Source organism: Synergistaceae bacterium (assembly GCA_017540085.1).
Classification (GTDB): Bacteria; Synergistota; Synergistia; order Synergistales; family Aminobacteriaceae; genus JAFUXM01.
The window spans coordinates 1-54,328 of sequence record JAFYBQ010000019.1 but is presented as its reverse complement, the minus strand read 5'-3'; the positions used below and the strand labels follow the sequence as shown (position 1 = coordinate 54,328).

The window sequence follows — 54,328 nt, the reverse complement described above, 5'->3', positions numbered from 1 at the left end:
GTCAATTACTAATCCGCATTCTGTACACTCATATACACGGTCTGACAGCTTCAAATCCTTCTTGATATGTCCACATCGGGAACACGTTTTACTGCTTGCATAAAATCTGTCTACTATTCGCAGTTGTATCCCATACTCACGGCACTTACCGTTCAAGCAATGCGCGGAAGTAATAAAATTCACATTCAGCTATTGCCCGTGATAAATGGCGGTTCTTCAGCATTCCCGACACGTTCAAGTCTTCTATCGTGATATATTCAGGCCGTCTGCTTACTATTTCATGTACAGTTTTGTTGATATAGTCATGACGCTTATTCGTTAGTCTCATATACGCCCGCTGTACTTTTAGCCTTTGTTTGTCTAGGTTTGAACGCTTACACTTTTTACTAGCAGTTTCCTCCTTTCGTTGTTTAAGTTTATGTATCTTGCGCGAAAATTTACGCTGTTCACGCTTCAGCCTCTTGATTAATTTCCTTGCTCGTTCGGACTTGTTGATATTCGGATAATTCCTGCCATCAGAGACTACCGCAAAACTTTTTATCCCTAAGTCTATTCCTATAGCTTCAGATTGTGTTGTGCTGACGGGATTAGCTGTATTTATCTCAAACAAGAATGACGCAAAATATCTTCCTGCTCGTTTCGTTATTGTTACGCTTACTGCTTTTGTTTTGCATGGGACGTAACCGCGTTCCTTAAAACGTACCCAACCTAATGTAGGGATTTTCCCTTTATGACGCTCTATCATCAAATCATTTAGATTATTGCGCGGAAGATACATACTTGATGGTCGCCCGTTACGCTTCTTGAAATTCGGAAATCCTGCCTTACCTTTCAGGTAATTTTTATATGCTGTATCTGCGTTCATTATGGATTTTTTCACTGCTTTTGATGATACTTCCCATATCCATAACTTATCAGGGTTAGCCTTCCTGTATTCATTGTTCAGCCATTTTGAGAAATCATAGCCTGACATATAGCTTTGAGTGCTGTTACGGTAATTATCTCGGTTAATACCTATGAAAAGATTGTAGACATAACGACATACGCCTATAGTGCGCTCGATTTTTTGTATTTGTTCGTCTGTGGGTTTTAGTTCTACTTTATACGCTCTAAGACGTTTGCCCATTCTTTAATGCCTCTTTGAGCGACTTGCGGTAATTCCTTAACCCGTAAAGCCGTGAACTGAAACAATGTATTATTGTCATTAAGTCTTCTACCATTTCCGGCTCTGGCGACATTTTTTCATCATTCAGGATTACAAGCTCGCAGTTATGTTTTGCAAGAAAATGACGGAAATATTCAAAACCGAAACGCGCTAACCTGTCTTTATGGGCGATTATCAGCATTTTCACTTCATACCGTTCTACTGCGTCCATAATCTCAAGGAATTTCTTGCGCTCAAAGTTTAATCCGCCGCCGATTTCCGAGATAAACTCTACGTTAGATAATCCAGACTTTGAGCAATATTCTTTCAGGATTTCAAGCTGATTTACTAAATCCGGCTTCTGTGCTGTACTTGATACTCGGCAATAGGCTATAACTCTTGTGCGTGTATCTTGCGTCCGCAATCCTATAAATTCGTCAAGCTGGCTTTGCGTATAAACTCTCCGATTAGTTTTAGTTCGATAAGCGGGAATTAACCTTCCTTCCCTGTCCCACTTTTGGAGTGTTTTTACCTTAAAGCCTAAATATTTTGCTGCTTGTGCTATGTTATACGTGTTTTCCATAGCACTATTTTACACTAAATTATATTTTTATGCTATCTAGATTACCCCTCCTCTCATCCCGCGAAAGTATCACCGAAATCAATTGTACGTCAACAGGAGTAACGCCCGAAATCCTCAGAGCATGGCCGAGCGATTCCGGCCTGTAACGCTTCAATTTCTGCAGGCTCTCGGCTCTGAGTCCCTTCACTGAGTCATAGTCGAAATCATCCGGGATTTTCGCGCCGTCAAGACTCTTCATTCTCCCTGCGACTCTGTTCTCACGCTCAAGATACCCCGCGTAACGTATTTCCGTCTCAACATGGGCTGCTTCCTCGCGTGTGAGTTTTTCTGCTGACGGCGATAATTTTTCCGCAAGCTCATATGTTACTCCCCTGTGCTTCATGTAGTCGGCAAGAGTCATTGTCTCGGTCAGAATTTCAGCACCGTATGCCGCGCATAATGTCTCAATTTCTGCTGACGGTGAAATTTTTGCTGACTTCAGCCGCGTAATCTCGTCATCTTCACGCCTGAATCTTTCCTCCAAGAATGCCCAGCGAGAGTCGTCAATCAGTCCTGCCTTCCTCCCGTAACGCGATAATCTGTGCGGGGCGTTGTCCCATCTCAATAACAATCTATGCTCGCACCTTCCTGTAAGCATTCTGTAAGGCTCATCGGTGTTTTTCGTTGTCAGGTCATCGACAAGAACGCCCAAATATCCCTCATCGCGTCCCAATATTATTGGCTCATCATTACGCACATACATGGCCGCGTTTATGCCCGCTAATATTCCCTGAGCGGCGGCTTCCTCGTAGCCTGATGTCCCGTTCACCTGGCCCGCGCAAAACAGGCCGGGTATATTCTTGTTCTCTAGCGAGTGCTTTAACTGATTCGGCAAAATGTATGTGTACTCGATTCCGTAGCCGGGCTTTATGATTTTTGCGTGTTCACAGCCGGGAAGGGAGTGTATCATTTCGGCTTGCACATCGTAGGGCAGGCTCGTGGAAAAATTCTGCACGTAGACTTCATCATTTGACGGCGATACAGGCTCAAACACAATCGGGTGCGTTATGTGGTCAGGGAAGCGCAAAAATTTATCCTCAATCGACGGGCAGTAGCGCGGGCCATGTGCTGAAACGTCCCCGGTAACAAGCGGAGACCGTGAAATATTCCGCGACAAAATTTCGTAGGTCTTCTCTGTCGTCCGCGAAAAATAGCAGGCATAATCCGAGTCGGCATAAATCATCCCTTCCCCGAAAATGTCAAAGCAGAGCGGCTCATTCTCGGACAATTGCGGAGTCATCCCGGTGAAGTCTATCGTGTGAATGTTGAGACGGGGAGTCGTGTCGGTACGCATTTTCCCGGTATTAATGCCCAAACGTGAAAGGGACTGTGCGAGCTTTGCGGAATTTTGCTGACCCATAGGCCCGGAGCTGAACGAAATATCACCCATGAAGACTCGCCCGGCCATGTATACCCCTCCCGCAATCACGACAGCCCGCGCATTATAGCGTGAGCCGTGCCGGGTGAGAACGCCCGAAATTTTCCCGCCCTCCGTCAGAATCTCTTCTGCCTCGTCCTGATGTATGTCGAGATTGTTTTGCGCCGTCAGCAATTTCCTGTAGTACCTGCTGTACATGAACGGATCACACTGCGCCCGCAATGCTCTGACCGCCGCGCCCTTTGACGTGTTCAGCCAGCGAATCATGAGAGTCGAATAGTCCGCCGCCCTTGCCTGTTCTCCGCCTAACGCTGAAATTTCGCGCACTAGATGACCTTTTGCCGGGCCTCCTATTGACGGGTTGCAGGGCATTAATGCTGTATTGTCGACATTAAGATTCAGCATTAGGGTACGGATTCCCATTCGCGAACACGCTAACGCCGCTTCACATCCTGCGTGGCCTCCGCCGATTACGATTACCTGATATGAGTCCTGATACACTGAAATGAAGTCCCCCGTGAAAATTTTTGTGATGGGAATGATTATACAGGCTGTGAATACCGCGTATAATATCATTCTCACCTCGAAACCCCGTCAGCAGAAAGGGAAGAGATAGTGTTATGGAGCGTTACAGAATCGGACTTATCCCCGGCCCCGTCAGAGTCCCAGAAGAAATAAAATCAGCATGGAGCAGTGATTACGGAAGCCCCGACATTGAGGACGAATTTTTCACCCTTTACCGCGAGAATCAATCACTGACGCAGAAACTTATTCACACAAAAAATGATATAGTCATCACATCCGGCGAGGCAATGTCAGTATTATGGGCATCGCTGAAATGTACGCTTAGGCCGGGAAGCAGGCTTCTTGCTGTGTCGTCCGGGATATTCGGCGAGGGGTTCGCGGAAATGGCGCGGAGTCTCGGAGCTGTGGCTGAGATTTGCGCGTTCCCGTATGATGAAGTCCCTGACCCTGAAAGAGTCCATGAACACGCGGGAGTCTTCCGGCCTGACGTGATTACGGCTGTCCATTGTGAGACACCTTCAGGGACAATAACGCCGTGCCTCGCTGAAATCGGGAGCATTGCCCGCGAGTTTGGCGCGCTTTTTGTTGTTGACTTTGTGTCGTCCGCAGGAGGGTCTGAGCTTTTCGCTGACGAATGCGGAATCGACATCGGCCTCTTGGGAAGCCAAAAAGTTTTGTCGCTGCCTCCGTGCCTGTCAATATCATCAATATCACAAAGAGCGTGGGAAGTCATACATGACGTGAATTATTCCGGCTATGAGTCATATTTGGGCTGGGAAAATGTCCCCCGTGAACACTTCACACCCTACACTCACGACTGGAACGCGATGAAGGCTCTTAATATTTCCCTGAAGATGATTATGCGAGAGGGGCAGGAGGCCGTAATTGAACGCCACAAAAACGCCGCGGAGTTATGCCGGGATCTTGGGCGTGAAATGGGACTGCGGCTTTTCCCAAAGAGCGCGGAATATTTATCGCCTACAGTAACAGCTTTCTATGTGCCTGACGGATTCACATGGCCGGAATTTGACGGGGCATTGCGCGAACGGGGACTCGCTGTCGGGGGCAACTACGGGAAATTAGCGGGAAGAGTCTTCCGTGTCGGGCATATGGGAAGCCAGGCGGACTGTGATTTAGTGCGCGGGGGAATGAGCATAATACGTGAAATTATCCGCAAACACTGAATATCCGTCAGCCGGGCAAATGTAACACGCCCAGTTTTTTGCGGGTAACAAACGGCTTCTCCGGGGCTGTAATGAAACACTGCCAGCCTGTAGCGGACAATTCGCGGAGAATCCACTGCCTTCCGTCCGAGTCTAATTCCGCTGTCAGATCGTCAAGCAGCAATATCGGCTCACGTCCCAATCTCTGAGATATGAGCCTTCCCGCTGTAAGTATCATGTGAAGTATGAGTCTCCGTTTCTGTCCCCGGCTGAGAGATGTTGCCGCGGGTCTTCCTGTTTCTGTTACGGTTATTGATATGTCGTCATAGTTCGGGCCGTACAAAGGGTGCTGGGCGTAAGTCTCACGGGCTGAGGTTTTCGCGGTCATCTCGCGCAGGTATACTTCACCGGGGGCATTCATGGCCGGAACGAATGACAGCGAGAATTTCCCGGGGGGTATAATTTTCGACATCTCCGCAAGAACTCCCCGCCGAATGTCCATAATCCACCCTCCGAGCCTGAAGAACGGAATATCCGTAGGCGCAGGACTCTTTCCCTGCCTCATCAGCGATATGCGGGAGCGTAATACCGTCCTGAAATCCGCAAGCCTTTTCGCGAACGGAGGCACGAACAGCGCGCATAGCCTGTCGACAAAAAGCCGCCGCGATGACGGGGAGCCGTCAATGAGGGACAAATTTCCCGTGAGGAATATTACTGACGGAACAGAGAGCCGCAAATCCGTGAATGATACTGATTTCCCGTTGAACCTAAGAGAGATTCGCCCGGAGATTTCCGCGTCAACAGTGAAAGTTTCATTGCCGGAAATTTCTGCTGACAGCTGCGCCCGGTGATTCGGAGAGTCCCACGAGACAACGCCCGATGTTTTGCCGCCCGTGATGACCCCCCAGCCTGTAATAATGCTGAGAGCCTCAAGAAGATTTGTTTTTCCCGCGCCGTTTTTGCCGAGAATCAAATTTATACCCGGCTCCCAGTTTATTACAAGGGTCGGGCCTGAAAAGTTCCTGAAGTTTCGCAGGGTTATGCGGTCAATCTTCAACGCTAAAACGGGGTATCAGACTCGTTATTCTGCTGTGATTCTGACTCTTGAGACTCTTGCGGCTGTTCCTGCTGATTTTCGGGTTCGGGCATAGGCTCATATGGTGCTGAAGTGAAATCGGCTGACTCTTCCTCAGTCATAGCGTCCTGAGTGCTTAACCTCGCGGGCATGAGCATATACAGGAAATCTTCCGTGCCGTCGCGCTTCATGCGTGTCTGTCCTTCCTCGCCGGAGAACTCTATTACGGCCTGTTCATTTCCGAGTGCCTTTAGTCCGTCCATGAAGTAGCCTACGTTGAAGCCGAGCTGCAAATATTCCCCGGTGATTTCGGGCTGAAGTGTCTCGCTTGCCGTGCCTAATTCGGGTGCGCGGGCTGTGATTCTCATGTCTCCGCCTGGATTCATTGAGACTGACATTATATGAGCCGTCGTAGTTTTTGCGATTATGTCGATACGCTCAAGAACTTTCAGCAATTCCGCGGCGTTAGTCTTCAGTATAGTGTGCTTGTCCTCGTTGAGTATGCGCTCATATTTCGGGAACGAGGCTTCAACGCTCCGTATTGAGTACTCTGCTTCCTCAAGCCCGAACCACACGACAGAGTCGCCGGAAAGTATACGCACAGTTTTCTCCTCGCCGAGTGAGCCGAGATTCTTTCCCAGCTCCTTTAGGGAATTTGCCGGGAGCAGTAAATCTTCATCCTTTGAGGCCATGCAGGGAGCTTTCGAGAGTGAGAGTCGTTTACCGTCCGTTGACACTGCTGTGAGCTGACCGCCTGAGCACCTCATGAGGCACGTGCCGAGATATTTCGGGAAATCCTGAGGCTGTGAGGCTGCCGAGCTTCCTTCAGCGATGATTCTGGCGAGAACCGGGGCAGGAATTTCGCAGATGACTTCAGCGGATGAGCTTTCCGGGATGTTCGGGAACGTCTCAGCGGAAATTACAGCGAAACGCATTTTATTGCGGCCTGCGTTGAGGAATCCGCGCTCGGAATTTACTTCAAGCACAAAGTCTTCTGTGTCTAACTTGCGGAGAATGCCCCCGAAAATCGCGGCTGGGATTACGGCTTTTCCCGGCTCTGTAACGTTTGCGCCTTTTGCCCGGCATCGTATTGAGGTGCTTAGGTCTGTGGCCTCAAGAATCACTGTATTGTCTTCTGACGCTGTAATCAGGACTCCTTTTGCTGACTCGTTTGATGTCTTTGACGCGGTTAATTTCTCGGCGTTCTGCCACGCTTTGAGGAAGTCTTGACGCTCAATTTCAAGTTTCATGGCTGATTTTCCTTTGCTATGAGATTTTTTGCGTAAGTGATAATTATATCAGCCGTTAAAATTTCCACTGAACATCGCGGTCAATTACCTTAGCGGGGTGGCCTGCGACTAGTGAGCGGGGCGGTACAGACGATTTCACGAAAGATGAGGAGAAAAGAAATTTGCCCGCAGGAAAAAAGCATGACTCCAAATCCCGCAGGCAAAAAATAACAAGGCCGCAAAAATTCTCAGCCGCTATTCCTCAAGATCAGGCAAAATTTTCTCGAACTCGCTCTCATAGGCATGAGCCTTCTTGCTGATACGCTTGATTTTCGCGACTTCCCCGGCCGCCTGCGTGATAAGCTCAACCGTTCCCGCTCCGCCTACACACCCTCCGGGGCAGGCCATGCCCTCAAGCAAATAACCGTTCCGCTTTCCTGCTTTGGCCATCAGCAACATTTTCCGGCAGTCATTGAGACCCTCGGCGCGTTCGGTGAGTACTTCACGTTCCGGGTGAAGATTCTTGATGCAATTCACGACAGCCTCAGCGACTCCGCCCGACACAGCAAACCCGCGTCCGTCCGCGCTTGCGTTGTCAGGCACGGGCATTTTCTCAAGATAGTCGAAATCTACCTCTTTGGCCTCAAACATTCCGAGTACTTCCTCGAACGTAAGCACAAAATCAACATCACTCCGTACGCTTCTGCGGCTTGCCTCTAGTTTTTTCGCCGCGCAAGGCCCAATGAAGGCAACCTTGCACCCGGGGTGTTCCTTCTTGATGAGTCGCCCGGTCAAGACCATCGGAGTCAATGCCATGCTGATACATTCGGCGAACTGCGGGAACTCTTTTTTTGCCATGACTGACCACGCCGGACAGCACGATGTTCCCATGAAGGGCAGTCTGTCGGGGACTTCCTTCACGAAATCTTCAGCCTCCTGCAATGTGCATAAGTCCGCGCCCACGGCAACCTCTATAACGTCAGCAAAGCCCAGTGCCATAAACGCCGCCCGCATTTTCTCAGGCGTAAGAGTCTTCCCGAACTGACCCGCCACAGCAGGAGCTATAGCCGCGTAAACAGGAGTCTCGCTCCGTATTGCCTGAATGCACTGGAATATTTGAGCCTTGTCCGCAATCGCCCCGAAAGGACAGTTAGCCAGGCACATTCCGCAGGACACGCATTTTTCCTGATCTATGTCCGCCCGCCCGTATTCGTCCGTAACAATAGCCTTCATTCCGCAGGCAACAGCGCAGGGCCTCTGCATTCTCAGAATTACGCCGTACTGACACACGCCCATACATTTCCCGCACTTTATGCACTTCTCGTAATTGATATGCCCCTGTCCGCGCTCGAAATATATTGCGTCTTTCGGACAGACCTGCGAACATGGCCGGGCAATACACCCCTGACACTGGTCTGTGATTACTACTTTGTTGTCCGGGCATGAGTGGCACGCGAACTTGATTATGTTGATCAGCGGGGGCTGGTAGTATTTCTCCGGGTGTACGCATTCTTCAGCGCCTGTTGAGACGGGAGCATGTTCGGAGGCTTTTCGGAGAGGGAGTCCCATTGCCAGCCTGATTCTTTCGCGGACTATTGCGCGTTCGAGGAAGACATCATCGCGGTAGTGTGAGATTTCTCCGGGGATGACTCTGTACGGTATGCGCTCCATTTCGGAGAGATCGCCGGGCTTGTAGTTATAGGATAATTTTGCGACCTCAGAAAAAATTGCGCGTCTTATGTCATTTACTGACGTGTGAATACCTCTCATTCCCATGTGATTTTTGCCTCCTTTGTGTGTTTAGTGCTTTGACAGCTGGGATATGTCAAACCCTTCAAGCTCAAGCAGCTTCAATTTACGTGAGATTCCTCCGCTGTAGCCTGTGAGACTCCCTTTTGAGCCTATAACCCTGTGGCACGGTATCATGATGAGTATTTTGTTGTTCGCGGCAACTCTGCCAACAGCTTGCGGGGATATGCCCGGAATTTTCCTGCGTTCAGCGTTCACCTTCGCTATTTCTGAATACGTCATGACATGGCCGAAAGTTATTGTGAGAATTATTCCGCATATTGACCTGTGAAACTCTGAGCCTTCAATCTTCAGCGGAGGGATAAAGCCCGGTTTCTTTCCGCTGAAATATATATCGAGCCATTCGCGAGCCTGTTCAAACACCGGCAGGCTTTGAGGTTCAGCGTGTGCGCTGTCTTCCCTGAGCATGTCAGAAAAATACAGGGCTGTGATATTTTCCCCGTCGCTGCACAAAGTTATCCCGCCAAGTGGAGAAATGTAGCTGTGTGAAAAACAAGGCGCCATTTTCTTTTTCCTCTCTCGTTATGGATTAGGGATATTATACGGTATATTCACAATCTCTATATGACTCCGTGCTATTATCCGGCCATGAAAGGTGGAATGAAACTATGAGAAAAATTTTGCTCACACTATCAGCACTCGGACTCGTCATAATTTTTTCGTCAATGTCATTTGCTTACAGCGAGGAAGAAGCGCGCGATGCAATGATAACTTATTCAGGCACGAGCGCATTTGCGAATCTTTTGCCGGAAGAAAGGCGCGCCTGCATGTTATGGGTGTCGGAAGGCGGGAGAATGTCTGAGACTTGCCGGAGCGCAGTAACCCGCCTAATCTCGGAATATCCAGAAGCCGTTACGCCCTCGCAGAGAAGAGCACTCTTAGCCGCCGCGTCAGGCAGAACCGTACGGCCGTCAGCAAAAACGACTCCAGCACAGCAGAATGATACAGTAATCAGGAAAGACGACAACACCGGGACAATAATCGCCGCCGGAATCGTGGGAGTAATCGCCGGAATGGTAATCCACAACAATTTGCCGAGGGACAGAGACAGAACAGTGTATTGCCCCGCACCGCGTCCGCATTACCGCCCCGCCCCGCCTCATCACAGAGTCCCTCACCCGGTCGCAAGGCACAGCCACCCCGGACATCATAGACCCCGCGCAAGGTAGCAATATTCACGGGAGAATCTCGCACTTCAGACTCTCCCATTTTCACTCACTCACACAAAAGCCCGCCTGCTGTCCTCCGTGTTAATCGTCGCGGCGTATGCGCTGTTGAACAGTCCGAAAATCGCCGACATCATGAAAAGCGTCTCGATTCCCATCGTCTGCCATATCCATCCCCCGAATAACGCAATCAGTATAGTGATTAAATGATTGACTGAGACTCCTGTCGCTATTGTCGCTTTGACCTCTTCAGGAGTGTCGGATAAGTCCTGAACGTATACATTTGAGGCCATTGACGCGAGGGAGATTACAGCGTCGAGGATGTAATTCACACAGCAGACGAGGAACGCTATATTTTTCGGGAAAATATGATGTGCGAAACCGTAGAAGAAGCACACAATAACAAGTATAAGCGTGTCCATTACCATCACAATTTTGTAGCCGTAACGGTCAATAATCTTCCCGACAATCGGCGAGAATATGAACGTTGCTATTGCTGACAGCGCGAACAATATGCTTATCGCCATAGCCCCCGCCCCGTAAAATAATACAAGCAGGTACGGCCCGAACGTGAAGAAAATCTGCTTTCTTGCCCCGTAGAATATCTCAAGCATGTAGAACTTGAAGTATTTTCGGCGGAAGTAGAATCTTGTTACGGTATGTTCATGCCCGCTTCTGCCCGTCATTTTCAGGGTGATTACGAATCCGATTAGTGTTATTGCTGACGAGACGACAAACACAGGGCGGTAGAGATTCATTTTCCCGGCCATGAGTCCGAACACGATCGCCACAACGATATACCCGGCCAATGTCCCGAACTGGTACGCGGAATTTTGCAGGCCGAGTGCCGCGCCTCCCCTGCCGTTTCTGGCGTACTCAAGCGCGAGGGTGCTTCTCATTCCGTACTGCATATGCTCTCCGAGAGAGTACACGAAAACAGCGCATGTTACGAGGAAACGGCTTGCCGGAATCACTGACTGCATAGCCATTCCCGCAAGCATTATTACCGCTCCGGCCTTGAAGATTTTTTCTGCGGAAAATTCATAGAGCAGCGCGAGAACGAACACCAGCATAAAGCCGGGAAGCTCCCGGAAGAACTCAGAGACTCCCCGGTCAAACTGCGACATGCTGACTATCTCCGCCAGATAATTATCGAGGACCGCTTTATACAATCCGTAAGCCAGCCCGAAAACTGCCAGCGACAAAATGAATGCTTTGTACTGCGACTCAGCCTTGAAGATTCTTGAGGTCATGTTGAGGTCTGCTCCTTTCGTTATTCTATTGAGGAATTAATATCGCCATGCCGTTTAGTATAATACTCCTATCATATCGGAGGGGGCAATACGAAAAATGAGGGCTTTGTTTGTGAACGGTTCGCCGCGAAAAAATTGGAACACTCACAAAATGTTAGAGTCGGCCATGAAGGGAGCAAGCGATTCCGGGGCTGAGTGCGAAATGATTCACCTTTACGATTACAAGTTCAAAGGGTGCGTGTCGTGCTTTGCGTGCAAGGTCAAGAACAACAAGACCGCAGGACTCTGTGCGTACCGTGATGATTTGCGGCCAGTCTTGGAGAAGGCACTAGCGTCTGATGTCATTATCGCCGGAAGCCCGGTGTACTTCAGTTATCCCACTGGCATGTTCAGGTCATTCATTGAGCGGCTGCTATTCCCAATCATGAAATACGAGGTCAACCCGGACGGAACGAGGCCGAGAGCGATCGACAGAACGATTTACAGCGGAATAATCTACACAATGAACTGCCCGGAAGATTTAGCCGCAAAGATTCATTACCCCGAATACCTTGCGCCGAACGCTGACGCAATGAAGCTCGTGTTAGGCCACTGCGAGACTGTCTGCGCGTACAACACATACCAGTTTGCGGACTACTCGCGCTATGACTGTAGCATGTTCAGCGAGCCGGAGAAAGCGAGACACAGGGAGGAAGTTTTCCCGGAAGACCTGAAGAAGGCGTATGACCTCGGAGCGCGCCTCGTGAATATGGCCAAAGCGTAAAGGATGTGCGTACCCTCCGTGAATCATCGCGGGGGGTAAATTTCTGCCTCAGTGCAGGGTATCGCCCGCAATGAATGAGAGAGTTCCGCGAAAAGTTTGCGCCTTCAGTCAATGTAATAATTTCTTCACCAGATTATAGAGTCCCAGTTTCCTGAGAATTACCCCTCCGCAAAGGTATATGAATCTCGGCAGAAGGTGAAATAAATCCGTCCGCGAAAACGCGCATGTCGTGCGAATCACAGGGAACTTGCCCGAATATTTCCTGCACAGCCTGAAGAAATCCCGGTAAAACGCAAGATTTATATTGCCGTATGACAAATGCATTATAGGAACGGCGCATATATATGTTTTGCCGACGGCCTGAGCTTTTCCCCTGATACATAATTCAGCCGCGTACAAATGCCATCCGTTACAGGTTTCCGCGTCAAACGGATAATCCCTGAAATGTTCGGTATGTCCCCCGAAAAAACACTCGTCAGCCGTGTCGCATTCCATTATTCCGCCGTCAATATTATTCCTTCCGGCCGGGGATAATTTTCCGTCTCTGCCTTTGTGGGTTAAACCGGAATATATCCCGCCGCTGTCGAATTTAGTCCCTGCGACTCCGAGAATATCATCATGGCCGATTTCCTGAAGGTATGACAGAAATTTTCCCAGCGAGTCTGAGTCCGTCAGCAAAATATCCTGATGGGAGTAAATCACATACTCAGTATCAATTTCAGCGATTACCGAATTATACGCCGCCGCGCAGGACGTGAAAGCCTTGTTGCCGCGGTTATCTATCCCAATAATTTCGCAGGGGATATTCTGACTCTTCAGCGTGTTCAGGAAGTCAGCGTACATTTTCTCATTCGTCCAACAGCAAATTACAGTAACATCACTCACTAAGTATCATCCTTTCAGGCCGTCAAGTTTCAGGCTCAAATTTTCCCAACGAGAATATAATTCTTCAAGCCCCCGCGAAAGATTAGCCCGTTCCGTCATTAAGGCTTGGACTTTCTGCGAGTCCCTCAGCGTTTCAGGCAGGCACAATAGCCCGTCAATCTCTGCGACTCTCGACTCATGGCCGGAGATTTCTTTCTCTGCCTGTGAGACAGCCTTCTTGATTTCGCGAATCTCCCGGAGATTGTCATCACGCTTAGGGGATTTTGTTTTTGCTGACTGCTTCATGTCATCGGCAGGCGTTATAGTCTGTTCTCTCTTCTCAAGAAACCACGAGTAATTTCCGGGGTAATCGTACAAATTCCCGTCCCGAATCTCAAGCACCCTTTCTGCGAGAGCGTCAAGAAAATGGCGGTCATGTGAGACAATCAGCAAAGTACCCTGATATTTGAGCAATGCCCGTTCAACAATTTCCCGCGTGTCAGTGTCAAGATGATTCGTAGGCTCATCGAGAATGAGAAAATTTGTCGGCTCAATCATCAGCTTGTACAGCGCGAGTCTTGCCTTCTCCCCGCCTGAAAGAACGCCTGCGGGCTTGTATATCTCATCCCCCGAAAACAGAAACGCCCCCAGCAAATTCCGCCGTTCGACATCATTCAGCTTTGACGAAACCGAGCGGGCTTCCTCCCATACTGTGTTGGAGTAGCTGATATTCTGTGCGCTCTCCTGTGAGTAGTACGAGAATTTCACGTTATGGCCGTGCTTAATGCTTCCTGATGTGGGCGATTCTGTGAGACTCAGAAGGCGTAACAGTGTCGATTTTCCCGCGCCGTTTACCCCGACAAGGGCGACTCTTTCACCGCGTTCGATGACGAAATTCACGCCCTCAAATACTTTCACGCCGTCATAATATTTCGCGAGGTCTGAGACTCTGAGGACTTCCCGCCCGCTTGGAGGTGCTTCCGGGATTGTGAGCTTCACGGATTTTGCGTCCTGTGATAATTCTATGCGCTCGATTTTCTCAAGCTGCTTTATACGGCTCTGAACCTGCGCGGCTTTCGTGGCCTTGTACCTGAAGCGGTCAATGAATGACTCTATGTGCCTGATTTCTGACTGCTGACGGGCAAATGCTTTCCGCAGCAATTCCCGGCTCTGCTCTTTTGCCTGTAAATATTCGTCATAACTGCAAGGGTAAAGGGTAATGACTCCGTGCTCAAGGTCTGCGATATTTTCGGCGGTGTTCTCAAGAAAGCGCGTATCATGTGAGACTGAGACAACCGCGCCCTTGTGAGTCCTGAGCCAGCCTTCAAGCCATTCCATAGACTCCGTGTCAAGATGATTCGTAGGCTCGTCAAGCAGTAACACATCAGGAGATGACAGCAACAGCCCGGCCATAGCGATTCTCATTTTCCATCCGCCGGAAAAGTCCCGGCAGTTTTTCGACTCATCGCCCTTCCTGAAGCCGAGTCCGCGCAAAACTTTCATGGCCATAGCCTCGAACGAGAACCCCCCGGAATCCTCAAAGCGTCTCTCAAGCCGCGAATATTCCTGCAAAAGTGCTTCATGATTTTCTGCTGACTGCGATAATTTTTCCTCGACAGCCCGGAGTTTCGCCTCAGCCTGTGATATTCCGGCCTTGTCTTTAAGGTACTGCATGAGGGGTACGGACTCCAGTTCCGCCAAGTCTTGAGGGAGACAGCCGACAGTGAGTCCCCGCGACCGCTCAATGACTCCTGAGTCCGCTTCAACCTCGCCCATAATTACCCGCAGGAGGGTAGTTTTCCCTGCGCCGTTCGCGCCGACGATGCCGAGCCGGGCCGAGTTTGTGATTTGGAGGTTAAGCCCCCGGAATATTACATGTTCACCGAATGAGAGGGATAAATTTTTGATGTCTATCATGACCCGTAATATATCATACATATCACAGGCCGCAAAAAAAAAATTCCCCCTTCCGCTTGCACTCAATACCGCCCTAATTTAGGGGGATACCGTTCACGGAGGGGGGTAACAATGGGTTAAGGGGTGTTATGCTTCGGAAGTTATTGCGACTTTCTTGTGCGCTTTGTCCTGGGATTTCTCTGCGATTTCGACAGTGAGGACTCCGTTCTTGAAGGTTGCTTTTGCGGTCTCCGGGTCAGCCTCAACGGGGAACGAGATTACACGCTCTATTTTCCCGTAACGCCTCTCACTGCGGAAATAGCTCTTGTCTTTCCCGCCTTCTGTTGACTCAGATTTCTTCTCCGCCGAAAGCGTGAGCCTGTCGCCGTAAACATGTAACTCTACATCATCGGGATTGATTCCGGGAAGCTCTGCCTCTGCGTAGATTTTGCCGTCCTTGCGGTAAAGGTCAGTTTTTGCGCCGGCCTCCGTGAATGCCTCCGTGAAAAACGGCTCATTAAATCCCCTCATGAACGTATCAATCATGCTTTCAGGATCCATCATTCTCATCATTGGGTATCTTGCCATTGTAACATCTCTCCTTTTGTATTTTCCTGTGAGTATCTCTTTTTCCCTCACAGCACGGAGAATTATATTACTGACTTTCTTTTACCATATCGGGAGAATTTATTATTATCGACTAATGACTTTTACTGACTTTTGATATTTCCCGGCACTGTAATTTTTCCGCAGAATAGCTCACGAGACACGGTGCTATGTATTACTCCATGCCGGACGGCGAAAGCATTGACTTTTCTGACTCTGCACATTTCAGCCTCAGCCCGCGCAGAACTCAACCTGATATAATTTCAATATCACAAAAAATTTCAGGCAAGAAGGAATCAATCATAGAAAGCTCACATTACTTTGACGAAATCGTGAACATCATCGAGAGGCTCCGCGCCCCGGACGGCTGCCCGTGGGACAGAAAGCAGACCCTCGAAACTTTACGCACTCCCATAACAGAAGAAGCATACGAACTCGCCGATGCAATCACCAAAAACGACATGGCCGAAATCCGCGAGGAAGCCGGAGACTTGCTGCTTCAGGTTGTATTTGTCGCCTCAATCGCAAAAGATTCGGGAGCGTTCGACATGAAAGACGTTGTGCGGGGAATTTGCGACAAGCTCATACGCCGGCACCCTCATGTTTTCGGGAACGTTAAAGCCGACGACAGCGACGAGGTTTTACGCAACTGGGAGAAAATCAAAGCTGAGGAACGCAGAGAGAAGCACGAAAGCACATCCATACTTGCGGGAATCCCTGACGGACTTCCGCCCCTGCTTAAAGCCAACAGGATTCAAGGAAAGGTGAAACATGTCGGTTTTGACTGGCCTGCGGGAGAGACTGAGCCATTGTTCGCGAAACTTGACGAGGAAATTCACGAACTCAAAGACGCCGCAAGGGAAAATGACCCTGCCCACATGGCCGAGGAGCTTGGCGATGTCCTTTTCATGGCCGTGAATATCGCAAGAAGGCTCAATGTTGACCCGGACGCGGCTTTGAATATGGTGTGCAGGAAATTCACAAAACGCTTCATGATTATGGAGGAATTAGCCCGTAACGAGGGAAAATCAATCTCCGATTACAGTCTTGAGGAGCTTGACGCATTCTGGGACAAGGCAAAAGAAAGGCTCAGGGGCTAGGCGGGATTCACCCGATGGGGATCGGGCTTCCCGCTTCAATGAGGGACTCGCGTTTTCCCGGCCATATTCCCCGCTAGAATCCATGCCGCGAATTTCCCCCCTCAATGTATACGCTTGCCACGAGTCCCAGCGCAATGAACACCGCAAGCAGGGAGCTTCCCCCGTAGCTCAGGAACGGCAGAGGGAGTCCCGTAATCGGCAATAGTCCTATGCTCATTCCGATGCTCTCGCACATCTGAAACCACAGCCATGACGCAACGCCCGCAACAAGTATTTTGCACCGCCTCTCACGGCTCCTGACTCCGGCCATGATTACCCGGAACAATAAGACCGAGAATAGCGCGATAAGAATCATACTGCCGATAAACCCAAACTCCTCCGAAAAAACACTGAAGATAAAATCCGTATGTGGCTCAGGAAGGAATTTTAGCTTGCTCTGAGTACCCATCATGAAGCCTTTTCCCGACATCCCCCCGGAGCCGACTGCTATTCGCGACTGTATGACGTTGTAGCCCGCCCCTAACGGATCTCGCATAGGGTCAATGAAAACTAGTATTCTGTTCTTCTGATAGTCCTTCAGCATAAAATACAGGAAAGGAAGTGCCGACAGTCCCAAGCCCGCAAGCCCGCCAAGATATTTGAACGGAGTCCCAGCCGCCCACAGCATTCCGAATGATATAACGAGAAAAACAAGCGCGCTCCCCGCGTCAGGCTGTAACAGAACGAGCGACACGGGAATCATTATCACGCCCAGGCACATCATGAACGTCTTGAAGTCAAGCGGAGGATAACGGCTCATGAATTTTGACATCGTGAGGATGATTGAGATTTTCGCAAACTCTGACGGCTGGAATCTCACGCCCCCGAATCCCAGCCATGACTGCGCCCCCTTCACCTTGGGAGTCAAAAGAGTCAGGAACAGTAACAGCAGCGACAGCCCGAAAAGGTAATACGCACCCTCAAGCATTTTGTGATGTCCGACAATCATAACTAGCAGCATAAATATCACGCTCACGAAAAGCCATGCCGACTGGCGGAACGCATAATCAAAGCCGCGCCCCTCAGTCCCCGCCGCCGCGCTGTATATGCAGAATACCCCCCATAATGACAGCATTAGCGCACAGAAAAGCATGAGCCTGTCAGTGAGGGATAAATCTTCCTTCAGTGAGGCCCAGAATGTCTGCATTTTCCGCTGTGATTGTTACGTAAGGCTGGCGACTTTCCCGCGCTTTATCCTGAGTATAGGAATGTTCGCTACGAGTGCTACTGCGTTGTCGTCGTGGTCGAGGTCAATCTCTATCTTCTGCGTGTCAATGTCCATGTACTTGGCGAGAACCGCTACAATTTCGTCCCGGAGATTGTCAAGTAGCTGCGGTGATATGTCTGTCCTGTCGTGTATCAATACGATTTTGAGACGGTCTTTCGCTTTCTGGCTTGAACCGTCATTCCCTCCTCCGAAAAATTTGCTCAGGAATCCCATCTCGTTATCACCTCTTGCGCTTCCCGCTGAAGAATCTCTTTATCTTGCTGAGGAATCCCCGTGTCGCGTAGCTTTCGAGGTCCATTAACGGAACATCCCTGCCCAATATCCTCTCGGCAATGTTCAAATACGCATGAGCCGCCGGAGAGTCAAGCGTCATTGTCATAGGCTCGCCGTTGTTTGTTGACCGTATTACGCTCTCGTCTTCAGGAACTACACCGATAAGGTCAATCGACAGAACATCAAGAATATCATCCTTTGCTAGCATGTCGCCGTCCTGTACCATGTTAGGCCGGAGTCGGTTGATGATAAGCCTGATGGGAGATTTGCCCATTGATTCGAGCATTCCTATAATGCGGTCAGCGTCCCTCACTGCGGGTATTTCAGGAGTCGTTACAACGAGTGCCTCATCAGCCCCCGCCGCAGCATTCTTGAAGCCTCCCTCAATTCCCGCAGGGCAGTCAAGCAATATGAAGTCAAAATCCGGCCTCATTTCTTCAACAAGCGCGACCATCTGCTCCGGGTTCACAGCGTCTTTTGTGCGGGTCTGAGCCGCCGGAAGAAGGTAGAGTCCGGGGACTCTTTTGTCCTTCACGAGAGCCGCTGAAAGTTTGCATGTCTTCTCGATTACGTCAATGAAGTTGTAGACGACTCTGTTTTCGAGTCCCATAATGACATCGAGATTCCGCAGTCCTACATCGGCGTCAATCGCCACAACCTTTTTCCCGAACTTCGCAAGAGCCGCGGCAATGTTTGCGGTTGAAGTTGTCTTGCCGACTCCCCCTTTGCCTGAAGTCGTTACTATTACACGTGCTGCCATTTAGTTTATGTTACCCTCCTGTTCATTTTTACGTGCCTGCAGAAATTTATTCTCCCTGATTACCGGCGTTCCATCTTCAAGCGTAATGAGGACGGATTTCCGCCAGCAAGCCGTAGATTTCGGGTCAGCAAAACATAATTTGTTGGCTATTCTCACCTGCGGAGTCTCGAACTGCCCCGCCATGACAAAAACATCATCCCTTCCGTAGCCCCCCGCGTGAACGACTCCCAAGAGCCTGCCCGCTACAATAACGCTTCCGCCCGCGACAATCTCCGCGCCGGGATTCATGTGTCCCCATACGAGAACGTCGCCGTCCGTGTCTACCTTGTGGCCTGACCTCATGGAGCCGTATACGATTTTGAGGCCGGGGATTCGCTTGTGTTCTTTCGGGGACTCTTGGGACTCCGGCTTCTTTGCGCCGGGAATATTCAGCGGAGGCTCTGACGTTGAGAGTCCCGCGGCCATGAAGAGCTTTACGCTGTTTTCATTCGATGAGAGCCACGAGACAATTTTTATTCCTTTCTCCCAAACTATGCTGTTTAGCATGTGAAGTATGAGTCTGCGTGAACATTCGCGCCCGGAAAAATCGAGGGCTATCCCCTGTTCGTCCGGGAGCTTGTACGCGCTTGCGGGGATTCTCACAAGGAGCTTCAATAGTTCGTCCTCAGAAAGCGTTTCAGGCAGGAAAAATTTTATCCCGTAATGCATTCTTTCGAGCTTTATATGCGCTTCGGGGCGGCGTAATTTCTTGAGTATGTTTATGCTTGGTATCTTCATCATTGAGTCATCTGTCAAAATTTTGTGTGAGAATATTATACTGTAAATAAGCCCGTTTTAGTGTGAAAGCAAATGAGCGAGCATCTGACCCACCACAGGCCCGGCGACACTGCTGCCATGTTTTCCCCCCTCAATCACAGCGACTGCGACATATTTCGGAGCCTCAGCGGGAGCATATCCGGCGAAAAGCGCGTGATCGTCCCCGTGTGAGTTCTGCGCCGTTCCTGTCTTGCCCGCAACGTGAACACCGAAACGCCCTGCCCTTGATCCTGTTCCCCTGCTGACGACTGCCTCAAGACCCCGGCGGACTATTTCGAGCTTTGCGGGATTCAGCCCTATGTTTTCGGGAGTCCTGTAGCCTTTCGCGCAAAGGTGAGGGGTTACCATTTTTCCCCCGTTGGCGATTGCGGCATATTCGCGGGCTATCTGTATCGGTGTCATGAGCATGTAGCCCTGCCCTATCGAGTAATTCACCGTGTCGCCACCGGCCCAGGCTGATTTGAAGCGTCTCAATTTCCACTCAGGCCCGGCAATGTTCCCGCCGCTTTCACCCGGCAAATCAATCCCGGTAGGCTCGCCTAAGTGAAATTTCCTGCCCCATTTGATTAGGTCGTCAATTCCTGTGCGGAGTCCCGTCTGGTAGAAAAACACATCGCAGGAATGCTGAAGCCCTCCGATTACGTTCAATGAGCCATGACCGGAATGTTTCCAGCACTTGAAGAGGTGAGAGCCGTATCTCAGTCCGCCCCGGCAGGGTATCATTGTCGACTGCGTTATGCTGTCCTCCTCAAGAGCGGCGATTGACATGAACGCCTTGAAGGTGCTTGCGGGAGGGTAGACTCCGGCGATTGCGCGGTTCAGCATTGGGCGTTCAGGGTCTGACATTATCGCGTTCCATTCGCGGCCGGAAACCCCCCATGACAGCGGATTGTTGTCGTAAACCGGGCTTGAGGCAAGTGCGATGACTGCTCCCGTCTCAACATTCATTGCGACAATTGCGCCCTTCCAGTTCTTGAGAAGCTCAACGGCTAATTTCTGCGCTCCCATGTCGATTGTCAGCCGTATATCCTCGCCCTTCACAGCCGGATTTGCGTCAAGAGTCCGAATCTTTCGCCCCCTTGCGTCAACCTCTAATGCCTCCTGACCCGGAGACCCTCTCAGGACTGACTCATATGACCGCTCAATTCCCGATTTCCCGATTAAGTCCCCGCCCGCGTAGCCGTCCTCAGCGCGAGTCTTGAGTTCACCCTCTGAGATTTCGCCGACGTAGCCGATGATGTTAGCCGCTGTAGTCCCGGCAGGGTAAGTCCTGCGCCAGACGCTTAACGGGAAAAGCTCATGCGGAAATTCATAGTCCGCGACAAGCTCGGCCATCTGAGTCATTGTCAGGTTGGGTACTATCTTCATTACACGGTAGGGGGCTAATCTCTGCTGCTTGATTGTTTTCTCCAAGTCTGAAACGGTGAAGGGGATTCCGTGCCTCATTAGTATTTTGCTGAGACGCTGTAATTTTTCGGGCGTGTTGAGGTCGAGAGGGTAGCCCATTATGCAGAAGGTAGTATCATTCACGGCGAGGGGGACTCCGTTGCGGTCAAAAATTTCTCCCCTGGGCGCGGGAAAACGTATCATCCTGAGCCTGTTGCTGTGCGCTAATCTAACGTATTTGTCGCTCTGGTGAATCTGGCAGAACCAAAGCCCCGTGATTAATATTCCCACAGACAACGCCATGCACCCGATTATTATCTTCAGTCGGCTGTCTAATATTTCCATGTCAAACCGTCCTGTCTCTTGCTGTCTTCAGGTATATATACATCGTGAAAAGTATCGCGGGCAATGCCCAAATTTGTTGTGTCAGGAAATATGCCCAGCCCGTATTGCCTCCGAGTATAAGCACCGGGAGTAACGGCGGAATAAGCTGCGAGCATTCGAGGAGTATGAAGACTATAATATTTGTCCCTGAGACTCTGCCCTGAGGAGGAATCATTCCCCAGACCTGTATCACAATCAGCACGACAATGACATAGCCCAGCGTGAAGAATCCCGGTATCCCTATCCAGCGCAAGTCCCACAAAATTCCGCCCGCGAACGCCGTCCATATTCCCCATAAATTTCCGTCTCCGCTCCCGTCGTCAAGCAGAAGCCGACATACCACGCCGAGAATGAACAGCCCGGGAATCTGCATTCCGCCTCCCGTGAAGACCGTCAATAAGTCCTGAATGAGCCACAATATCACGATAACCATCAGTAATTCACCGTGTAGAACCGCGACAAGTCCGCGCCCGGCTCTATCCTGTACGTAGTGTAGCCGTCATTGCCAATGTTGAACTCGCCCGCAATCTGCCCGATTGGGAGTCCCGGCGGTAATTCCTCGCCAATCATGGCCGTGCTTACCTTCATTCCCGAACGGACTCCGCGCCCGGCAGGTATGTAGCGCAGCAATACAGAGCCGTTACCGTCCCCCTCAACGACTCCAAGCTCGCGGGTCTCCTCGATGACAGCAGGAATCATGAATGAAGATGACGTAATCAGCTCCGCCCATGACGACAGAGCCGAAACGGTGCTGACTCTCCCGACAAGCCAGCCCCCGCTGAAGATGGGAAGCCCCTGCGTGATTTTGTCCTTCCCGCCACGGTCAATGCGTATCTCGCTCCACCATGACATAGGAGCGCGGAGAGTTACGCGGGCAGTGCGGGAGTCATTCTTCCTGTCATCGGAATATATTTTCTCCCCGGCGATTTTCGCAAGCTCAAGACGGAGACTCGCATTCTCATTCCGCAGGCGCGTTACTTCTGACGCAAGAAAATTCTTGTCCCTCGACCATGAACGCCAGCCTAAATATATTTCCCTCATCACTACAGCGGGGTATTCAGGAATAAACAGCACAGCCCCCCAGAGGTCAACAATGTTCTTCATTATGCCAAGCCCGGAGCTTACGCCGAGAAGGAATAACGCCAGTATTAACGCCGTGATTCCGTGTACAAATTCGCGGGTATGATTCCTGCTGTTGTCCATGTATTAGCGCGAGCCGTGCTGAACGGACATTAATCCGCGTTTCATTGTGCCGAGGTTGTCGAGGATTTTCCCGACTCCCAATGCCACCGAGTTTAGCGGCTGTTCGGCGACAATTACGGGCGTGTTTATGGCGCGTGATAATCTCTCGCTGAATCCCCGCATGAGTGCGACTCCTCCCGTGAGGATAATTCCCCGGTCAACAACATCTTTCGCCAGTTCGGGCGGCATTTTCTCTAGCGCAACTTTCACCATGTCTTCAATCCCCGTGAATATAGGCTCCATTGCCTCGCGGACTTCAATCGATGATACTATGTCGGATTTAGGGAGGCCGTCTGACAAGTCCCGGCCTTTAACGCTCATTTCAAGCTCAGGATTCAGGGGCAGGGCAGATCCGATTGTGTTCTTGACTTCCTCAGCGGTAGATTCTCCGATTAAGAGCGCGTATCTCTGACGTACCATTGTGATTATTGCGTTGTCCATCATTTTCCCGGCAGTGCGGAGTGAAGATGTTACGACAATTCCGCCGAGTGATATAACGCTGACTTCCGATGTTCCCCCGCCGATGTCGATAATCATGCAGCCTGACGGACGGTCAATAGGCAGACCGACTCCAAGCGCCGCGCTTATTGGTTCCTCGACAACGTAAGCCTCACTAGCTCCCGCCCCTAGTGTAGCGTCAATGACTGCTTTCCGTTCAACCTCTGTAACTTCAGCGGGGATTGAGATTACGACTCGCGGGTGTACCATGAAAGTATTGTTGGAGCTGACGCGCTTCAGGCAGTATTTGATGAGTTCCTGCGTCATGTCGAAATTAGCGATGACTCCCCCTTCAAGCGGCCATATCGCTTCTATTCCTGCGGGGACTTTTCCTGACATTGCTTTTGCCGACTCACCGACTGCGATAACTTCATTCCCTTCACCGCGTGGGCGTTTCTTGACGGCAACCGCTGAAGGCTCACTGAATACTATTCCCTTGTCTTTGACGTAGACAACGACATTTGACGACCCTAAATCTATTCCCACGTCCATGCCGAGAACGCCCGAAAATACTTTGAACATGATATTACCTCGGCCAATAGGGATTGAGTTCGCGCTCAGAACCGATAAAGGTATCCGGGCCGTGTCCGGGGATAACGTGAAGGCCGTCATCAAGTTCCGCAAGGCGTTTCAGTGATGACTCAAGTTTCAGCCAGTCGCCGCCCTCAAGATCTGTCCTTCCCACGCTCTGAGCGAAAAGAGTATCACCCGACACCAATATCTTGTGGCCGTCAGTGTCCGTGATGAGATAGCATACGCTGCCCTCAGTGTGGCCGGGAGTCGCGATTGTCTTTATCGTGTAGCCGGGAAAATCGATAATGCGCCCGTCTTCAATCTCCCGGAATTTCTCAAGCCCTCCGAATTTCACGCCAAGTAATTCTTGAAGCTCTCTTGACGGATGACGGAGCATTTCAGCGTCGCCCGAATGTATGTAGATGTTATCGCCCGCCATCGGCACAAGCTCATTAATCCCCGCAACGTGGTCAATATGGCCGTGAGTCAGCAGAATCATTTTGAGCGTGAGATTATTCGCCGTCATGAAGTCTGTAACATCTTCCGTTTTTCCGCCGGGGTCAATGAAGAATGCTTCCTTTGTCGGCTCGTCCCAGAATAAATAGCCGTTTGTCCATAATGCTCCCAATGGGAACCGCTTATAGTGCAAAATAATTCCTCCTCATATGCTGTCAACAATAAACGTTAATGGCCCGTCATTGATGATTTCTACCGTCATATCCGCGCCGAACTCACCGCACTGTACATTATTCACGCCTGAAGATTTTACACGCTCCACGAAATAATTATAGAGCCTTTCTGCCTCGTCAGGTTTTGCCGCGTCCGTGAAGCTCGGCCTTCTCCCCTTGGCGCATGAGGCGTAAAGCGAAAACTGAGACACTAAAAGCAATTCCCCGCCGACATCCTTCAATGACAGGTTGATTTTCCCGTCTGAATCCTCGAATATTCGCAGACCCGTTAATTTTTCCGCGAGCCAGTCAGCTTTTGACTCATTGTCCCCGTGTGTTACTCCGATAAATACGCACATCCCGTGATTTATTGAGCGTGTCTCTTTTCCGTTTATTGTTACTGAAGCGCGTTTTACTCTCTGTATCAGAAGACGCAAGATATATTACTCCCTTTCCACGCTGATTATTCCGCGCACCTCATTTATTCTAGTCATGGCCGAGTACAAATGCTGAAGATCCCTTACCCGGATTTCTATCTTCATTCGTACTAAACTGTTGCCCGCAAGCCCGGCCTTTATTCCCGAAATGCTGACACCCTCAAGCCCAAGTGCCTTTGTCGTGTCGGCGAGCAATTCATTACGGTCTTCACCCTCAATTTTGAGGCGCGCCGTGTACATGTTCGGACGCTTGCCGCCTGTGAGGCTGTAATCCGGCAATGACCACGACACCGGGATGATTCGCCCGTTGTCCTTCCCGGCAATATTCCGGCAGTCCCGGCGGTGAATGGTAATGCCCCGGCGCATTGACGCGAACCCGATAATGTCATCGCCCGGCACAGGGTCGCAGCAAGAAGCGAACGTTACGCCGACTCCCGACTCGCCCTCGACAAGGACATCTGATTTGTTGTCTTTCTTTTTGGCTGACGGTTCCGGGACAAACTCAACGGGGTCTGTTTTTGTTACAGGTGAATGATGCTGAAGCCACGCCTGGGATAATTTCTGCGCCGCCTCGCCCGCTCCCATAGTCCCGGAGCCGACCTTGTACAGCTCATCGTCTATGCTGGTGAAATCTTCCCGCTTAACGTCCGCGAGTCCCCTGCGCTTGAGTTCTCGCTCAACGAGTTTCCATCCCCGCTCTAATTTCTCGTCCCGCTCTGCTTTCTACGCCTGCTTGAAGTATGCGCGTATCTTGCTGCGGCTCTTTGCGCTCCCGGCGAAATTCAGCCAGTCTTTTGACGGGGAAGCCTGAGTCGCTGTGAGAATCTTTACACGGTCTCCGCTGTGAAGTTTCGTGTTAAGCTGTACCATTACACCGTTGACCAGTGCCCCGGCGCAGTGATTGCCTATTTCTGTGTGGACGGCATACGCGAAATCAAGCACCGTTGACCCGTTCGGGAGTATCATGGGCTTTCCGTCCGGCGTGAAAACGTATAATTCACTCGTCAATAATATATCGCTCTTGAGGATGTCTACAAATTCCTGCGTGCTTTCACCGTCCTGCCCGGCCTCCATGACCTGACGGACAAGCATTAATTTTTCGTTCAGCCCTTTGAGGAGCTTCCTGTTTCCGCCTTCCTTGTAGACCCAATGAGCCGCTATGCCGTATTCCGCAAAGTGATTCATGTCATACGTTCTAATCTGTACTTCAAGCGGGACTCCCTCAACCATCACTGTTGTGTGCAATGACTGGTACATGTTGCTTTTAGGGTTGGCGATATAGTCATCGAACTGTCCGGGGACAGGATTCCACAGTGAATGAACGACTCCGAGAACCTCATAGCACGTAGAAACGTCAGCAACAAGAACACGCACGGCTAATATGTCGTAAAGCTCATCAAATGAAATTTTCTTGCGCTGCATTTTCTCGTATATGCTGTAGATATGCTTTGCCCGCCCCTTGATTCGGCAGGTGATGTTGTTTTTTTCGAGGCGTTCTTCAAGTATTACTTTTGCTTTCTCGATTACGGACTCCATCTGAGGCATACGAATTTTGACTCTGCGCTCAACTTCCGCATAAATATCCGGCTGAAGGTACATGAACGACAGATCTTCAAGCTCCCGCTTAATCTGATATATTCCGAGCCTGTGAGCAAGGGGGGCGTAAATTTCCATTGTCTCGCGGGCTATTCGCTTCTGTTTCTCCGGCCTCATTACGTGGAGAGTCCTCATGTTGTGGAGACGGTCAGCAAGTTTTATGAGGACTACACGAATATCTTTCGCCATCACTATAAACATATGCCGCAAACTTTCAGCAGTCAAATCTTCACGCGACATAAATTCTTTCACGTCATCCTGCGCGAGCTTCGTTACTCCGTCAACAAGCATTTCAACGTCATGGCCGAATTTCTCTGTCATCTCCTCCGGCGTAACGTCTGTATCCTCTAGCACGTCATGCAGTAACGCCGCCTGCAGTGTAGCAAGGTCAAGCCTCATCCCCGCAAGGATTAAAGCCGCGCTTAGGGTGTGAGTGATATACGGCTCGCCGGATTTGCGCTTCTGATCTTTGTGGGCAATGGCCGCGAATATGAACGCCTCGCCAAGTTTGTGGAGCTGTTCGGGATTTAGTAACAGCATGGCTTTTCCCCATAACTCCTGCCATGCCGAACGGACAATTTCAATCTGTGAGTCTTCTGGAATCCGTGCGAAAATTTCATCACGGAGATTGTACATATCACGCAGATAATTCGATGAGCTGTCCTCAATTGACGGAATCGAGTCCATCATTGACGAAAAACTTTCAAGCCCGCCGCTGAGAGTCTCTAGGGAGTCAGCCATTGTGATTAAATCCCTCCTTCCGTTACAGCGCAGTCAAGTATAAACTGTAACTGCTCCTCGTTGCGCCAATAGTCTAAACGCGGGTGATAAATCCATCCTTTTACCCTGCCCATCATTTCGGCGACATCACGCGGCGGAGTGTTGAAGGCAAGAAGTTTCGCGCTGTTTATGCGTACAAAGCTGTGCTTCCCGTCCTTGCCCATAGCGTTGATTTCGAGTCCGTAGGGGTCATTGTCGGTGTAGAATTTCGGGGAAGGGTTGTTGTTGCCGAACGGCCCAAGCTCAGAGACCGCCCGCCAGTCAGATATAGTAATGTCAGACGGAATGACGTTAATCACCGGGGTAACCCCTTCCGGCTGAATCACAATGTCAGTCAGCATACGCTCCAAATCCCCGCAGACCTCGCGCCAGTTCTCAGTGAGGACGGAGAATCCCGCGGCGTATTTGTGTCCTCCCCAGGCATCGAGCTTGGCGGAAATTTCCCGGAGGATTCCGACAGCGTCGCCGCCTTCAGGGACTCGGAGCGTCCCGCGTACAACTTCTTTTCCCACAGGCGCGGCCAAAACTATCGGCCTGTTGTACTGGGCGCATATACGGCTTGCGACTCCGCTGAGGACTCCTATTGGCCACTGCTCATTGTAGAGTACTTTGCGCGTGATGTTCCCGGTGATTATAGCGTCATCGATTTCGCGGGCTATATTCTCGGTCAGGGTCTGCCGCTTTCGGTTGATTCTCATAAGCTCGTTCACGCAGGAATATACAGCGTCATTGCTTCCCGCTCCCAGTAACGCACGGACTCCAGTGTCAGCGGTTGCTATTCTTCCGGGGGCATTGAGGCAGGGTATTACGCGCATGGAAAGATGTTCTTCCGTGAGCTGGGACTTATTGAGTCCGAGACAGTCAAAGAGGGCGGAGAGTCCCCGGCGTGGGTTTGTCCGCATAAGCCTCATGCCGTAGCGGACTAAGGAGCGGTTCAAATTGTGGAGGGGCATACAGTCGGCAATAGTGGCGAGCGTAACAAGGTCAACGGCGTACTGTAGGAATTTTTTTGACACTATATTTTCTTTCCACGCCCAGCACCATAGGACAGCGGTGGCGCAGATTTTCTGATGGTCTCCGGCCTCCATGTTAATGCAGGGGTTGACGATTGTCGGGATTGTTACGGGGGCTGACAGTGAATGATGATCGAACACAAAAATGTTTATGCCCTTGTCGGCGAGTTTCTGTAACATTTCGGAGTCATTCGTCCCGCAGTCTGTAACAATGAGGGTATTACAGCCCATTCCCGGAATCTTGTCGAGGACTCCGGCGTTGAGTCCGTAGCCGTGAACGTCTCTTCTTGGGATAAAGTAGCGAACCTGCGCGGCCTTGTTGCGGAAAATTTCCATAGCAAGAACTGTTGACGATATGCCGTCCGTGTCATAGTCTCCGTAAACCAAAACATTCCCGAACGAGCTTTTTGACTCCCACAGAGATTTAGCGGCCTTGCTTCCTTTTCCGAGGTCAAGACTGTCAATCTGCCTGCTGAAATCGGGATGTATCCATTCGCGGAGGGTGTCAATGTCTTCCCCGCCTTTGAGCATTTCGAGGACTCCCGCGGCTAATGTCGGGCATGATAATTCGCTGGCGAGTCTGCGAGTGTAGTCGCCCGGCCTGTATATTTTGAGGTCTGAAATGTCGCATGTAGGTATCATGATTTGCGCCTCCTCAAAAAGTAATCCTGAAGGATTCTGACGCATTCATTCTCCATGACTCCCGCCGTAACTTTGCAGACGTGATTTAGGCGTGAGTCGCTGAGGATGTTATAGAGAGTGCCGCCCGCGCCTGAACGGTAATTCCTCGCGCCGTAAACGACTCTTGAGACTCTTGCGTTGACACAAGCCCCCGCGCACATTGGGCAGGGTTCGAGGGTAACATAGAGCGTACAGCCCGTGAGATTCCAGCAGCCGGATTTTTCCGCACACGAACGAATCGCGATTATCTCGGCGTGTTCTGTAGGGTCAGAAATTTTGCGGTCGCTTCCGTATGAGATTATGTCATTTCCCCTGACGATTACCGCGCCGACTGGGACATCTCCGCGCAGGTACGCTGATTTTGCCTCGTCAAAGGCTATTTGCATGTAATAATTATCATCGGTCATGTAATTTGCGCCATCTCCGATTCATGTTAGGGATATTAAGTTTGTGAGTAATTATACACGCCGTGAAAGGGACAAAATTTTTGCGGGAAAAATCATCAGGGGCAGGACAAAAATATTACCGGGAACAGCGCGGAGAGTTTCAGGATTCAGCAGTGCGGGGGATTAACGCTTGTTCTTTCTTGCGGGAAGAGGCCGGGCAATAATTTTCTGCCACAGGGAAATATACTGCTCATGAAGGAATGTCGGGTAGTCGGTCTCAAGGCTCGGACGCTCCCATTTATACACGTCTGCCCGCCCGGACAAATACCGCCTCAATGCGGGGGGCGTGTCGTCATCAATCACAACAGCCGCTCCCCTGTTCCTTGCGTCATCGAGATATTCACGGAGGCCGGAAAAATTTCCCTTCTGCCACAGCTCTAAACCTTCAGGCCGCTCAACTTTGCACCCCGCCGCACGCAGCAATATCCCTGAAGAGCCGCTTAGATCCGCGATATTCATATCCTTCAAGACCTGCCCGACAAGAATCGAGCTCGACAATCTCGCCTGAAACTCTGCAAGCCTTCTTTGATAGTACGGATAATTCTGCGAGTCCCACTCAGAAAGGGCGGTTAAAACTCTCTGAGCCACGAACGGAATCACAGAGGGGTCAAAAAGCGAGTTTTCCGCGACTGGGAACGGCGAGTAAAGATATTTGACGGTATATTTTTCCGGAGACTTTATGCCGGAGTTGCCTGCGTCATTCTCATCGAGAGCTATTATTTTTGACCCAAACGGAATTTCACGCAGGACTCTCCCCCGGTCGGCCATGACTAAATCGCCTCTGTCATTCCACACTCTTATAGGCGTAACATTCACTTCAGGGCCTCCGATAAATGAAGCAAGGAGGGCGAGCCACGGATGAGTTACAGCTACATTCAGTTTGTCATCCGCAGAGCCTGCCCCCGCAAGCAATAATATTCCGAGAATTAACGCCGTGAACTTAGTCGCCAAATTTAGCCCTCAAATCCTGCAGGATTAACGCCGCGACTTTAGCCTCGGTGCTTTTTCTGCTTTTGCCTGTCTCTACATGCTCAAAGCCATTCATGTAAAGCCTGACCGTGAATGTAGGAGCATGGGAAGGGCCTTCCGTCTTGAGAAGCTCATAATTCGGCAGGGGCATTCCTCGTGCCTGAAGCCATAACTGAAGGGCGGTCTTTGGGTCTCGTTCGACAAACTGCTCTTCCGCGTCGCTGAGAAATAATTTCTTCACGACTCTTTCCGCCGCGCTCATTCCCCCGTCGAGGCACACCGCGCCGATTACAGCCTCAAGAGCATTTGCCACGACAGATTTCGGGAGATTTCCTGCCTTCATTGTGTGGCCGTGAAGGAGTATATACGGAATGCGGAGAGAGTCGGCCTTCCTGAAGAGGGAGTCTGTTCTGACTAGGCCGGAGCGCATTGTTGTGAGTTCGCCCTCGTTAGCGTCCGGGTAAGTACGGAATAATGTTCTTGTTACGACAAACTCAAGCACCGAGTCTCCGAGAAATTCAAGCCGCTCATTGTTGTAGCTGAGGCCGTATTCTTTCGCAAATGACGAATGGCATAAAGCCTCCTCAAGAATCATTTTATCCTCGAACGTGTAGCCGATTCCCTCTTCAAGAAATTTAATCTCGTGTTCGTCAAGCCGCTGCTTTTTCCTGAGCGCGTCAAAATTAAACTCTGCCATACCGCTCAAATGCCAGTACCCCGTTATGCCCGCCGAATCCGAAACTGTTCACAAGAAGCCTGTCAACCTTCCTGTTTACGCCTGCGCCTGTTGAAATGTTGATGTCGCAATCGGGGTCAGGTGTCTCATAATTCAGTGTGGGATGTATATATCCTTCCTCGATGGCCTGCATTGACGCGATGACCTCAAGCCCTCCTGCCGCGCCTAAGCAGTGTCCTATCATTGATTTTGTTGACGTTACTGTGATGTCTTTTGCCTTGTCGCCGAAAACGCGGTTAATCATTCCTGCTTCCATTTTGTCATTGAGACCTGTAGATGTCCCGTGCGCGTTGATGTAATCGACCTGTGATTTATCCCATCCCGACATAGATATAGCGCGTTCGGTTGCGTATGCGGCTCCCTTTGCTTCAGGGTCAGGGGCGGTGATGTGTCCTGCGTCGCATGAAGTCCCGTACCCGGTGAACTCGGCGTAGATGTGCGCTCCCCGCGCTAATGCGTGTTCGAGTTCCTCAAGAACGACAACCCCGGCTCCCTCGCCCATCACAAACCCGTCCCGGTTGAGGTCGAACGGTCTGCTTGCGTGTTCCGGGTCATCGTTTCGCGTGGATAATGCTTTCATTGACGCAAATCCCGCAATGCTTATCGCCCGTAATGCCGCCTCAGTCCCTCCGGCTATAATCACGTCAGCGTCATCGCGTATGATTGTGTGATAGGCTTCTCCCATTGAGTGAAGCGATGTAGCGCACGCCGTAACAACACAAAGATTCGGGCCTTTTGCGCCGAGTACTATTGCAACGTAGGCTGTTGACATGTTGCTAATCATCATGGGAATAAAGTACGGGCTGACTCTGCGTGAGCCTTTCTCAAGCATGATCCTGAAATTGTTGAATGATGTCTCTATTCCGCCCTGGCCTGTTCCTATATACACTCCCAGCCGGTAAGGGTCAACGGTCTTAACGTCAAGCCCGGAATCCTCAACGGCCAGTTTTGCCGCAGCTACTGCGAACTGTATAGCTCTGTCGGATCTTTTCGCCTCTTTTCCCGGCATGTAGAGTGTAGGGTCAAAGTCTTTTATCTCAGCTCCGAATGTTACGGGGCAGTCTCCGAGGTCAAATGTTGTGATGGGTGATATTCCGTTCCTGCCCTCACGGAGTGCCTGCCAGTAATCTTTTTTCCCGGTTGCAATAGGACTCACAGGGCCTAATCCTGTTACTACTACTCTGCGTTTGCTGTGTGTCAAGTTTTTCACGCTCCTTTATACAAAACAGGGGGCAGAACCGATAAACAGCCCTTCCCCCGCAAATGGCTTGTTGAAATTTGAGCCTGCTTAGTCCTCCACGCCGATTTTGCTCAGTGTGTAGTTCATTGCCTCGCCCACTGATGTAAGTTTCTCTGCGTCCTCGTCAGGTATCTCGATGTCAAACTCTTCCTCGATTCCCATGATAAGCTCGACTATATCAAGCGAGTCAGCTCCGAGATCCTCGACAAATGATTTTTCCGGCGTAACCTGGTCTGCCTCTACGTCAAGGCGGTCTGATACTATTGCTTTGAGTTTGGCTACTGCTTCTTCTTTCGTCATGTTCACTTCACCTCCTTAAAGGGATAATTTTCTCTGCGCTGATACTAAACCATTGTCATGCCCCCGTCAACAGCTAAAACCTGCCCGGTGATATATGCGCTTCTGTCTGACGCAAAAAACGACACTGCCTGCGCGACATCTTCAGGGCTTCCGATTCTGCCTTCGGGTATTGATTTCAGTATTGCTTCCTTCACATCGGGCTTCAGTATATCAGTCATTGCCGTATCAATAAAGCCCGGTGCGACTGCATTGGCTGTGATTCCCCTTTGGGCATATTCGCGGGCTATTGATTTCGTCAGGCCGATTATACCAGCTTTTGACGCGGAATAATTGCACTGCCCCGCGTTTCCTATGAGTCCTACGACAGATGAGACTGATATTATTCTCCCGTAACGCGCTTTAGCCATGTCCTTAATTGCGAGCTGTGAGCAGTAAAACGCGGCATTAAGATTCGTGTTGATGACCGCCTGCCAGTCTTCAGCCTTCATACGCATTAGGAGAGTATCGCGTGTAATCCCGGCATTGTTGACGAGTACAGCGACATTTTCCCCGAAATATGATTTTACGTCAGCAAACATTTTCGCGGCCTCATCCTGAATACTTACGTCAGCCCGGAAGATTTCTGCCTTCACTCCGAGAGTCATAACCTCATCGCGGAGAGTCTTTGCGGCTTCCCCGCTGTGCGCGTAATTTATGGCAACGTCAAAACCGTCATGGGCAAGCTGAAGGGTTATAGCGCGTCCGATCCCTTTTGCGGCTCCTGTGATAAGTGCTAACATTTACGCCTCCAATTTTGCGCGCAGAGCCTCTAACTTTTCGGGTGTTCCTGCTGAAAATATGTCGAGACCCTTGCGGCATTTCTTGACGAGTCCGGCTAGCACTTCCCCCGGCCCTATCTCATAGAACGACTCAATCCCTAAATCCCCGGCCATGAATGACACGGAGTCTTCCCACAAAACCGGGCTGAACGTCTGAGCGTACAACCTCTGCTGAAGCTCTGCGGGATCTTTGGCGGGCTTTGCGTTCACGTTTGAGATGATGTCGAATTTTGACTCGTGCCATGAAATTTTCGCGAACTCGGCTTTGAGCTTCTCGGCGGCGGGCTTCATGTACTGGCTGTGAAAAGGTGCGCTGACAGAGAGCTTCACGGCGCGTTTTATGCCGAATGATTTTGCGTTTGAGATTGCCGCGTCGATGTACTCATTCATTCCTGAAATTGCGACTTGTCCGGGACAGTTGAAATTTGCGGGGCTTATTTCACCGTTCGGGGCGACAGATTCGCAGAGCTTTTCAGCGTCATCACGACTCCCGCCGATTAACGCCGCCATTCCTCCGACATTTTCGGGTACGGCCTCCTGCATGAATATTCCGCGATTCCTCACGAGCCTTACAGCGTCCGGGAAGTCAATCACTCCTGAGGCGCACAAGGCTGTATACTCGCCTAAGCTGTGTCCGGCCATGCAGACAGGGGAAATTTCCGCGCCCATCTCATCACGCAATACCGCAAGAGCCGCAATGCTTACTGTCATTATTGCGGGCTGTGCGTTCCTTGTGAGGGTTAATTCTGACTTGTCCCCCTCAAAAATGAGCCGTGATAAATGCTCGGACAAAGAGTCGTCCGCCATGTCAAAAATATTCTTTGCTGACGTGAAAGCCTCGTACAATTCGCGTCCCATTCCGACAGACTGCGAACCCTGGCCGGGAAAAATTATCGCGTAACTCATTCTTTCACCCCTGACATATTCCGCATGATTTCTTCTGCCTCCGTGAACATCCGCTGAATTATTGCCCTTGCGGGGAGAATGTCATTAATCATGGCCGCGCTTTGTCCCGACATGAGCGAACCCCATTCCGTGTCGCCGTCAACAACTGCCGCCCGGAGCTTTCCTGTTCCGAGTGCTTCAATCTCAGACGCGGGCGCGTGTTCATGTTCGAGACGCTCAAATTCAGCCGTCAATTTGTTGCGGAGACATCTCACGGGATGGCCGAGACTCTGACCAGTGATAGCCGTGCTTCTGTCTCTTGCGTCAATTACTGCCTGCTTGTAGTTCGGGTGAACGGTGCATTCCTCGCAGCATATGAATCTCGTGCCGACCTGAACGCCCTCAGCACCCAGCGCAAAAGCCGCGGCGACTCCGCGCCCGTCAGCAACACCGCCCGCACATATCACAGGAATCTTCACGGCCTGCGAAATCTGCGGAGTAAGTACCATTGTCGTAAGCTCTCCGATATGGCCGCCTGCCTCCATTCCCTCAGCAACAACGGCATCCGCTCCCTGCTTTTCGACCCTGCGAGCCTGAGTTACGGAGGCTACTACGGGGATAACGATTGTTCCGAGGGGCTTTAGGCGTTCGAGGAATTTTCCGGGACTGCCTGCGCCTGTCGTTACTACCGGGACTTTCTGCCTCACGGCGACTTCAAGCGCGCTTTCGGCTGTCGGGGACATCAGCATGATGTTGAGGCCGAAAGGTTTTCCGGGCAGCAATAACTTTTTGGCCTTGATGATTTCCTGCTCTAAGATGTCGGGAGGAGTCGCGGCCGCTGCGATTATTCCGAGTCCGCCTGCGTTGCTGACTGCTGATGCTAATTCGGCGTTTGCTACCCATGCCATTCCGCCTTGTATGATGGGATATTCAGTGCCTAAGAGCCTGCATATTCGGTTACTTTCTCCCATGAGATTAATACTTGTCTTTAACATTCTCTCACCTCTCTAAATTTCGCGGTTGATTTGTGCTGTTCCGTCTTCTGCTATGTATTTCCTTGCGGATGAAATTGCGCTGACTATCGCGGGATATTTCGAGCGTCCGTGAGCCTTCAGCACCGCACCTTTCACGCCCAGCAAAGGAGTCCCGCCGTATTTCTCGTAGCTGAAGCGGGCAAGCATTCTCTTCACTGTCGGAGCAAGCAATAATATTCCGGCTTTGGCCATGAGGGATTTGCTGACTTCCTCAGAAAGTGTTGACTTGAGACGCTGAATTAATCCCTCGCCTAACTTGAGGGCAATATTTCCGTTGAAGCCATCGCAGACGACAACATCAGCCTTCCCGAAAAATACCTCGTTCCCCTCGATATATCCGCCGAAATTCACCGCTCCCTGCTTTTCGATAAGCTCGCGGGCGGCAAGAACAGTATCATCGCCCTTAATGTCCTCGCTTCCGTTGGACAATAATTTGACACTGGGATTATCGACTCCGAGAATTTTCCGTGAATAAACGCTGCCCATCTGCGCGAACTGCAAGAGATTTTCCGGCTTGCACCTGACTGTCGCGCCAACGTCAAGCGTAAATGATACTTTGTCGGCTGACGGAATCGGGACTCCTAACGCGGGGCGGTCAATGCCTTCAATCCGTCCGACAACAAGCACTCCCCCTGCCACAATTGCGCCCGTGCTGCCTGCGCTGATACAGCCCTGTGCGTCTCCGCGCCTGACCATCTCCATAGCTACGCGGAGGCTTGAGTCTTTCTTCTTGCGGATGGCGTTCGCGGGGTGTTCGTCAGGGTCAATAATTTCTGTTGCGTGTTCAATGTGGATTCGCTCGTGCGGAGTGAGACATGATTTTATGCGCTCTGTGTCGCCTGTGAGTATTATTTCTATGTCGTCATACTGTTTGCAGGCTTCATAAGCTCCCTTGCAGATCTCGGAAGGCGCGTTGTCTCCTCCCATTGCGTCAAGTGCTATAGTAATTTTTCTGCTCAAAGTTTATTCACCTGCCTGGCTATTCTAGTATTTCAATGATAAAACGCCCTACAAAAATTTCCTTGTCCCCTGCTTTTGTGCGGACACTGACAATCTTTTTCCCGTCATGATTCACTCCGACTTTTGCCCGCGCAACAAGCACATCACCCACGTGGGCATGACCGCTGTAATGTCCCCTCATGGACTCGATAATGACTTTCGCCGAGTTTATGACAGCAACAGCGATTGACCCTGCCTGCGCGTAAATGTAATTGTCGCTCACAATGTCCGTGAACCTGAACGCCATATCCCTGGCCGTTCTGAGGACGGATAACGCCCATTTATCCGGCTCAAGCTCAAGAAGGTCGCCGATAACCTCAGAGGGACTCAATGACTGCAACTTGCTCACGGCATTCTGCGCCATCGTGCGAATCCTCTCGCGAAGCTCCGGGACTCCCATCAATGCGCGGTCAAGCCTCACTGTAGAAATGCTGACATTGAGGCGGGAAGCTAATTCATTGTCCGTAATCATGGGATTGGATTTCAGGATTTCCGATAGCCTGTCATGCCGTAATTTTCTTGCGGGCTTGTCTTTTAGCACCTGATAATAATACCTCACTGCAAAAATTTTGAATGGCGAAAAGTATACGGGCTGTGATTGAGTTCGTCAAGACTGCATGAAAAATGTTTGAAGCCGTCAGCTAGCTGTACAAAAAAATAACCCCTCCCATTATCGAGAGGGGCAATCACTTTCACTTTAGCACTGAACAAATGCAGGCGTATCCGCAGGCGCGTCAAGATATTTCTTGAGTTCGCCGTCAAGTTTCAGCACCGTAACCGAAAATCCCTCCATGTCGAGCGATGTCATATAGTTGCCGACAAGAGTCTTCACGACCTTCAGCCCGCGCCCCTCAATGACATTCTTCACGTGCTTGTTTGCTACGAGCAATTCCATCAGCGGAGTGCCGCCCATACCATTCACAAGCACACAAACTTCATCACCCGCGCTGTAAATCCCCTCGGCAAAAATTTTCTCAAGCAGTTTATCCGCAATGTTGTTCACGTCAGAAATTTTTTCCCTGTGAGTACCGGGTTCACCGTGAATCCCGATTCCGATTTCGATCTCATCATCGGCAAGCTCAAAGCTCACTTTCCCCGCGGCAGGCACTGTGCAGGCGTTCACGGCCATTCCCATTGAGCGAACGTTAGCGATTACTTTCTCTGCGACGCGCTTAACGTCAGAAAGCTCCGCGCCGGACTCAGCGCACGCACCCGCGATTTTGTGTACGAGGACGGTACCTGCGATTCCCCGTCTGCCTGTCGTCCACGTTGAATTTTCGACAGCGACATCATCAGCGACTATGACATGCTCGACTTTGATCCCCTCATCTGCTGACATTTCCTCGGCCATCTCGAAATTCATCACATCGCCCGTGTAATTCTTTATGATGAGGAGGACTCCTTTTCCGCCGTTGACAGCCTTCACAGCCTCGTAGACCTGATCGGGAGGCGGAGACGTGAACACCTCACCCGCCACAGCACCGTCAAGCATTCCGCGCCCGACAAAGCCCCCGTGCGAGGGTTCATGCCCTGAACCGCCTCCGGACACCAGCGCGACTTTCGGAGACGCTCCGCCTGCACGGACAAGAACATTCAGACCCTCAAGCCTTTTGACGTACTGAGGATATGCCGCCGTCATTCCGTCTAACATTTCGTCAACAATATTCTCAACGCCATTGATTAACTTCTTCATGTGAAAATCTCCTCCCTATAATTTACTGGCCTCGCGTGATTCTTCAGCCGCCGACAATACAGACTCAATGCTTCCCCCGCCGGCCGCCTCAACCGCCGCGCACACTGCACCTTCAACAATCGGAGCGTCAGCAATCACCGCATTAATTCCGCGCCCCTCGTCTTCAAGAAGCTCTATCGCAGACTCGGCACTCATTATCGCGCTTCCTATGTCCGCAAGAATCACGACACCTTCTCCCGCGTCAGCCTCCGTAACCGCGTCAGCAATCTTTTCCGTGTCAGTCCCTGTTGAGCCGTCATCGAGTCCGCCTGCCGGGATAATTCCCTCATGGCCGCGAGCCATTTCCCGCGCGAGGTCGCACACTCCTTCAGCGATCTTCCAGCTGTGAGACACTATTACGATTCCTACCATGACGATTTACGCCCCCCTGTAATAATCCCGGACTGCCTCAAGCGTAATCATTGCCGAGGTCGCGCCGGGGTCCTGATGTCCTATTGAGCGTTCACCGAGATAACTTGCCCGGCCTTTCGTGGCGATTATCGTTTTCGTGTACTCGACTCCTTCTCGCGCAGACTCACACGCCGACTCCAACGCCGAAATCATGTCCGCGCCCTCTGAAATTTTCTGTGAGAATGATTCGCAGGCAGGAATTAGAGCGTCAAGCATAGTTTTTTCGCCCTTTACGGCTTTTCCGCGCTTCTGTATTCCTGCGATGGCCGACTCAAGTATGGCTTTCATGTCTGAGGGGGTAAGCTCCGTTTTTCCCGCTGTAATTTTCCCTGCCTCCATGTATGCCGTGCCGTAGAGAGGCCCTGAAGCCCCGCCGACTTTCGACAGGAGAGTCATTCCTGCCTTCCTGAGAGTTGCGCCGATGTCGGAATCTTCCGGGGATAATTTCTCCATGACCGCCGCGAATCCTCTGGCCATGTTTATGCCGTGATCCGAGTCGCCTATTTCGCGGTCTAATTCGGTGAGGAAGTCTTTATTTTCTGCGATACGTTCAGCGATTAATGAGATACATTTATAGACTCCGCCCATTTGTTAGCCTCCTTTTTTGTGTGTGGGATTTTTCACGACAAGTATACAGCATTTCCCCCTCACAAAGCCTGCAAGGGGGATGACTCATTGTATCCTACGTAATCGGGGCGGGGTTGAATATGCACAGGAAGTTATGCAGCCCGTACTGCTCTGTGTATGGTTTCTTGACTCCGCTTGCAACGTCAACAATAAAATTGAACAGCTCCGTTCCGACTTCAGCAATCGTTTTTTCTCCCGTAACGACAGCCCCCGCGCTTATGTCGATAACGTCCGGCCACTGTTCTTTCATTTCGTTGCGCGAACAGACTTTTATCACAGGAGCCGCCGCAAGCCCGTAGGGAGTCCCGCGCCCCGTCATGAACACCTGAAGTCCGATCCCGCTGGCAAGCTGGCACGGCCCGCACACCATATCACTGGCAGGAGTCGCCGCGTAAATCATTCCGTGCTTTGTGGGACGCTCGGCGGGGGACAATACCTCGACAATCGGACTCGTTCCTGATTTGGCGATTGATCCCATCGCTTTCTCTACAATGTTGCTCAGTCCGCCCTTCTTGTTGCCTGGTGTAGGGTTTGCGCTCCTGTCGACATTCCCCGCGTCAAGATAATCATCATACCAGCGCATTTCGTCCGCGAGTTTGTTCTTGACTTCCTCACTTACGCACCTTTCCGCGATGAAGTGAACGCCGTCTCTTACTTCTGTTACCTCGCTGAACATCACAGTCGCCCCCGCCTGAACGAGCATATCAGCCGCATACCCCGCAGAAGGATTCGCACTGACTCCCGAAAATGCATCGCTGCCCCCGCACTGCATTCCCACAAGCAAATCACTTAGCGGCAATTCCTCGCGCCGTCTCTTGTCGAGTGCCTGTAATTTCTTCTCGGCCATGTCCATTATCGCCGAAATCATAGCATTGTAGCCCTTGCATTCCTGAAGCACTATGACATTTTCGGGCGTATTATTTTCAGGGTCAACAAGCATATCAACCGTCAATTTCTCACAGCCTAGTGAGACTACCATTAATTCACCGCCGAAATTTGGATGACGGGCAATATTTCTCAGGGCGCGAATCGGGAATTTTGCGAACGGGGCATTAATTGCGACTCCGCAGCCGTAAGCATGATTCACAGCTACAACGTCATCAACATTCGGGTACTTGGGCAAGATTTCATTCTTGATTCTGTTCACGGCAACGTCAAGTACTCCCTGCACACACTGTACTGTTGTCTGAATGCCGAGAATGTTGCGTGTTCCCGCGTAAAAGCCATCGGGATTCCTGTAGCCCATGAAAGTTTTTCGGGGCGCAATGGGCAAATCAGTAACAATATTTTTCCCGTATGTCATATTGTCGACAGAAGGCGAGACGGGCAGGCGTAACATATGCTCATTTATCCATGCACCGCGCTTTATCGGGTCAAGAGCATAGCCGAGAACAACGCCGTAGCGTATGATTTCGCCGTCTTTGGGAATGTCGGACAATGCAAATTTGTGCGCCTGCGGAATGTCGTCAAGAAGCACAAGACCGGGCATAATCTCCGTGCCTTTGGGCGTGTCGTGCGTAACTACTGCTACATTGTCGCGGTCTGTCAGTTTCACGTAATCGCGCAAAGTTTTCCCCTCCTCTGAAATTTTTTGTGGAATGCGGATATTTTACCCTATAATCGGTGTGATTAGAGTCCCGTTTTCGTCAAACGATAAATTTTCCGGCTGACTCTCTGCTGTTAATCCCACAAATTTTCCGGCCATGACATCACGATAATATGCCTCGCTCATCATGATATGCCCTATGTGAAGGCTGTTAGGGATTCGAATGACTCGAACGTTATTTTTGTCGATTCCCGTACATGTACGTATGCACATCTGCACCGCTTCTTTGTCGGTTGACACTACGCAGGGGATTCGCGCGCTTGCTAATACGGTTGACGTTATGCAGTTAGGGTACATCATTTCGGGGTCTATAGCGTCATAGAATCTTTTTGTGATTACGCTGGCGAGTCCGACTCCCAAAGCATTCCCATGACTCTCATTACTCAGCCGCAGGAAGCAAGTCCGCTGAACTTTCACGCCTCCTGAGGCGTATTCGGTCGAGAAAGTCCCGGTAATATTCGGGTCTACTCCTGTCCCGCTGTAATTCTTCCCGGTCTCGTCAACAATCAGAACATCACACTCGCCCGCGATAATTTTCGGCATGAGCGAGAAAGCAAGCCTCAATAATTCCGGCTCACGTGTCATAATGTCGTGTGCGTCAACAGCTTCAAGCCTGAAAGTTTCATCATAGGCATTCTCAATACACGGCAGGGCGAAAAGTACGGATGCTTTGTCGATTATGACTCTTGCGATTGACGGTATATTTTCGGCGATATGAGCCATTCCTGCGCCGTGAACCTGCTCCGCGCCTTTCTGTTTTCCGAGACCTACAGCGAGCATTTTGCACGGGCCTGATTCATATTTCCCCCTGAAGGCGTTATGAGGCTTGATACGGCAGGAGACTATTATCCCGTCCGACTCGTAGGCGTTGCGGTCAATGTAGACATCCTGCCCGGTGTCAGAGAGGCCCAAGTGTATAACGTCCATGCTTGAGCGAATCTCACAGCCCATAGAGTCCGGGGTAATGCCGTAGCCTTTGAGGACTTCAAGCTGTCCTTGGGCTGTTGCGCCTCCGTGGCTGCCCATTGCGGGAACGATGAAGGGAATTGCGCCGCGGGACTTCACGAAATCGGCGATGGCTTTTGTGATTATTGCGACATTTGCGACTCCGCGGCTTCCTGCTGTGATTGCGATGTTCATTCCGGGCTTGATTTTGCTGGCGAACGGTTCGCGTGATAACTCTGCGGAAATTTTCGCGGGAATGTCTGAGGGTGATATTGATTCGTGCGGGAAAATTTGTTTTGCGCGGAACATTTTCGGGATTTCGACTCCTGCCAAGAGTTTTGAGACTGTACCGCCCTGTATAATTTTCATGATTGAGCCTCCTTTACCTGCTGTTCATAACGGACATATAAAGCAATGGGATAAAGCACACGGGATTTTCGCCCATCATCACATTGACTTTGCCATTTTCCCAGACAACATTGAATTTTGCGCTTCCGAGCTGATACAGGATGTAATATTTTCCGTTCTTTTCGCCGCTCCATTTGGGAGAGAGTCCCATACTCTTTAGCTCATCCTGCCAGGCTTTGACTTGTTCGAGGCTCATTCCGCCAAGTTGTATGAGAGATTCTGAGGGAGGCTCTTCAAGTTTTGAGCGCACAGCCGGAATTTTCACACCGTCATTTTTCTTCCAGAAGTAATGAACGTCAGCATTTTTCATCCATAATGGTATGGGTACATACGGCGGCATGTCTGAAATAGGCATGATGTTTCGGCGGATTGCTTCCCAGTCTTTTTTTTCTACAGCGTCTTTCATCAAGTAAAAGCTGTGTGTTGATTCCCCGACAATTTTTGAAGATTCCGTGAGATTTTCGATTAAGTCCTGCTCTAAAACTTGCATATGTGCTTCAATTTTCTCCAGGGACTCAGTTTTTTTTCTTTGACGGGAGCGGGTCTGCGGGCAATGTTTTTCGAGAAGGGCATTGAATTTTCTGGTAATCTCGCTGTCATTAAGACTCGTCAGCGCATAATCAGCCATATTCGCAAGGGAACGTATTTCGTAGTCCGCACATTTCCGGGCATTTGCCGCGATTCTCATGCCTCTTTTCCAGCCGTCTTTGAGGAACACTTCAAGCATGAGTGAGTTGTTCAAATTAATGCAGTCATTAAGAATTGTCGTCTGCGTTGCTTTGAACGCCGGGCCGAGGCTCTCAAGGAAGCTCACATCAATTCTCCGCCTCATGAATTTCTTGTAATCGTCCGCTGTAATTTCGGGCTTGGGAAGTCTTGTTTTCTCTATGTCTGATTTCGCTATGACCAGTGCCGCCCGTGCGAGCTGCAAATTTTCCCAGTTTTTTTCACTGTCAAACCTGTCAATATAGTCAATCACCCACTGAATATCGCCGCAAATAGTTTCAGCGCAGTATATATATCCGAGAAGGTCATTAAGCAGCCTTACTTCTGACGGGGCTTCAGCGCATGATTTCCCCGGCGAAAAAACGAAACACGCCGCAATGAGAACAGCCGCAAAAATATTTTTCCTCATGCAATATCATTCCTCACTTTGATTTTTCTGGTTATATGCCTCGAACACGCCGCAGGAATCCATAGCCCTGATTTGTTCATCCCTTTTTCCCCGGAGGCTTGCGAGAGTTACTTTTGCCTGCTGTACATTTTCGCCATTCAGGTGTTCATTCTGTTTGGGATGGGACGAGAAATTAGACGTGTACTGCCGCGCCTTTGCTGACTCGTCATCATATTTCCCTGCGATATGCGGAGAACATACGATCTCATAGAGCGTTGCGGAAATTCCCGCGTCAATCTCAAGAAGTCCCCTGAGAAGCTCAATATATCGACTCCCGTAATAACGCTTCGCCCAATCATCAGTCATCACAAACTCCAGAACGTCAGCTAATTTCCCGTACTCCTCCCCGCGCTTGTCCGGTAGTGTCAGAAGCTCTTCACACTCTTGGCGGCTCATCGGTTCTCTTGACCATGGAATTACCTCTCCCGTTTCCATCATGTCGGACAAATATTGAAGTGATACATTGCTTTCCGTTGATGAACTCAAATACGCCTGAGTCCGTTTGTACGAGCGAAAATACTGGCTGAAGTCTGACGGATTATCGGCGGCGGTGTCTGCTAGGGCGCGGAGTCTTTCGTATTGCGATCCTGCGCTGGAGTACGCGATTAAGGCACGATCCATGACGTTTTCCGCAAGAAATTCATCATAGGGCGGGGGCATTAACAGCCTTACAATGATTAAGACGGCGGCGGCGAATGACGCAAATATGATTCTCTTTCTCTTTCTTTCTCTCGCGTTCCTTGCGATGAAGTCATCAATATCGAGCTTCAGCAATGTTGCTATCACTCTGATAAAAGCCTCATGCATTCTGAATTTCTGCAAGTCAATTCCGAGCAGCTCCTGTTCTCGCGGCAGTGCCAGTATTGTGGGCGGGAAACATTCCGTATCGGGGTCTCCTGAATGCGGGACTCCCTCAACAATGAGGGGGATAATGTGATTGATCCTTCCGCTGTCGATAAAGTACTTCACTTCATCATTAACGTACTGTGATTTTGCGCTGCTCGGCGAGCATATGAGGATAATATAATTTGAGCGGTCAAGATTTGCCTGAATGCCTGTCCATAATGTGCCTCTTGCTACAAGGTCTGACTCATCGATAAATACGGGGCTAAGTTTCTTGGGCAGATTGGGATTTGATTTCCGCAGTGCTGACGGAAGATGATAATGTTCTAGGTGCTTATGTAATTTCTTGGCTATTTTCTGATCTTTGTGGCTGTAGCTTATGAATGCGTAATACTTGAAGGATTGATTTTCCGGCATGGCGCAATTCTCCTTTGTCGGGAAAAATATCCCCCTGCCATTTCTGACAAGGGGAAAAATTTTCGTGTTTACCTTACGAGGCAGGGTTTCTTGTTGTCGAACTTCCACCCCGGAATAAGGTACTGCATTCCGATTGCGTCATCTCTTGCGCCGAGTCCGTGTTCGAGATACAGCGCATTTGCCTTCTTGACCTGCTCAATGTCGACATCAACGCCGAGTCCCGGCTTCTTGGGAAGGTCAATGCACCCGTCCACAATCTGCATTGGCTCAACGGTGAGTCTCTCGCGTCCTTCCTGCCAAATCCAATGTGTATCGATTCCGTTCATACGTCCGGGGATTGCCGCCGCGCACTGTACGACCATAGCAAGCGAAATGTCAAAATGATTGTTGCTGTGGCAGCCCCACATGAGTCCAAAGTCTGAGCATAGCTGCCCAACTCTCACGCTTCCGTTCATTGTCCAGAAGTGCGGATCTGCTAAAGGAATGTCAACCGCCTGAAGTATAAGCGCGTGGAACATCTGCCGCCAGTCAGTATTAATCATGTTCGTAGCAGTCGGCATCATTGCGGCTTTGCGGAACTCGGCCATGACCTCGCGCCCGCTGAATCCGCCCTCAGCACCGCAGGGGTCTTCACAGTAAGCGAGGCACTCTTTCAGCTGAGGGGCAATCTCTAACGCTTCTTTGAGGCTCCAGCATCCGTTAGGGTCAAGATCGACTCTTGCGTTCGGGAATGCCGCCTTTATCGCCTGTACTGCTTTAAGCTCCTCTTTCGGGGGGAGGACTCCTCCTTTGAGCTTGAAGTCCTCAAAGCCGTATTTCTCGTGCGTGGCTTTTGCGAGGGCTACAATTTTCTCCGGCGTTAATGCTTCCTCGTGGCGGAGTCTGTACCAGTCGCAGGGGGAGTCGGGTTCTTCCTCGTAGGGGAGATCTGTTTTCTTTCTGTCGCCGATGTAGAAAAGGTAGCTGAGGAATCTTACGCGCTCACGCTGTACACCGTCGCCCATGAGAGCCGCGGCGGGAACGTCAAGAAATTTACCCATGAGGTCGAGCAGGGGAGCTTCAACCGCCGTAACAACATGGACTCCCGTGCGTAAGTCGAACGTCTGAAGCCCGCGAACGTCATCCTTGATATTCTCATCGAGCCATTTGCGGACTTTGTTCAACGTTGCTTTGTAGTCGGCGATTCTTGTGCCTACAACAAGGTGCTTGATGTCCTCAAGTGCTTTCGTGATTTTCTGTCCTCCGGGGACTTCACCGCAGCCGAGATTCCCAGCGGAGTCCTCAAGTATTACGATGTTACGCGTGAAGAAAGGCCCGTGCGCCCCCGATAAGTTAAGCTCCATGCAGTCATGGCCGGCGACGGGGTAAATGTCCATCTTCTTTATTGTCGGTATCATTCTGTTTGTCCTCCTTTAGTCTTTAACGCCCATTTTCTCCAAAGCTCCGCCCTTCATGTTGTCATAAATCGAATACCCTAAGAATATTACGATTAACGCCCAAATCACGAGGGCTATAGGTCTCTGGAAGAACACCGCCAAATCGTAATTGTTGCCCTTCACGGCCTCGATAAAATATTTCTCCAAGTCTTTGCCGAGAATGAATCCGATTAAGAACGGTGCTGTAGGAAGTCCGATCTTGTTCATCACGAATCCGATTACGCCGAAAAATAACAGGCACCACACATCAAACATGACTCCCGAACGTGTCGCATAAGCTCCGACAATGCACATCAGGAGGATTACGGGATACATTCTCGCGCTTCTGACTTTGACGACCTGAGAAATCAGCTTTATCGGGAAGAACATTACGATGAACATTAAGACGTTGCAGACGACAAGGGCAAGAAGTATCTGATTCCAGATGTCCGGGTTCTGCCCAATGAAGAGCGGCCCGACCTGAATCCCCTGTAACAGGAACGCGCCAATCAGCACCGCCGTTGTAGCGTCGCCGGGGATTCCGAGTGAGAGTAACGGCACTAATGCACCGCCCGTGAGTCCGTTGTTTGACGACTCGGAGGCTATGAGTCCTTCAGGCGCACCCTTGCCCATCAATTCGGGATGTTTGGAGAAGCTCTTTGTCTGACTGTAGGCGATTAATGACGCGGCACTTCCTCCGACACCGGGCAAAATTCCCATGAATGTCCCGAACAATGACGAGCGAATCACGTTGACCCACTGCCCTTTGAAGTCTGAGAACGAGAATTTTTGCGCCCCCTCAACCGTAACGCCCTCGTCAAGATTGTTGCTTTGCATTCCCTTTTCTGCCTCCTGGAACATCTGAGCAATCGCGAAAAGTCCTATCAGCAGGGGAAGTAACTGAAATCCGCTCCGTAATTCATCCTTCAGGAAGTCGGGTACCATTCTCATGCGGTTATTCATTGAGAGTTCACCGACAAGACTCAGCAATACACCGAGAAAGCCCGCAAAGACTCCCTTTGTCATTGAACCTTTCGAGAGAGCCGCGATAACAGTCATTGCGAAAAGGATAATCAAAAATTTTTCGATGGCCGAGAACTTTATCGCCATTCTTGCCAGCGGAGGAGTCAGCAAAGCAAGCACTATCAGCGAAATCATCCCGCCGAAAAATGACGCAGTGATTCCGATTTTGAGCGCACGTTCAGACTCTCCGCGCCGTGCCATCGGGTAGCCGTCAAAACCTGTGCAGACGCTTGACGGTGTGCCGGGTACGTTGATGAGAATCGCGGGGATTAATCCGCCTGAGATTCCGCCGACATAAAGACCGAGAAGCAAATACAGAGCCGGAACGAGCGAGAATGCGTAAGTCATGGGAAGGAACACGGCAACGGCCATTGTTGCGGTCATTCCCGGTATTGCACCGAATATTATCCCTATTGCTGTTCCGAGAAGCGCGAGACCTACATTAAGCAGCATGATAATTTTTCCCTCCCATTACGGCAATGTTATGTTGAAGACCTTGAAGAACAGATACCAGACTCCCCAAGACCCGGCCAAAGCTATTACTGCTGAGATTAATACGCTCTTTGCCTCGAATAATTTTCCCGGCTTCATTTCAAACAGCACATTGAACAGGAAGATGAATATCACGCTCGCCCATGCGAAATGTAGAATCGGCAGGCAAATTATGTAGAGGACGAAAAGAATCACCGAACCCCATAATTTCACCTTGTCATAATTTTCGCGGAAGAAGTGATAGCCCTTGAAGTTGATGAACGGAGTCCCTTCCTTTTTGCATTTGATTGCGCGCTGAATGAGTATGATTACGAGAAGTATTCCGCAGATTGTGCCGATAAGGTACGGGAAAAAGAAATGCATGTTGCGGATTTTTAGCCATTCCCTTAGCATTTGCTGCAACTTTAACACGCCTCCTTAGTATGTATAAATGCCCCCCTGCCCTCCCCTTTCGCAGGGGAGGCAAGAAACCCGGCGAGTCTCTCGTCCCTCCTGTGAAGGGGGGATTTAGGGGGGTAAGTCCCGCTAATTTACTCTAAATCTTCAATGTTGGGAGCTTCTGAAAGTACTTTCTTGATTGCGTCGCGCTTTGCGTAGATGAACTCTTTTGCTTCCTTGCTGGGAAGTGTGTTGCCTGCGTAAGTCATTTTGGCCATGTCGCTCTGATAGTCGGGGTCAGCCTGCATTTTCGCTACGGCCTCGTCAAGCTCCTTCACAACCTCGTCCGGCGTTCCCTTGGGAAGGTAGATGAGGAAATCTTTTGAGAAATACGCGGGTTTTCCGTCCATCGTAATTCCCATGTCGCCGTAAACGGGAAGGTCATTGCGCCCGGGAACTTTGTCCATTATTCCGACATACTTCAACGCTAACTGCTCGTCAACGCCGTCAGCTGTGTACTGGAGGAATGAGCTGTAGTCCCCGAAAATTACATCTGCGTTGTTGTCCCAGAGCTGCTGAAGTTTCGTGTCAGTCGATCCGCCGAGAACAAAGCGTATCTGATTCGCGACATTCTCGCCGTATGCGTCTTTGAGCCACACGTAATAGATGACGAATCCGAGATTGCTTACGCTCCCAAGCTCAACGGATAATCTTACTGTGCGCGAGGAGTCAGCCTTGAGCCACTCGGCAAGCTCCTTCATGTCGTTGTAGGGGGCGGATTTCTTTGCGGCGAAACAGGAGCCGGGGTTCTGTCCAACGCGGGGGCCGATTACCATATTTTCGAGGTCATATTCAGGGCCGTAGCTCCCGAACAAAACGCCCAAATATGTCATATCGTGGAAGATCATGAAAGTCATTCCATCGGGGGCGGCTGATTTGATTGTGGCGAACGCTTCATTCGCGCCAATTGGGTCAACCTTTGAGCTGCACTTGAGATATTTCTGCAAGTACCTGTTCACGATGTCGGCCATCATGTAGCTGTCTCCTGAGACCGCCGTAGAGCCGATGACGATTCTGACGCGCTGACCGTCATACACTGAGGCCATAGCCATAGGGCTGAAGCACAGCACGAAAACGAGAACCGATGCAATAAACTTCTTGCTGAACAAAATACATCTCTCCCTGCTATATTTGATTGTGTAATAAATTTTGGATGTTGAAATTATAGCATAGGGCAAAAAAAAAACAGCCTCCGTATGATTCACGAAAGCTGCAATTTATGTGATTGCCATGATGAGTCCTCTAGCCGTCGCCGAAAAGCCCAAGAATGTCGGACAGGTCAACAGAATCATTCTGTTCCTCAACGCGTGATTTTATGGCTGAAGTTTCATCCTCAAGTTTTTTCCGCGCCTGAAGAATGCTGATTGCCTGCTCCAATTGCTTTATTGCCGCGTCCCTGTAGCCCTTGTCGTATAACATCATGGCCGCGTTCGTGATGTACCCGCCCAAAAACGCCTCGTACTTTCGCGCCTCAGCCTGTGAGGATTCGCCCTCGCTGAATTTTCCGGTGTAATCCCGCGCGAATTTGTCGGCCTGCCATGATAGTAACTCTTTGCTGATTGCGGCAAGCTCGTCAAGCATTTTGTCGAACTCTGTTTTTGTTGAAACTTTGTCCACATATCTCTCGCCTGACGTGAAATCATAATTGAGCTGGGAGCCGCTGTAATCTTTCGTTGATGTTGTAGCGTTTTCGCTGTCTGATTCTGTCTCCGGCTCTGTTTCTGACGGCTCAATTTCCGGCGGTATATCTGTTTCTGACGCGGCATTGAGCAAATCATTTTCATCAAAATCATCATCCGCGCTTGAAATGGCTTCCTGCGAGTCGGTATCAGGGGTCGAAACGATTTCCGACGGTACTTCCTGTGTAACGGTCTCAGGAGTCGAAACGATTTCCGGCTGTGTAACTTCCTGCGTAACGGTCTCAGGAGTCAAAATTTCCGGCGGTACTTCCTGCGTAACAGACTCAGGAGTCGAAAATTCCGGCGATACTTCCTGCGTAACGGTCTCAGGAGTCGAGATGATTTCCGGCGGTACTTCCTGCGTAACGGTCTCAGGGGTCGAAACGATTTCCGGCTGCGCTTCCTGCGTAACGGTCTCAGTAGTCGAAACGATTTCCGGCTGTGTAACTTCCTGCGTATCAGTCTCAGTAGTCGCAAAAATTTCCGGCGGTAAATCTTCCTGCAATGCTTCAGTTTCGGGGGCAAGCTCCGATTCAATCCGCTGAATTTCGGTCTCTAACTCTTCAAGCTCTGGCAGTGAGTCGGACTCCGGCGGCGTAAATTCTTCCTCTTCCGGCTCAATCTCCAGCACTGACCCCGCGTCAACCGTAATAATTTCCGGCTCCGGGACAAAATCCGGCACAACAAGTACAACTTCTTCCGCTTCCCGCGTCCGCAAGTCAATGAGCCTGTGCAAGTCCTCAATTTGTACAGGGGTAAACTCTTCTTCCGGCTCTGTCTGTTCCTCAATTACAGGCGGTATAAATTTTGCCCGTTCGGTTTCAGGCTGTAATTTCTTCTTGAGCAGTGCTGCGCGTAGGAACGGCATAGCTTAATCATCCCTCAGCGCGAGAGTCATTAACTCGTCAACGCGCTTCACGAATCCGGCAGGGTCATCAGGCAATTCACCTTCAAGAATCAATGACTGGTCATAAAGCACCCTCAGAATATCCGCGGCCTTGTCCCGGTCATTTTCCGCAAGCCCTGAAAGTTTCCTGACAGCAGGGTGTTCCGCGCAAAGCTCCAAGACTCTTTTCTGCGGAGGAACAACACGCCCCGCCGAACGCATAAGCCGCTCCATCTGTAACGACATTCCCCCCGGCCCATCACGGAGACACGCGGGAGTCCCTGTCAGCGTAAGAGACGGCCTCAAGTCCGACAGCTTATCGGGGAAAATCTCAAGCGCAAGTTTCTTCAGAGGCTCAAATTCCGCGCCAAGCCCTTTGAGTTTCTCGTCATTGGCTTTCTTCTCGTCATCGGTATACGGCGTAACATCATCGCTTGCGACATTCAGCCAGTCTTTTGACCCTTCCGGCAGAATGAAATTTGCCTGAGACAGCAGAAACTCATCAATTGGATCTGTCATCAGCAGGACTTCATAGCCTCTTGACGTGAACGGCTCAATTTTCGGCGACGCTCTGAGGGCTGAAACGTTGTCATTCCCCGCGAGGCAGTATATACCCTTCTGGCCTTCCTTCATTCGCGACTCGTATTCCTCGATTGTCGTCCATCCGTCATCGTGAGTCGTCCTGAATATCATTAGGGATAATATGTTCTTTGCGTTCTCTGAGTCCTGCGCGATTCCCTCCTTGAAGATTCGCCCGAACGCCGTCCAGAATTTGACGTACTTCTCCCGGTCATTCTCAAGCATTTTCCGTAACTCGGCGAAAACTTTGCGCTGTGTGCTTCGTCTGATGATTCTTGTGATTGGGTCATCCTGCAAAATTTCGCGGGATATGTTCAGCGGGAGGTCTTCTGAGTCGATTACGCCGCGGACGAATTTCATGTACTGCGGGATTAAGTCCTTGCAGTCGTTCATGATGAAGACGCGGTTGATGTACAGGCTTATTCCGCCGGAGTCGGGGTTCATGAAGAAGTCAAACGGAGCTTCAGACGGTATGAACAGCAATCCCTTGAAGTTTGTCGATCCTTCCGCGTTAATCTTTATGCGCGTCAACGGCTCGCGAAAATCGTGCGTAAGGTGCTTGTAGAAGTCTGTATATTCTTCCTCTGACACTTCATTTTCGGGACGCTGCCAGATTGCCTTCTGGGAGTTTATGATTTTGTCTTTGAAGTAAATCGGCCATGATATGAAGTCCGAATATTTCCCGATGATGTCTCTTACTGTCCATTCGTCAAGATAATTTTTCGCGCCTTCCTCCGGCTGTTTCATGAAAAGTTTGACCGTTGTCCCGCACTCACTGCGCTGTTCTGTGTCCTCAACCGTGAATGAGCCGTCCCCGTCTGACGTGAATTTGTATGTCTCTCTGCCGCCTAATTTTCGGGTGATTACTTCTACTTTCTCTGCGGCCATGAAGACAGAATAGAACCCGACTCCGAACTGGCCGATTAATTCCTGCTGAGTGTTGGAGTCTTTTGCGGCTTTGAGAAATTCTTTCGTGCCGGATTTGGCGATAGTGCCGAGATATTTTATTATCTCATCGCGGGACATTCCGATTCCGTTGTCGCTTACCGATAAAGTTTTAGCGTCCGCGTCAATTTCTATCTTGATTTCGGGATTGGTATTCTCTGCTAACTCTGTGTCCTTCAGGCATTCGATCCGCCGTTTGTCGAGCGCGTCAGATGCGTTTGATATAAGCTCGCGCAAAAATATATCTTTGTTCGAGTAAACCGAGTCGATCATCATCCGCAGTAACTCGGCGGCTTCAGACTGGAAATAAAATTTTTCTTCGCTCATTATCTTTTACCATATTTCAAAGCCGGAGGCAGAATCATACCCCCGGCCCTGTCAGTTTCTCATTGTTACCTGTTACGCTTCTTCGGTCTTCATTTTCACGACCTGGCGGCCTTTGTAGTATCCGCATGACGGGCAGGCGTGATGTTTGAGCGTTACTTCTCCGCATTTCGGGCAGGCCATTGTGGCAGGCGCGCTCAATGCTCCGAGCCAGTTGGCTTTTCTCTGTGATGTGCGGGCATGAGATACTTTTCTTTTCGGTGTTGCCATGATGATTAATCCCCCTGTGATAATTATTGTTCGCTGTTGAAATTCCGCAGTGCCTCAAGTCGCGGATCAATGTCATCATCCACGCATGAGCATGTTCCCTCATTGAGATTTTTCCCGCAGACGGGGCATAATCCTTTGCAGTCGTCCCGGCATAATATTTTCGTGGGAAGCAATGTGTAAATGCTCTCTCTTATCTGCGGCATAACGTCAAGAACCCGGCCGAAATGCTGAACTTCAACGGGCATAAAGTCGTCAAAGCCTTCTAGCTCTTCAGCACTGCGCGAACAATAAAGATACCCTAATTCCCCCGATATTTCAAGATTTGCGGGCGACAGACACCGGGCGCATTCTCCCTCAATATTTGCCGACACCGAAATGTTCACCAGCAGGAGTCCTTCCTCAATCCAGCGCGACAAGGCCGAGACGTGAAAACCATCCGGGAAAATAAATTCCTGCCCGTCAAAATTCAGGAGGCCGTCAGAAAAATCCCATTCCGCAAAAATTTCGGCCTCCGTGTCATTCTTAGGCGGGAGCGTCAGCAGTGCTTTCTGTGACTCGTGGAAAAGGCTACGCAAATGCTATTCTCTTTGTCTCGCGGGCAATCATTAATTCCTCGTTCGTGGGAACTACCATTACCCTAACTTTTGAGTCATCCGCGCTGACTGTGGCTTCTTTTCCGCGAATGTTGTTCTTTGCGGGGTCAATCTTAACGCCCATAAATTCGAGCTTCTTGCAGACTCCCTCGCGTGTGGCCGCGCTGTTTTCGCCGATTCCAGCCGTGAAAACGATTACGTCAAGCCCTCCCATCGCTACGGTGTAAGCCCCGATGTATTTCGCTATGCCGTACTCTAACATGTCGATGGCGAGTCTTGCGCGGTCATTTCCATTCTTGGCGGCTTCCTCAACGTCGCGCAAATCGCTGCTTACTCCCGAAATGCCGAGGAGTCCGCTCTTCTTGTTCATAAAGTTGTTCATCTCATCGGCTGTATATTTCGTGATGTTCTGCACGAACGGAACGCACGCCGGATCCATGTCGCCGGTGCGTGTTCCCATGAGAACGCCCGCAAGAGGAGTGAGTCCCATTGACGTATCTATGCACTTGCCATTCTTGACGGCTGATATTGAGCTTCCGTTACCGAGATGGCATGTAATCATCTTGAGCGACTCTAACGGTTTGCCGAGAATTTCCGCTGTCCTTAGCGCGACAAAGTGATGGCTTGTCCCGTGTGCGCCGTAACGCCTTACGCGGTGAGTCTCGTAGAACTCCCAGGGAAGGCCGTACATGTATGCGTAATCCGGCATCGTCTGATGGAATGCCGTATCGAACACAACGACATTCGGGAGCTTGGGCAGCGCGTGCTGAATGGCCTCGATTCCCATGATGTGGCCGGGATTGTGGAGAGGCGCAAGCGGAATGCACTGGCGGAGGCCGTCCATGACTTTATCGTCAACAAGCACTGACTCTTTGTAGAGGTCGCCTCCTGAGACTATGCGGTGTCCTGCTCCGGCGATTTCGTCAAGCGATTTCAGAACGCCGTGATTCTCGTCAAGTAAAGCCTCAAGCACGAGCTTCATTGCTGCTTTGTGGTCTTTGATAGGAGTCTCAATCTTGAAAGGATCCGCGCCTGTCTTGCGGTGAGTGATATTTGAGCCGTCTATGCCGATTCTGTCTACAAGTCCTTTTGCTGAGACTGACTCGTCTTCCATGTCGAATAACTGATACTTGAGGGAGGAGCTTCCGCAGTTGATTACGAGAATTTTCATGACGTTTAGAGAAACC

General features: G+C 50.5%; 53 protein-coding genes and 1 pseudogene. 4 read left to right on the top strand and 50 right to left on the bottom strand.

Annotated features, from left to right (window positions below; all coding sequences use genetic code 11):
• The 4 genes from IKQ95_03670 to mnmG form a co-directional block, all read right to left on the bottom strand.
• On the bottom strand, nucleotides 1–189 hold a 189-nt coding region (locus IKQ95_03670), incomplete at its 3' end, for a transposase (protein MBR4195793.1).
• Nucleotides 146–1,126, bottom strand: a complete 981-nt coding sequence (locus IKQ95_03665) for a transposase (GenBank protein MBR4195792.1) — start codon at nucleotides 1,124–1,126, stop codon at nucleotides 146–148. The genes IKQ95_03665 and IKQ95_03670, both read right to left, overlap by 44 nt.
• Nucleotides 1,110–1,727 carry an IS607 family transposase gene (locus IKQ95_03660; protein ID MBR4195791.1) on the bottom strand — a complete coding sequence of 206 codons (618 nt, stop codon included), beginning with the start codon at nucleotides 1,725–1,727 and terminating at the stop codon, nucleotides 1,110–1,112. The genes IKQ95_03665 and IKQ95_03660 overlap by 17 nt, the downstream gene beginning before the upstream one ends.
• Before the next feature lie 19 nt (nucleotides 1,728–1,746).
• Nucleotides 1,747–3,720 carry a tRNA uridine-5-carboxymethylaminomethyl(34) synthesis enzyme MnmG gene (gene mnmG / locus IKQ95_03655; GenBank protein ID MBR4195790.1) on the bottom strand — a complete coding sequence of 658 codons (1,974 nt, stop codon included), beginning with the start codon at nucleotides 3,718–3,720 and terminating at the stop codon, nucleotides 1,747–1,749.
• 44 nt (nucleotides 3,721–3,764) lie between these two features.
• Between mnmG and IKQ95_03650 the strand changes: the two genes are divergently transcribed.
• Nucleotides 3,765–4,853, top strand: coding sequence for an alanine--glyoxylate aminotransferase family protein (locus tag IKQ95_03650; GenBank protein ID MBR4195789.1), 1,089 nt, complete (start codon nucleotides 3,765–3,767; stop codon nucleotides 4,851–4,853).
• Nucleotides 4,854–4,860: 7 nt separating this feature from the next.
• On the opposite strand, the gene IKQ95_03645 is transcribed toward IKQ95_03650, so the two are convergent.
• From IKQ95_03645 to IKQ95_03630, 4 genes are all read right to left on the bottom strand, one after another.
• Nucleotides 4,861–5,889 (bottom strand): AAA family ATPase, encoded by a 1,029-nt coding sequence (locus tag IKQ95_03645; protein MBR4195788.1) that lies wholly within the window; start codon nucleotides 5,887–5,889, stop codon nucleotides 4,861–4,863.
• 2 nt (nucleotides 5,890–5,891) lie between these two features.
• Nucleotides 5,892–7,157, bottom strand: a complete 1,266-nt coding sequence (gene dnaN, locus IKQ95_03640) for a DNA polymerase III subunit beta (protein ID MBR4195787.1) — start codon at nucleotides 7,155–7,157, stop codon at nucleotides 5,892–5,894.
• 234 nt (nucleotides 7,158–7,391) lie between these two features.
• Complete coding sequence (locus IKQ95_03635) at nucleotides 7,392–8,912, bottom strand: 4Fe-4S dicluster domain-containing protein (GenBank protein MBR4195786.1); 1,521 nt, start codon at nucleotides 8,910–8,912, stop codon at nucleotides 7,392–7,394.
• A 24-nt stretch (nucleotides 8,913–8,936) separates the two neighbouring features.
• On the bottom strand, nucleotides 8,937–9,449 hold the full coding sequence (locus IKQ95_03630; GenBank protein MBR4195785.1) for a methylated-DNA--[protein]-cysteine S-methyltransferase: 513 nt from the start codon (nucleotides 9,447–9,449) through the stop codon (nucleotides 8,937–8,939).
• Between the two features lie 104 nt (nucleotides 9,450–9,553).
• Here IKQ95_03630 and IKQ95_03625 point away from each other — a divergent pair, with 104 nt between their 5' ends.
• Nucleotides 9,554–10,114 (top strand): hypothetical protein, encoded by a 561-nt coding sequence (locus tag IKQ95_03625; protein ID MBR4195784.1) that lies wholly within the window; start codon nucleotides 9,554–9,556, stop codon nucleotides 10,112–10,114.
• A 50-nt stretch (nucleotides 10,115–10,164) separates the two neighbouring features.
• Here IKQ95_03625 and IKQ95_03620 read toward each other — a convergent pair whose 3' ends face one another.
• Nucleotides 10,165–11,364: an MFS transporter gene (locus tag IKQ95_03620; protein MBR4195783.1), complete on the bottom strand. Its 1,200-nt coding sequence runs from the start codon at nucleotides 11,362–11,364 to the stop codon at nucleotides 10,165–10,167.
• A gap of 97 nt (nucleotides 11,365–11,461) precedes the next feature.
• Here IKQ95_03620 and IKQ95_03615 point away from each other — a divergent pair, with 97 nt between their 5' ends.
• Nucleotides 11,462–12,127, top strand: a complete 666-nt coding sequence (locus tag IKQ95_03615; protein ID MBR4195782.1) for a flavodoxin family protein — start codon at nucleotides 11,462–11,464, stop codon at nucleotides 12,125–12,127.
• Nucleotides 12,128–12,235: 108 nt separating this feature from the next.
• Here IKQ95_03615 and IKQ95_03610 read toward each other — a convergent pair whose 3' ends face one another.
• The 3 genes from IKQ95_03610 to IKQ95_03600 form a co-directional block, all read right to left on the bottom strand.
• Nucleotides 12,236–13,012: a hypothetical protein gene (locus tag IKQ95_03610; GenBank protein ID MBR4195781.1), complete on the bottom strand. Its 777-nt coding sequence runs from the start codon at nucleotides 13,010–13,012 to the stop codon at nucleotides 12,236–12,238.
• A 6-nt stretch (nucleotides 13,013–13,018) separates the two neighbouring features.
• Nucleotides 13,019–14,908: an ABC-F family ATP-binding cassette domain-containing protein gene (locus tag IKQ95_03605; protein ID MBR4195780.1), complete on the bottom strand. Its 1,890-nt coding sequence runs from the start codon at nucleotides 14,906–14,908 to the stop codon at nucleotides 13,019–13,021.
• A 126-nt stretch (nucleotides 14,909–15,034) separates the two neighbouring features.
• Nucleotides 15,035–15,475, bottom strand: coding sequence for an Hsp20/alpha crystallin family protein (locus IKQ95_03600; protein ID MBR4195779.1), 441 nt, complete (start codon nucleotides 15,473–15,475; stop codon nucleotides 15,035–15,037).
• Between the two features lie 200 nt (nucleotides 15,476–15,675).
• On the opposite strand from IKQ95_03600, the gene mazG reads away from it, so the two are divergent.
• The gene (mazG, locus tag IKQ95_03595) at nucleotides 15,676–16,593 is read left to right on the top strand and encodes a nucleoside triphosphate pyrophosphohydrolase (protein MBR4195778.1); all 918 of its coding nucleotides are present in this window, start codon (nucleotides 15,676–15,678) and stop codon (nucleotides 16,591–16,593) included.
• A 73-nt stretch (nucleotides 16,594–16,666) separates the two neighbouring features.
• Here mazG and rodA read toward each other — a convergent pair whose 3' ends face one another.
• From rodA to IKQ95_03405, 38 genes and pseudogenes are all read right to left on the bottom strand, one after another.
• Nucleotides 16,667–17,779, bottom strand: a complete 1,113-nt coding sequence (gene rodA / locus IKQ95_03590) for a rod shape-determining protein RodA (protein ID MBR4195777.1) — start codon at nucleotides 17,777–17,779, stop codon at nucleotides 16,667–16,669.
• Between the two features lie 15 nt (nucleotides 17,780–17,794).
• On the bottom strand, nucleotides 17,795–18,073 hold the full coding sequence (gene minE, locus IKQ95_03585; GenBank protein ID MBR4195776.1) for a cell division topological specificity factor MinE: 279 nt from the start codon (nucleotides 18,071–18,073) through the stop codon (nucleotides 17,795–17,797).
• A gap of 7 nt (nucleotides 18,074–18,080) precedes the next feature.
• Complete coding sequence (gene minD / locus IKQ95_03580; GenBank protein ID MBR4195775.1) at nucleotides 18,081–18,893, bottom strand: septum site-determining protein MinD; 813 nt, start codon at nucleotides 18,891–18,893, stop codon at nucleotides 18,081–18,083.
• Nucleotides 18,894–19,673, bottom strand: coding sequence for a hypothetical protein (locus IKQ95_03575; protein ID MBR4195774.1), 780 nt, complete (start codon nucleotides 19,671–19,673; stop codon nucleotides 18,894–18,896). It abuts the gene before it with no gap.
• A gap of 54 nt (nucleotides 19,674–19,727) precedes the next feature.
• Nucleotides 19,728–21,440 (bottom strand): penicillin-binding protein 2, encoded by a 1,713-nt coding sequence (gene mrdA / locus IKQ95_03570; GenBank protein ID MBR4195773.1) that lies wholly within the window; start codon nucleotides 21,438–21,440, stop codon nucleotides 19,728–19,730.
• Nucleotide 21,441: 1 nt separating this feature from the next.
• Nucleotides 21,442–21,912: a hypothetical protein gene (locus IKQ95_03565; protein ID MBR4195772.1), complete on the bottom strand. Its 471-nt coding sequence runs from the start codon at nucleotides 21,910–21,912 to the stop codon at nucleotides 21,442–21,444.
• The gene (locus IKQ95_03560; protein MBR4195771.1) at nucleotides 21,912–22,682 is read right to left on the bottom strand and encodes a rod shape-determining protein MreC; all 771 of its coding nucleotides are present in this window, start codon (nucleotides 22,680–22,682) and stop codon (nucleotides 21,912–21,914) included. Before IKQ95_03560 ends, IKQ95_03565 begins: the two co-directional genes overlap by 1 nt.
• A gap of 3 nt (nucleotides 22,683–22,685) precedes the next feature.
• Nucleotides 22,686–23,741 carry a rod shape-determining protein gene (locus IKQ95_03555; GenBank protein ID MBR4195770.1) on the bottom strand — a complete coding sequence of 352 codons (1,056 nt, stop codon included), beginning with the start codon at nucleotides 23,739–23,741 and terminating at the stop codon, nucleotides 22,686–22,688.
• 4 nt (nucleotides 23,742–23,745) lie between these two features.
• Entirely contained in the window at nucleotides 23,746–24,381 is a 636-nt protein-coding gene (locus tag IKQ95_03550) for an MBL fold metallo-hydrolase (GenBank protein ID MBR4195769.1), read from the bottom strand.
• 12 nt (nucleotides 24,382–24,393) lie between these two features.
• The gene (dtd, locus tag IKQ95_03545; GenBank protein MBR4195768.1) at nucleotides 24,394–24,837 is read right to left on the bottom strand and encodes a D-tyrosyl-tRNA(Tyr) deacylase; all 444 of its coding nucleotides are present in this window, start codon (nucleotides 24,835–24,837) and stop codon (nucleotides 24,394–24,396) included.
• Between the two features lie 6 nt (nucleotides 24,838–24,843).
• Nucleotides 24,844–27,120, bottom strand: a pseudogene (locus tag IKQ95_03540) (bifunctional (p)ppGpp synthetase/guanosine-3',5'-bis(diphosphate) 3'-pyrophosphohydrolase).
• Nucleotides 27,121–27,179: 59 nt separating this feature from the next.
• Nucleotides 27,180–28,868 carry a DHH family phosphoesterase gene (locus tag IKQ95_03535; GenBank protein ID MBR4195767.1) on the bottom strand — a complete coding sequence of 563 codons (1,689 nt, stop codon included), beginning with the start codon at nucleotides 28,866–28,868 and terminating at the stop codon, nucleotides 27,180–27,182.
• Nucleotides 28,865–29,314: a tRNA adenosine(34) deaminase TadA gene (tadA, locus tag IKQ95_03530; GenBank protein MBR4195766.1), complete on the bottom strand. Its 450-nt coding sequence runs from the start codon at nucleotides 29,312–29,314 to the stop codon at nucleotides 28,865–28,867. Before tadA ends, IKQ95_03535 begins: the two co-directional genes overlap by 4 nt.
• Before the next feature lie 162 nt (nucleotides 29,315–29,476).
• The gene (locus IKQ95_03525) at nucleotides 29,477–30,304 is read right to left on the bottom strand and encodes a hypothetical protein (protein ID MBR4195765.1); all 828 of its coding nucleotides are present in this window, start codon (nucleotides 30,302–30,304) and stop codon (nucleotides 29,477–29,479) included.
• Nucleotides 30,294–31,019, bottom strand: a complete 726-nt coding sequence (rnc, locus tag IKQ95_03520) for a ribonuclease III (protein ID MBR4195764.1) — start codon at nucleotides 31,017–31,019, stop codon at nucleotides 30,294–30,296. The genes IKQ95_03525 and rnc overlap by 11 nt, the downstream gene beginning before the upstream one ends.
• A complete protein-coding gene (gene fabF / locus IKQ95_03515; protein MBR4195763.1) occupies nucleotides 31,006–32,259 on the bottom strand; it encodes a beta-ketoacyl-ACP synthase II in 1,254 nt (417 codons plus the stop codon). Before fabF ends, rnc begins: the two co-directional genes overlap by 14 nt.
• An 87-nt stretch (nucleotides 32,260–32,346) precedes the next feature.
• Nucleotides 32,347–32,598, bottom strand: coding sequence for an acyl carrier protein (gene acpP / locus IKQ95_03510; protein ID MBR4195762.1), 252 nt, complete (start codon nucleotides 32,596–32,598; stop codon nucleotides 32,347–32,349).
• A gap of 44 nt (nucleotides 32,599–32,642) precedes the next feature.
• Nucleotides 32,643–33,377 carry a 3-oxoacyl-[acyl-carrier-protein] reductase gene (gene fabG / locus IKQ95_03505; GenBank protein MBR4195761.1) on the bottom strand — a complete coding sequence of 245 codons (735 nt, stop codon included), beginning with the start codon at nucleotides 33,375–33,377 and terminating at the stop codon, nucleotides 32,643–32,645.
• Nucleotides 33,378–34,322 (bottom strand): ACP S-malonyltransferase, encoded by a 945-nt coding sequence (fabD, locus tag IKQ95_03500; GenBank protein MBR4195760.1) that lies wholly within the window; start codon nucleotides 34,320–34,322, stop codon nucleotides 33,378–33,380.
• Nucleotides 34,319–35,272 (bottom strand): enoyl-[acyl-carrier-protein] reductase FabK, encoded by a 954-nt coding sequence (gene fabK / locus IKQ95_03495; protein MBR4195759.1) that lies wholly within the window; start codon nucleotides 35,270–35,272, stop codon nucleotides 34,319–34,321. Before fabK ends, fabD begins: the two co-directional genes overlap by 4 nt.
• 36 nt (nucleotides 35,273–35,308) lie before the next feature.
• The gene (gene plsX / locus IKQ95_03490; GenBank protein MBR4195758.1) at nucleotides 35,309–36,283 is read right to left on the bottom strand and encodes a phosphate acyltransferase PlsX; all 975 of its coding nucleotides are present in this window, start codon (nucleotides 36,281–36,283) and stop codon (nucleotides 35,309–35,311) included.
• A gap of 31 nt (nucleotides 36,284–36,314) precedes the next feature.
• The gene (gene fapR, locus IKQ95_03485; protein ID MBR4195757.1) at nucleotides 36,315–36,875 is read right to left on the bottom strand and encodes a transcription factor FapR; all 561 of its coding nucleotides are present in this window, start codon (nucleotides 36,873–36,875) and stop codon (nucleotides 36,315–36,317) included.
• A gap of 156 nt (nucleotides 36,876–37,031) precedes the next feature.
• Nucleotides 37,032–38,027: a dihydroxyacetone kinase subunit DhaK gene (gene dhaK / locus IKQ95_03480; protein ID MBR4195756.1), complete on the bottom strand. Its 996-nt coding sequence runs from the start codon at nucleotides 38,025–38,027 to the stop codon at nucleotides 37,032–37,034.
• A 15-nt stretch (nucleotides 38,028–38,042) separates the two neighbouring features.
• Entirely contained in the window at nucleotides 38,043–38,438 is a 396-nt protein-coding gene (dhaM, locus tag IKQ95_03475; protein MBR4195755.1) for a PTS-dependent dihydroxyacetone kinase phosphotransferase subunit DhaM, read from the bottom strand.
• 6 nt (nucleotides 38,439–38,444) lie between these two features.
• Nucleotides 38,445–39,065, bottom strand: a complete 621-nt coding sequence (gene dhaL / locus IKQ95_03470) for a dihydroxyacetone kinase subunit L (GenBank protein MBR4195754.1) — start codon at nucleotides 39,063–39,065, stop codon at nucleotides 38,445–38,447.
• Between the two features lie 94 nt (nucleotides 39,066–39,159).
• Nucleotides 39,160–40,671 carry a galactarate dehydratase gene (gene garD / locus IKQ95_03465; protein MBR4195753.1) on the bottom strand — a complete coding sequence of 504 codons (1,512 nt, stop codon included), beginning with the start codon at nucleotides 40,669–40,671 and terminating at the stop codon, nucleotides 39,160–39,162.
• Between the two features lie 42 nt (nucleotides 40,672–40,713).
• Nucleotides 40,714–42,024 (bottom strand): DUF2088 domain-containing protein, encoded by a 1,311-nt coding sequence (locus IKQ95_03460; GenBank protein ID MBR4195752.1) that lies wholly within the window; start codon nucleotides 42,022–42,024, stop codon nucleotides 40,714–40,716.
• Between the two features lie 13 nt (nucleotides 42,025–42,037).
• Nucleotides 42,038–43,198, bottom strand: coding sequence for a hypothetical protein (locus IKQ95_03455; GenBank protein ID MBR4195751.1), 1,161 nt, complete (start codon nucleotides 43,196–43,198; stop codon nucleotides 42,038–42,040).
• Nucleotides 43,199–43,204: 6 nt separating this feature from the next.
• Nucleotides 43,205–44,497 (bottom strand): toll/interleukin-1 receptor domain-containing protein, encoded by a 1,293-nt coding sequence (locus IKQ95_03450; protein ID MBR4195750.1) that lies wholly within the window; start codon nucleotides 44,495–44,497, stop codon nucleotides 43,205–43,207.
• Nucleotides 44,498–44,565: 68 nt separating this feature from the next.
• Nucleotides 44,566–45,894: a glucarate dehydratase gene (gene gudD / locus IKQ95_03445; protein MBR4195749.1), complete on the bottom strand. Its 1,329-nt coding sequence runs from the start codon at nucleotides 45,892–45,894 to the stop codon at nucleotides 44,566–44,568.
• A gap of 15 nt (nucleotides 45,895–45,909) precedes the next feature.
• The gene (locus tag IKQ95_03440; GenBank protein MBR4195748.1) at nucleotides 45,910–47,388 is read right to left on the bottom strand and encodes a tripartite tricarboxylate transporter permease; all 1,479 of its coding nucleotides are present in this window, start codon (nucleotides 47,386–47,388) and stop codon (nucleotides 45,910–45,912) included.
• Nucleotides 47,389–47,406: 18 nt separating this feature from the next.
• Nucleotides 47,407–47,829 carry a tripartite tricarboxylate transporter TctB family protein gene (locus IKQ95_03435; protein ID MBR4195747.1) on the bottom strand — a complete coding sequence of 141 codons (423 nt, stop codon included), beginning with the start codon at nucleotides 47,827–47,829 and terminating at the stop codon, nucleotides 47,407–47,409.
• Nucleotides 47,830–47,957: 128 nt separating this feature from the next.
• Nucleotides 47,958–48,974, bottom strand: a complete 1,017-nt coding sequence (locus tag IKQ95_03430; protein MBR4195746.1) for a hypothetical protein — start codon at nucleotides 48,972–48,974, stop codon at nucleotides 47,958–47,960.
• Nucleotides 48,975–49,107: 133 nt separating this feature from the next.
• Entirely contained in the window at nucleotides 49,108–50,412 is a 1,305-nt protein-coding gene (locus IKQ95_03425) for a hypothetical protein (GenBank protein ID MBR4195745.1), read from the bottom strand.
• A 3-nt stretch (nucleotides 50,413–50,415) separates the two neighbouring features.
• The gene (htpG, locus tag IKQ95_03420) at nucleotides 50,416–52,281 is read right to left on the bottom strand and encodes a molecular chaperone HtpG (protein MBR4195744.1); all 1,866 of its coding nucleotides are present in this window, start codon (nucleotides 52,279–52,281) and stop codon (nucleotides 50,416–50,418) included.
• A gap of 72 nt (nucleotides 52,282–52,353) precedes the next feature.
• The gene (gene rpmF / locus IKQ95_03415) at nucleotides 52,354–52,548 is read right to left on the bottom strand and encodes a 50S ribosomal protein L32 (protein ID MBR4195743.1); all 195 of its coding nucleotides are present in this window, start codon (nucleotides 52,546–52,548) and stop codon (nucleotides 52,354–52,356) included.
• A gap of 23 nt (nucleotides 52,549–52,571) precedes the next feature.
• Nucleotides 52,572–53,123, bottom strand: coding sequence for a DUF177 domain-containing protein (locus IKQ95_03410; protein MBR4195742.1), 552 nt, complete (start codon nucleotides 53,121–53,123; stop codon nucleotides 52,572–52,574).
• Nucleotides 53,116–54,312, bottom strand: coding sequence for an acetate kinase (locus tag IKQ95_03405; GenBank protein MBR4195741.1), 1,197 nt, complete (start codon nucleotides 54,310–54,312; stop codon nucleotides 53,116–53,118). The genes IKQ95_03410 and IKQ95_03405 overlap by 8 nt, the downstream gene beginning before the upstream one ends.
• Between the last annotated feature and the right edge of the window lie 16 nt (nucleotides 54,313–54,328).

Excerpts from the sequence above, each read along its gene's own strand:
- IKQ95_03600 (MBR4195779.1), bottom strand. The coding sequence starts at position 15,475 with ATGGCAAGATACCCAATGATGAGAATGATGGATCCTGAAAGCATGATT.
- IKQ95_03455 (MBR4195751.1), bottom strand. The coding sequence starts at position 43,198 with ATGAGGAAAAATATTTTTGCGGCTGTTCTCATTGCGGCGTGTTTCGTT.
- fabG (MBR4195761.1), bottom strand. The coding sequence starts at position 33,377 with ATGTTAGCACTTATCACAGGAGCCGCAAAAGGGATCGGACGCGCTATA.
- fabK (MBR4195759.1), bottom strand. The coding sequence starts at position 35,272 with ATGGGAGAAAGTAACCGAATATGCAGGCTCTTAGGCACTGAATATCCC.
- minE (MBR4195776.1), bottom strand. The coding sequence starts at position 18,073 with ATGGGATTCCTGAGCAAATTTTTCGGAGGAGGGAATGACGGTTCAAGC.
- mazG (MBR4195778.1), top strand. The coding sequence starts at position 15,676 with ATGCCGGACGGCGAAAGCATTGACTTTTCTGACTCTGCACATTTCAGC.
- IKQ95_03615 (MBR4195782.1), top strand. The coding sequence starts at position 11,462 with ATGAGGGCTTTGTTTGTGAACGGTTCGCCGCGAAAAAATTGGAACACT.
- IKQ95_03630 (MBR4195785.1), bottom strand. The coding sequence starts at position 9,449 with ATGGCGCCTTGTTTTTCACACAGCTACATTTCTCCACTTGGCGGGATA.
- dnaN (MBR4195787.1), bottom strand. The coding sequence starts at position 7,157 with ATGAAACTTGAAATTGAGCGTCAAGACTTCCTCAAAGCGTGGCAGAAC.
- dhaM (MBR4195755.1), bottom strand. The coding sequence starts at position 38,438 with ATGGTAGGAATCGTAATAGTGTCTCACAGCTGGAAGATCGCTGAAGGA.
- tadA (MBR4195766.1), bottom strand. The coding sequence starts at position 29,314 with ATGACCGATGATAATTATTACATGCAAATAGCCTTTGACGAGGCAAAA.
- IKQ95_03560 (MBR4195771.1), bottom strand. The coding sequence starts at position 22,682 with ATGGACAACAGCAGGAATCATACCCGCGAATTTGTACACGGAATCACG.
- rodA (MBR4195777.1), bottom strand. The coding sequence starts at position 17,779 with ATGCAGACATTCTGGGCCTCACTGAAGGAAGATTTATCCCTCACTGAC.
- IKQ95_03535 (MBR4195767.1), bottom strand. The coding sequence starts at position 28,868 with ATGATACCTACATGCGACATTTCAGACCTCAAAATATACAGGCCGGGC.
- IKQ95_03605 (MBR4195780.1), bottom strand. The coding sequence starts at position 14,908 with ATGATAGACATCAAAAATTTATCCCTCTCATTCGGTGAACATGTAATA.
- gudD (MBR4195749.1), bottom strand. The coding sequence starts at position 45,894 with ATGATACCGACAATAAAGAAGATGGACATTTACCCCGTCGCCGGCCAT.
- htpG (MBR4195744.1), bottom strand. The coding sequence starts at position 52,281 with ATGAGCGAAGAAAAATTTTATTTCCAGTCTGAAGCCGCCGAGTTACTG.
- dhaK (MBR4195756.1), bottom strand. The coding sequence starts at position 38,027 with ATGAAGAAGTTAATCAATGGCGTTGAGAATATTGTTGACGAAATGTTA.
- IKQ95_03450 (MBR4195750.1), bottom strand. The coding sequence starts at position 44,497 with ATGCCGGAAAATCAATCCTTCAAGTATTACGCATTCATAAGCTACAGC.
- rnc (MBR4195764.1), bottom strand. The coding sequence starts at position 31,019 with ATGGCAGAGTTTAATTTTGACGCGCTCAGGAAAAAGCAGCGGCTTGAC.
- IKQ95_03565 (MBR4195772.1), bottom strand. The coding sequence starts at position 21,912 with ATGGTTATCGTGATATTGTGGCTCATTCAGGACTTATTGACGGTCTTC.
- fabD (MBR4195760.1), bottom strand. The coding sequence starts at position 34,322 with ATGAGTTACGCGATAATTTTTCCCGGCCAGGGTTCGCAGTCTGTCGGA.
- IKQ95_03660 (MBR4195791.1), bottom strand. The coding sequence starts at position 1,727 with ATGGAAAACACGTATAACATAGCACAAGCAGCAAAATATTTAGGCTTT.
- IKQ95_03625 (MBR4195784.1), top strand. The coding sequence starts at position 9,554 with ATGAGAAAAATTTTGCTCACACTATCAGCACTCGGACTCGTCATAATT.
- IKQ95_03575 (MBR4195774.1), bottom strand. The coding sequence starts at position 19,673 with ATGATGAAGATACCAAGCATAAACATACTCAAGAAATTACGCCGCCCC.
- rpmF (MBR4195743.1), bottom strand. The coding sequence starts at position 52,548 with ATGGCAACACCGAAAAGAAAAGTATCTCATGCCCGCACATCACAGAGA.
- mnmG (MBR4195790.1), bottom strand. The coding sequence starts at position 3,720 with ATGATATTATACGCGGTATTCACAGCCTGTATAATCATTCCCATCACA.
- IKQ95_03460 (MBR4195752.1), bottom strand. The coding sequence starts at position 42,024 with ATGAAAATTATACAGGGCGGTACAGTCTCAAAACTCTTGGCAGGAGTC.
- IKQ95_03440 (MBR4195748.1), bottom strand. The coding sequence starts at position 47,388 with ATGCTGCTTAATGTAGGTCTCGCGCTTCTCGGAACAGCAATAGGGATA.
- acpP (MBR4195762.1), bottom strand. The coding sequence starts at position 32,598 with ATGACGAAAGAAGAAGCAGTAGCCAAACTCAAAGCAATAGTATCAGAC.
- IKQ95_03425 (MBR4195745.1), bottom strand. The coding sequence starts at position 50,412 with ATGCCGTTCCTACGCGCAGCACTGCTCAAGAAGAAATTACAGCCTGAA.
- mrdA (MBR4195773.1), bottom strand. The coding sequence starts at position 21,440 with ATGGAAATATTAGACAGCCGACTGAAGATAATAATCGGGTGCATGGCG.
- dhaL (MBR4195754.1), bottom strand. The coding sequence starts at position 39,065 with ATGGGCGGAGTCTATAAATGTATCTCATTAATCGCTGAACGTATCGCA.
- minD (MBR4195775.1), bottom strand. The coding sequence starts at position 18,893 with ATGGCAGCACGTGTAATAGTAACGACTTCAGGCAAAGGGGGAGTCGGC.
- IKQ95_03620 (MBR4195783.1), bottom strand. The coding sequence starts at position 11,364 with ATGACCTCAAGAATCTTCAAGGCTGAGTCGCAGTACAAAGCATTCATT.
- IKQ95_03635 (MBR4195786.1), bottom strand. The coding sequence starts at position 8,912 with ATGGGAATGAGAGGTATTCACACGTCAGTAAATGACATAAGACGCGCA.
- IKQ95_03650 (MBR4195789.1), top strand. The coding sequence starts at position 3,765 with ATGGAGCGTTACAGAATCGGACTTATCCCCGGCCCCGTCAGAGTCCCA.
- IKQ95_03405 (MBR4195741.1), bottom strand. The coding sequence starts at position 54,312 with ATGAAAATTCTCGTAATCAACTGCGGAAGCTCCTCCCTCAAGTATCAG.
- IKQ95_03665 (MBR4195792.1), bottom strand. The coding sequence starts at position 1,126 with ATGGGCAAACGTCTTAGAGCGTATAAAGTAGAACTAAAACCCACAGAC.
- IKQ95_03555 (MBR4195770.1), bottom strand. The coding sequence starts at position 23,741 with ATGTTCAAAGTATTTTCGGGCGTTCTCGGCATGGACGTGGGAATAGAT.